Source organism: Bacillus cereus group sp. Bc031 (assembly GCF_027716265.1).
GTDB classification, from domain to species: domain Bacteria; phylum Bacillota; class Bacilli; order Bacillales; family Bacillaceae_G; genus Bacillus_A; species Bacillus_A paranthracis.
Genome location: NZ_JAQFUL010000030.1, coordinates 1 through 55,433 on the forward strand (window position 1 = coordinate 1; position 55,433 = coordinate 55,433).

The window sequence follows — 55,433 nt, forward strand, 5'->3', positions numbered from 1 at the left end:
GTTTCGAAACGATTATCTGTTATTTTTGGGGAATTTAAAACCGTTGTTATTGGGTATTTTACAATCGTTGATTACAGCTTCCTCTAAAAAATTTGTATTTTTACTAAACGAATAATAATTTAATGATTCACAATCTTCTTTTTTTGGCTCACAATCCTCTTTTTTTGGCTCACAATCCTCTTTTTTTGGTTCACAATCCTCTTTTTTTGGTTCACAATCCTCTTTTTTTGGTTCACAATCCTCTTTTTTTAGCTTAGGAGCTCGTTTTTTCGGCTCACAATCCCGATTTAATGGATCTCGGTTTTTCTTTCTTCTACAAACTTCACATTCACACATAAAATCACCCCTTTTAGTCTTAAAAGTTAGCAATATTAAAATATTGACTAACTATTAGCATTTTATGTATTTTTTAAAGATTTGTTTGGACAAGTAACTTAATCTTTTATTTTACTTCTACTTCTTTTTCTAATAAAAGAAAGCTGCCTTCAAATAAGAAGACAGCTTTCTTTGCGACTACTCTGGAATAGATTTCATACAATATAATTGTTCCTTTCTTATAACCTGAACTCGTCACTTTAGTTATAAAAATGTGAGTATATCCTATAACCTTTTTTAGGGATCATCCATAATTTATTTCATAAAAAGTGCTTTATTTTACTGAAAGGTGGTTGCGGAAACAACCGCCTTTTTATTCGGAACAAAATACAAAATAAAACTTTTATATAAAAGGCCCATAATTAAATACACTTAACTTCATATGATATATTGCATCCTTTCATTTTAGAATGAGTAGTCGTTACTGAAGGGCACTTTTCGAAGTGCTCTTATTTTTAAATCCCTTTTCTTTTTCAGGAGGTTTTTTTTGCTAAATCCTAATACGATTTTTATCACTCAGGCTGGGGATTATTATATTTCCTTACTAGTTCCAATAATATAGTAGCTACACCAATTAAAATAAGCCTATAAACTCTATACGCTTAAATAATAATGCGTTACCAAACACAAGAACTAGTTTTACACTAAATTCACAAGGTTCTTATCCTCTTTTAGTTGAAATTATCATTTCAATACCAGCAAATCTACAACTTCAACTAATAAATTTTGCAAATGTGCTATATCAAGGTTCTTTTGATATAGCATCTTATGTTTTATATAATAAAGATAGTGCTAGTATTCCGAAGGAGGATGTCTATGAGTATCCAAATGGCTACATCTAATGATTTAGAATGGATTAATAATCAATACGACTCAATAGGATTTGTACGAAGTGATTTAAAAAGAGACAAAGTTGCAATTATTACATACAACAATGAGTATGCAGGTGTTGGACGATTAGTCCAAATAGATGAAGATACTTTAGAAATGGGTGGAATTTATATTCTTCCTCAATTTAGAGAGCTACAATTAGCTGGGGATCTTGTTTCATTTTTAGTAGAAACTGCGAAGAAATTACAAGTTCCAAATGTATATTGTCTTCCTTTTGAGGAATTAAAAAACTTTTATAAGAAATATGGCTATACTGAGGTCGATACTCCGAAAGAAGTTGTTCATCCAATTATTCTAGAAAAATATAATTGGTGTTTGGATCATTATGAAAAGCATGTTTTATTATTTAAGTTGTAAAAGTACCTAAAGTGAGTATATATAAATATTAATTATACTTTTCCGCATAGATAATAACCCTAATTTATTTGGTCAACATCAGCTTCTACAAGATATACTATTACTTCTTACGCTGTCTTTTTTCTTAACCTTACTTTTGTATAAATGATTAGTTTGTTTAAAATTACCTTAAATCGTATTCAAATAAACTAATCGAAAGGCCAATTCCTATATAATACAATTAAGTAATTAAAAGGAGCGTTATTTATGATAGATGTAATAAGACTCGTTATCTTTACTGTAGTTGCAATTGGTGCCATTATTAACATATACATAGAATTTAAAAAACCTAAAAAAAGTATATTCTCAATCGTTTTTTTATCAGTACTCTTAATTGGATCCTCAGGGTTAATTAAAAATATTTTATCTCAACTTTTATAGAAGATTGTTTAAAAATCAATCTCCCGTCAATAATGTAAATAACATGATTGTATCTCTCCATTCCCCCTTTGGAGAGGAGCAGTTAGCTTTGGCTAACTGCTCTTTTATTTGAACTATTATCCACAAAATAAGTATCATACGCCTTATCAAAAACATATCCTAGTTTTTCAGCTAGTTTTGCAGATGTAGTATTCGCTGCATCCCAGTTTGGATATATCCCTTTTTCTAAACAGTCCAAGATTAGTGCTGCACTAACTATAGTCGCCAATCCTTTTCTTCTATAATTGTGATCAGTCGCAACTTCAATTTTAACCCCTTTATCATAAATACTATACGATAACAGTTATTAGACTCATGAATGATTTGCAATCTACAAAGATAACCCCATTGTCCTCTTGCACGAATGATATGATACGATACCTTTCATCTCATTAAATGCAATAAGATATTACAATTTCATGCTGACTCACAATCCATTACACTCCATCCCTATACTATATGTTTTTATCTAATACATATAGTATAGGGATGAAATATGAGAAGAGCTTAGACAGTATACTTTTAACCTAGGCATATAGTTACTTATTCATTAAACAAATCATGAAATTACGTCTATAATGGGTAAAAACACTTAAATTTCCCTATAAATACATATAACAATTTCATCTTTCATGAAAAAAACGTTATAATGAAGTGTAGCCTCTACGATTACGTTATAAAGGAGATTAAAACAATGGCTAAAATTAAAGTATACCAAGCAAAAGAAGAAAATATGGAAGCAGTAAAAAACATCATTGATGTTGAAGAACAAAATCCAACTGCTGAAAACTTACAAAATCTATACGCATGTGTATTAGATACTGAAGATATGGCATTGCCTGAATCATACATTGAAGAAGATATCTTAATTGATTCTATTGAAGTTATGGTTAACGCTTCTCAAAGCAAAATAAGAGACTTAGGTGCTTACGATGTAATCGAAGTTCAAAACAAAGGTAAGAAAACACAAATTTTATTATTAGCAGACGAAGAATACGAAATCATCGAAGGCTAATCTAAATCCGTACATACGAAAAAGCTCCTTTCCAATTGGAAGGGAGCTTTTTCATTACGCTTTTGATGTTTCGCTCTTTTTATTCTTTTGTTGTTTTTTAATTACCATGCGCTCATTTCCCATAAAGAAAATAAATATGAATGCTAAACCAGCTGGTACCAATGCCCACATAAATGTTTGGACAATTGAGCTAGAAAGAGCATCAATAATTTTATCTAATATTTGCGGTGGAATTTGAGATCTTGCCGATTCTGATAAAATAGCTCTTGAATCTCCTAAAGCGTTTGTATTCATTCCCCCGTTCATACCTTTAAATGCTTCTTCTAATTGATCTTGAAAACCTGTTCTTTGGATCATTCCGAAGATTGTAATACCAAGCGTCATGCCTAATGAACGAATGAAGTTACTCGTTGAAGTCGCAGACCCTCGCTGTTCCATACCAAAGTTGTGGATAGCCGCCATACTTAGTACAGAGAATGAGAAACCAACTCCAAATCCAATAATAATCATATACACTGTTAATAATACACGACTTGTTTCTGGCGTTAATGTGCTTAATAAAAATAGTCCAATTAGCATAATAACAGCAGAAATAATCATAATGTTTCGATAGCTAAGCTTCGTCGTTAAAAACCCACCTAATTGCGCTGTTACAACTGATCCTAACATCATCGGTAATAGTAATAACCCTGAGTTTGTTGCGGTACCTCCGTATACACCTTGAATGAATAACGGAATGTATACAGTTGCTGACATAAACGCAGCACCATAACATAAAGCAATAATGGTACTCATTCCGAATAAGCGCTGCTTAAACATCTCAAATGATATGATTGGCTCTTCTACTTTTCGTTCAATAAAAATAAATGCAATAATTAAAATAGCGAATCCACCAAATAAACTTAAAATAAAGCTAGAATCCCAATCATATTTTTGTCCGCCAAGTTCAAGTGCAAACATTAAAGAAACTACTGCACCAACTAAAGTAATTGCGCCAAACCAATCAATTTTTTGTTTTCTATGAACTCGTGATTCTTTATAAAAGAATGTAATAAAAATAAGTGCTAAAATACCAAGCGGTAAGTTAATGTAAAATACCCAGTGCCAACTAATATAATCTGTAATATATGCGCCAAGTAATGGCCCGAAAATACTTGACAATCCAAATACTGCTCCGAATAAACCACCCATTTTCCCGCGCTTTTCAGGAGGGAAAATATCAAACACGATAGTAAATGCAATCGGTACTAATGCCCCGCCGCCAATACCTTGAATCGCACGATAAATGCCTAACTGTGTAATGTTTTCAGCAGTACCACAAAGTGCCGAACCAATCATAAAGACGATTAAACCAAAAATAAAGAATCTCTTTCTACCATACATATCTGATAGTTTACCGAATATCGGCATACCTGCCATTTCTGCGACCATATAGGCAGAAACGACCCATACAAAGTTTTCAAGACCTCCTAAGTCACCAACGATCGTTCCCATCGCTGTTACGACAATGGTATTATCCATTGATGCCATTAAAATACCTAGCAATAAGCCCGCCACAATAAAGCCGAGCTTATTATTCTTCTCAACCATAACCTTGCTCTCCCTCATACTACTTATATTTGTTTATGTTCTTTTACGACTGTATTACCCTTTTGATTAAAACTAGTATGATATTCTACAACACTAATTTCACACCCAGGGCCAATTGTAACGTTGTTTCCTCTCACTATGTCAGCAATCGTATGTTCTAAATAAATATCATCTCCTTCAACAATTGAAGTTTGAAGGTTTCCAACATGACTAATAAAAGGAAGAAATCTCGCTTTTTTACGAATCGTAATTTTTTTACCACCAATTTCTCTTACCTTACTTCCTTCATAACGAAGTGAGATTTGAATATTTTCACCATTAAGTAATCCATCACTTTCAAGACCACCAGTTAATGATAAATCTTCTACTTCAATATTTCCCCTCACATTTAAAGCACCTTTTACATCGACAAAATCACCTGAAAACTTCCCAGCAATATCTATCATACCTCTAACTTTTGTTTTTTCAATATGTGCATCACCATGCATTTTTGTATTACCATATACTTTTACATATTCTGCATCTACAGTTCCTTGTACTTCACTATCTCCATACACAACATAATTTTTTACTTTCATATTCCCCGTACATCACTCGTGCCGTACGTTTTAAATTCATTACAGCTCATATCATTAGAAATCGTTCCTTCACCGCGAATCTTCACTTTATTATAATCTCCGCCTGCTGAATTACCGGAACCATTTACTGTGAGACTATGTGGATGTTCCATATTACTTTCTCCTTCCCATTAAACCTGCTTAATTTCTTTTACATTTGCGCTTTTATCAACAGTAAGAACACCTGTATATTCAATGAGTTCAATCTCACAGTTCGGTCCTACTGTAATATTGTTTCCTCTTACCGTTCTTATGTGAGCATAATCAATATCAATATTGTCACCTTCTAATAGTTCAGCTTCTAATTGCAAGCCAAATACTGTTTTAAATAGCCTACTTAATGTACCTGATCTATGTCTTACTTTAATCGTTTGACCACCAATTTCTTTCGCGCGACATGTACCGTGAATATTAATATTTATTTCATCAGCGCTTAATAATCCGCCAATTGTAAATTGTCCTTCTGAAGAAAAAGTATCCACTTCACAATTACCGTCAATTGTTGCTTGACCATTGACTTTAAATTCTTCACCTGTGACATTTCCGCCTATCGTACCTTTTCCTGCAATTTTCAAACTGTTTGCCTTTACATTTTGCGTAATTGTAGCTTTTCCATCAATTCGCATCGTTTCAGCATGAACTGTGCCATCAACTTTACCAGATCCGCTAATTCGTGCTCTGCTACTTTTCAAATCGCCAGTAACTGCACCGTAACCGTTACATTCAAATTGCTCACATTCAACATTTCCATTCACAGTTCCTTTTCCGTTTAATTGCACTTTATGAAACTCGCCGCCATTCGATGAACCGTAACCATTTATAATCAAATTATCTGTACGCATACTTTCTCCTCCACTACAACAATTTAGTTTTTAATGCTTCGGTATATTTCATAATCGCTTCGCGTAAAACGATTTTGGTGCCTTTTTCAAAAATTAAGTCATCCACGTTTGAAACTAAGAAACATGTAGAAATCCCTAACTTTCGGACAATGATTAAGTCACACGTTTTATGTTTCATTGCTTCATAATTTTCACTTAAAACTTGCAAGACCATTTTTCCTTCTTCTAAACTAATCTCTCCCGATTGTAGTAATTCTTCTAACATGTACACATAAAGAATATCTACAAATTGAAACTCTGCTGTTTTATTCGTTTGTTCTATGAAAAATTGTAAAACTGGTTCTGATGCAATCCCTTTACGTAAAACGTCTTCCTTTGTTAAAAGAATTTCTCTCACACTCGGTGAGAACATATTCGCTAGTTCATCAAGTGATAGATCCTCTTTCATCGTTTGGATTTTATCAATTCGCTCTAAAATCTTTTCTTTCGGAAAAAATGTCTCCTGACCCGTGAATGTAGACTTTCGTACAAACCAATCTTCCGGTATTAAATTTTTTCTTTTCCACCTATATAACTGTCCGTATGAAATACCAGTAAGTTCTAATAAATCTTTTTTTGAAATTAAATCTGTACTCAACTGTATAACACTCCTTCCTGATAACAATGTAACATAACACTGTTACGTTGTAAATGGACTTTTATCACAAGTAGCGTAACAATGTGTAAAACAATCCTATTTTACATACAAAAAGGCTCTTATACATCTCATAAAAAATGCATAAGAACCTTTATCTATCAAGGTTTAAACCATATTCTATAAAAATCAATCCACCCTTGTGAATTAATCATTATATTTTGGACTTTTTCATGAGAAGTTACTTGTTGTTTGTTGCGATATAAAGGAATAACATGAATTTGACGTAACAATGTGTCCTCAATATCGCGTAACAGTGTAACTCTTTCCTCTACTTGTTCTTGTTTAAAATAAGGGGACAATAATTTATGAAAATCCACGCTGCTTTGCCCATGAATAAAACTGTTTTTTGTAAGAAACATATATAATAAACTATCTTCTATTCGTTCGCTAATTGTTGCGCTATCATGCATCATATCAGCCTTTTGTATCGTACTAATTTCTAAAAGATCTTCTATTTCAAGAAAATTGGTTTCTACACGAATCCCGTACTTCGCACACTCTTTTTGTATCCATTGTGCATCTTCAACGTGATCTCGTCCTGTAAATGTGTATAGTTGTAGCACTTCACTATGATACGTACTCCTTTTAATTAAACTTTGGATATCTTCGTCAATATCTACTATACTTTCATTTGCTAATATTAGTTTCTTTGCCACTTCTCCACGTTCTCCGCCGAGTTCTTGAACGATTTTATCACCATGAATAATTTTGTATAGCGCTTTTCGAAACAGCTCATCTTGCATTGGCCCTTTTTTTACAAGATTACACGTTACATATGTCACATTCGATTCAAGCCGTGAAAGTTCTTTATTAAGATTTTCTTTATCTTTATACTGTGCCTTTACTAATACGTCATATGTATTTACATTTTGCTCTACATTCAATAGTTCAATTCGGTCAAGAAAAGGTCTTTCACGATAATATAAATCATGTACTTCTAATGCAAATAAATGTGTATTCTTCTCTTGTAATATAAAAGGTCCTGTACCTATGAAGTTTCCCGCTTCATCTTCCTTTACGATAGAACATTGTTCTGCACTTAGCATATGTAAAAACATCCTATTTTCCGTATGTAATTGAATTTCAACAACAAATTCATCCACTGCACGGAAACTTTCAACATGTTGTAACATCCATGCATGTGGGTTGTTTTCAGCTTTCATAAATCGTTTTAATGAATGTATGACATGATGTGCAGTAAGTCGTTTCCCTTTATGAAGACGAACGCCTTTTCGTAAATAAAAAGTCCATACCTTTTCAGCATCATCATATTCCCATTGAAAAGCAAGCCTTGGTTCTATAGAGTTTGTTTCCTCATTTACATATACAAGTGTATCAAAAATATGTTTAACCATATGACATTCCGATCGCATCGTAGCGTAAACCGGATCTAAAGCGATATCTAGATTCATTTGTACTTGCAAACGAAGGACATCTCTTCTCCCTTCAGATGTCATTTCTATTTTATGACCAAATATTGAATCAATCCATGACTGATATTCACTCTGTACGGATGAAAATAGCGAGCTATAGCGTTCCACAAATTCGATTCCGCTCCTCACATCCCCTTTTTTCGTTATTTCTTTTCCCTTATCTAAAATTAATGACTTCGGATGCTTTCGAAATATTACTTTAGAACGCCTCCCTCTCCCTCGTCCTGGAAACCAAGCAATCCAATTTAACTCATCTAATTTTTTTATAATCAATTTACTATTACGTTCTGTACAAAATAATGTTTCGGATATATTTTGGACTGTTATTTCTAATTGTTCTCCTTCTTTTTTCCCTTTCCCATAGGCAACCCATAGTTCAATGTATTGATCTAAAATAAACATCATATTCCCCCTAAAAGGTGAAAAATACTCCCTATTCTTTTTACCCTTTTTCCATTTCTCCTTTCATCTTATCATTTCAATATAGAAAGGAGGAAATAATATTGAATCATCTCTTATTACGTTACAATAAACCAATCATCATTAGACTGTGCGGTGAATTATTAACTCGAACAACAGAATCCATGTTAGCTATCATTATGATTATTTACGTTAATAAGATGCTAAACGGCAATATTATGATGACTATGCTTATTTTCGGGTTACAACCGCTTTCGGACATTATATTTACACTTATTGCTGGAAGAGTGACTGATAAATATGGGCGAAAGAAAATTATGTTACTCGGCTTACTGCTGCAAGGCGTTGCAATCGGCAGCTTCATCTTTGCTCAATCCGTTTTTATATTTGCTTTGTTATATGTCATAAATGGGGTTGGCCGTTCCTTATATATTCCTGCTCAACGTGCACAAATAGCTGATTTAACAAAACAAAATCAGCAAGCAGAAATCTTCTCTCTTCTGCAAACGATGGGAGCAATAGGTACCCTAATCGGCCCTTTAATTGGTACTATTTTTTATAAGACTCACCCTGAATATGTATTTACAGTACAAAGCATTGCACTTATAGTATATGCAGTCGTTGTTTGGACGCAGCTTCCAGAAACCGCTCCGGCAATGACAACACCAACGCAAAAATTTGAAGTAACATCTCCAAAACAATTTGTACACAAACATTACGCAGTATTTGGACTTATGATTTCTACACTTCCTATTAGCTTTTTTTATGCACAAACTGAGACGAATTATCTTATTTTCGCGAAACATAATTTTCCGGATTTCGAACTCACACTCGTTTTTATTTCAACATGCAAAGCTATTATGGAAATCTTTCTGCAAGTTTTCCTCGTGAAATGGTCTGAAAGATTTTCTATGGCGAAAATTATTCTTATTTCTTACACATGCTATACAATAGCTGCAATTGGCTACGGGCTTTCAGCAACAATCGCGTCACTATTTTTTACATTACTCTTTTTAGTCATTGGTGGAAGCATCGCTTTAAACCATTTACTTCGATTTGTTTCAGAAATCGCCCCTACAGATAAACGTGGATTGTATTTTTCAATTTACGGGTTACATTGGGATATATCCCGAACGTGCGGTCCTGTACTTGGTGCCGTTTTATTAAGTAAACTAAACGGTAGCATGCTATTTTATATTTGTGCTTGTTTCTTAATAATTGGGGGCATTATTCAAGCTCTTTTTGTTCAAAATTTAGAGCGTAATAAAATAAAAAAAGACATTTCGGAGCATACTCCCCATGTTTTATAGGCTGCATTCCCCACCCTTTTAACAGTAAAAAGAAGGATGTCACAAAAGTCTCGATGACCTTTGTGACATCCTTTCTTTATTACCCTGCCATTTTATTAATACTATCCTCAGGCGAAAATACCGAAATATGATTTACCTTACCAGTCGATTTTGGAATAATGAATTTTAACTCAAACTGATTGTTTACTTTATATACATATATTTTATCTTCCCCATTTACTTTAACTGCAGCTGGTTTTCCTAAAGCTTTCTCTATTTCTTGAAATGTAATTGATTTTAGTTCTGCATGATAGGAGCGTACATCAAAAACTTGTGATCCTTATTAAAACCGAAGGAAACATTTTTATTTGTAAAGGTAGCGTACATTCCGTTTCCTGCTTGTTCTGTTTTATCTGCTTTCCCCCACGCTTTTTCTATTTCTTCAATATCTCCTGTATGAGCTGCGAACGGAACATTAGGTACTTTTCCTTCTTTCGCTAGTTCAAATAATTCTTTAACGTGGTTAATTGATTTTTGATTGATTACTGTATCTTTCGTGCTTGGATCTATCTTTGGTTTTGTTGACCCTTCCTTATTTGATTTTTCATCAGGCTCTTTCTTTTCTTCAGAAGTATTATTCTGTTCATTTTTACTATTTTCCGTTGTTGGATCTGTTTCCTTTTTTTCGTCCGTTCCTTTACATGCTACTAATGCAAAAATACATGTAAAAGCGAGAAATAACATACCTATCTTTACATACACTCTCATACATTTCAGCCCCCTATCATAATCTGATTCATTTCGATAACCAATCCATTACACCTCTTTTCAAATTGTGTTTGTTCCAAAAAGTAAATACTTCACTCTCGCCCAATGCTTGTGCAACATATTCTACAAAAGCTGTTCCTAAAAAATAACCGAGTCGGTTGTATCCAAAATATTGTCCGCCAGATAACCGAAACCACTCTTTCTCTTTTTCAAACGTCCATCCTTCTATATAATCTTTCAAAAAACGTTTCTTTATTTGTTCTTCATTGTCTATATAATATTGTAACCAACGTTCACCATCATCGTCATATGAGTAATACACGGATTCATTTAAACCTTTCACAATTTGCTTTGATACGTATGTTGCAACACCTTCACGATACAAATTAACTGCCGCATCGGTCCACTCAGCTTTCTCCCAATCCATTCCATTATTTTGTAACATAACATTATGATATATATGCCCTATTTCGTGAGCGACAATAACACGAAGGTGATTTAAATTTGGAGATAATTTTTCTGCGGCAAAAAACATATCTCCAATAATCTCTCTTTCTACAAATGCATTTGATCCAAATCCTCCAACAAATAAATGAAATTTCATTTTTACATCAAAGTTAAATTTATTATGATATGCATTTGTTACCTCTTGGATAATGATTGGTAATGTTTTAGTAATGATACGAATGTCTTCTATTTTTGCGGGATATTGTTTTATGGCATTAGAAAGACGTTCATTCGTATTAGGACAATGATACTTAAAGTATTCTTCAAATATCTCTGGATGCGAAGTGAAGTATTGATTGAGGACTGCTAATTCTACGTCGGTGCTTTCCCATAATTTTAAAAAACTTGGAATTGTATTGTTTATCATTTTTCCATCTCCTTATATATCCCTTCTCGCCATTTACACTGCACTCCTTCCTTAAATAGAAAAAAGCTGCCCAAAAAGGACAGCTTTACATATGTATTTTTACACTTCGATTGACTTACCATCTTCAACAATATGGTAAAGTAAGTGAGCTAAATGATGAATTGGACCATATTCTTCCTCTTCCTCATCCGTTTCGCCTTGGAATTCAAGATCATTTAAGTATAGTGCTAAAAATTGATAGTATAATTTTAAGTCAAATCCGTAACACGCAGTTGGCTCTTCATGATCTCCTTCATATTGTAGCATTAAGTATTGATCATTTCCTTCTGCATCTTCTGCGTCAAAGAATACGAAGAATCCAACGTTTGTATCTAAATCAAATAGATGACGAGTACCTTTTTCTGTCGCTTTATTGAAGTCCTCTTCACTTAATTTATGTACTGTTGTCGCTTTAGCATTATCTTCTTGATGAAAATTTACTGTAAATGTTTTCAATGCTGACACCTCCTGATTGTATAATACTAGCATAACATATAAAAAGGACTGCTTACAAATGTAAACAGTCCTTACATTCATTTTCGCATTGCTCGCAATAAGAAACTTACGATGAAGATTAAAATAATCGCACCAATTAAAGCTGGAATAATTGCATATCCGCCGATTACTGGGCCGAAACTACCAAGTAATTTCCCACCAATCCAAGAACCAATAATACCAGCAATAATATTACCAATTACACCGCCTGGTACATCCCTACCAGTAATTAAGCTAGCAAGCCACCCTAATATACCACCAACGATTAAAGACCAAATCATATGATAACCTCCTTTATATTTCACCAATCAAAATATAATTAGAAACAATTGCTTACCATTAGTTATGTTACATTTTTCATAAGTTATTCATGGAGCATAACTGTATTTTTTTGTAAAAATAATACATGTTAATTAACTTTTTAGACTAACGATTTATGCAGCTTGAGATATTACACTTATTATGGACAATCGGGCTTCAATATTGTCCGCATAAACTCTTCTTTAAATGCAGGATAATTAAAACCAACCGCAATTCTTTGTATCGGCCGATCATCAAACCTCGTCGGCTCAGCTATTTTTCTAAAGTCAGCCACACTTTGTCCTCTTGTTACGTCATTTGTCGTACTAATCCAAACTGCAGATTTTTTATATTCAAAAATATCATCATTTATAAATGAAATGAACGGAAGCAAATCGTGAATCGGACTTCCAGCAATACCCGGGTATTCTTTTTTATAAAAGTTCTCATAATAAAAATCAATCATTGGTTTAATAAGCTTTGCCTGCCCTGTTCCTTCTTTATTAATAATATCCACCATTTCAGGCGTAATTAGGGCCTGTTGCGTTACATTTAATGGATAAATAGTCGCATTCTTTGCGTACTTCATTACAATATTTGCAGCAATTGGATCTCCATAAAAATTTGCCTCCGATACAGGAGTAACGTTACCAGGAAATAAAAACGCACCGCCCATAATATAATACGAACATATTTTATCCATTACATTTGGATATAATAAAAATAATGTTGCCAATGTTGTTAATCGTCCTGTCGCTACGATAATAATATCTTCTGGACAAGGCTCAATTAATTTAATTAATTCACAAAAATTTTCCCGTTTACAAATCCTCATTTCAGGTGGAATAATGGGACCTAGGCCGTGCTCTCCATGAATTTCAGGAAAAAACAAAGGTTCTTCAGCTGTCATCGGTCTTGCTGCACCCTCAATGATTTTTACTTCTGTAGCATAGTATCTTTCTAAAAAATACACATTTTCTGTTACGATTTCTCGCGATACATTCCCATATTCAGCAACAATACCTAAAATATCTAATTTACATGTTTTATTTGCATAAATTAACGCCACAGCATCATCAATACCAAAGTCTCCAAAAAAGATGATTTTCTTATTAACTATACTCACCCCTCTTCAGCATTATCTACTATTATTAGTATGTAAAAAAGACAAGGCTGTGAAACGGTGCAAACTAAAAAAGCCGCCTATTTATTGGCGACTTCAATCTTTTTATAAGATAAATATGCTAGCACATTTTTACTTGAATCATACTTTGGATTATTTCCTTTTCTTGGTTCTCTCGTATGTGTTTTTTCAAATCCAGGAATATCCGGCATTTTCTCCATAAATTCAAGCATTTCTTCTTCAGTTCCTTCAATACGTACGCGAATCATTATTACATTTCCTCAATTCTCATTTTCTCTGTTACTAAGTATAACGTACTTTGGAAAGACTGCAAGAAATTTATCTTTTTAATGTTAAACTTTTTCTACATACAAACAATGCCATTTCAGTATAAAACGATATAATTTTATTATTTTCATATTGAATGTTAAAGAATTCTTGCATTTCAACTGATGTTTTCATCATACATTCTGTTAACTTCACCCGCTTCTGCAAAGGTACATTCATCATATCGCACCACCAGTCAAAATCAAATTTCTTGTCAAAAGTAAGACATGACTGCATTTGCAAACCATTTTTCTCTAATAAGGTAATCCATTCTGTTTTTTTCAAAGCCCGTTCATGACTCGGATCCCGCTTTTTTTCTATAAAATTATAAAATGTATCGTATTCATTATTTTCCGGTGAAACATTATCTATTAAAATAAACAATCCATTATCTTCTAACGTACGATTTACTTCATAAATAAACTGAGCTGGATTCGTAAAGTGATGTGCTGCAATTCGGCACGTAATTGTATCAAAAGAACTATCAGAAAACGGTAAACTCTCAGCGTTTCCAGCAACAAAAGACACATTTTCATGGCCGTTACTTATAATAAATTTTTTTGCATTCTCTAACATTTTTTCTGTTAAGTCTAAAGCAACTACTTCGTTAAACAATGGCGCTAATACATTTGCAACATGTCCTCCGCCAGTAGCAATATCAAGAAGACGATTATTATGACGAGACTCAACTTGTTGAACTACATATTGTAAATACGGTCCTTTAGCATGAATTTTACTTTTTACATACTTCTCCGCATTATTACCAAACTGTTGTTTCACAAGCTCTTCTTTACTCATTTTATCATCTTCTTTCTATTGTTATTTACATATAGAATTCATATAATAATTAAAGTTCTCTTTATGTATTTTCAAATCCTCTTTTCAGCTCACTTCTTATCATGCTGTCCTATCATCAACATAAAATCGATTTTCCGTTTACATATAAAACAAAAAAGGCTACGGGAACTTGTCCCCTAACCTGACCAAATATCAATTACATTTTTACTTTTTCATATACATCTATATAATATAAATCCTCTTTCAACTTCATAATAACGTCTACTTCGTTATAAGTAGCCTCACGAGCATGTAAACCAAATTGATCCATACCAATCCATATCCATCCAGGTGTATGATAGAGAACATCTATGTTAAAATACTCTAATTTAGTAAGCTCCGATTTAATAAATTTATCTTTATTAGCAATTTGTTTATCTATTAAACCATATTCTTTTCCATTTTCCAATAGCGATATAATTTTTCCTACAATCGGGTGTTCACGAACAATAAAGTGATATTCCTTTTCCTCCACATTCGCCACAATTAAACGAAAATCAGATAAATCAGCCTCTAAATTCGACATCTTTATTTATTCACCTCCTTTATGAGTTTCATAAACATAATAACAAATGAATATTCAAATAATATTAATATAATGTAAAAAATAAAAAAGCTGACTTCCCTTTAGAAATCAGCCTTTATAGTTTAATCATCTGTATACTTTTACAAACTATTATAATGTTTCTTTTTCCTCATCCTTTCCAGAAACTAAATTCCCAATAGCATCTGCTGTTACTTCCACCACAAATTCACAAATTCCTGCTACAACTTCTCCAATCACTTCATCCATCATTTTTACCCCCTTATTTTATGTAACTTATTTGTAGTATAGAAGAGATTGGTTATTTTTAACTATCGGAAAACGTGACAACAACATTACAGTTTTGTAAGCTTTTTAATTTGTTTCGCTTCTATACTTTGAAACTTCAAGTATGATTCACAAGCATATGGGTCATCATAATATTAAGTAAATACTAATTTTGCTAGAGGAGGCGTGTAAAATTTACTACGTAAAATTAATTAAAGGTCAATCCTTCTATGCTTTTAATCATCGTTTCTTAATGTCTGAAGAAGAAGAGGTTTCCGAGAAAGTTTATAATTACTTACGTCGTAATGAATTTTTCGAAGTACGCAAAGAAGAATTTTCGGCCTAAGTACAAAAGCACCAAGAAAACCATCACTGTATTGTGATATTTTCTTGATGCTTTTTTGTGAATTACTCCTTTTCAACAATTAATGTCGACTCTATTATTTGTCCAAGCTATTTCATTGCTATTTTCATATTTTAGTATAAGAGGAGGTGACGAATATGACTCATATCATTGATTACCAAGCTACTCAACCTATAAGTAAAACGGGTGAAACCACTTTTGCAATTCCAGCTTCTCCAAATAAAGCAATTCTAGCAAATTTGAAAGTAAGAATTTCAAGTAGAAATTCACGTAATAATCGTGTAGAGTTAATCGCTACAATTGGTATAGAAGGTATATCTGGGACTTCACAAGTTTTATTCCGAATTTTCCGTGATAACTTTGAAATTTTCAATGCACAAGCAGGTATTGAATCTACAGATTCTGAGCAATTCTACACTCAAACATTTCAAGCTATAGATCAAAATGTTAGCAGTGGAACACACCAATATTCATTAACTGTAGAAAACCTTACTAGTGGTGCAAGCGCAGAAGTTGTTGGTCCTCTATCTTTTAGCGCTTTAGCTATTGGACAAGAGCGTAAATGCTGCTAAGTGAATCTAATGTTTAATTTTGCAATTGAGAAAAGCGAGACATAGTTATATGTTCTTGCTTTTTTATTTTTTTAATATTTATCCCTACTATTCATTATGTTTTAATCATTTAGTATTTACATTTTGATTTGCTTATTTTATCAATTAACGAATCGATTTTTTGACAAATCAAAAAAATTGAAATCCACTCATGAAACACGTAATATAGACTCTGACTCTAAAAAGTTCGTTAAAAATAATACATAAAATAAGGAGGTTTTATATACGAGTTTTTCATTTTAAAAGACGGAGAGGTTTTAATATTATGTGGCGTAATAAAAATGTTTGGATTGTTTTAATTGGGGAGTTTATTGCTGGTTTAGGGTTATGGCTTGGAATTCTTGGCAACCTGGAATTTATGCAAAAATATGTCCCTTCTGATTTCATGAAATCAGTTATATTGTTTATCGGACTATTAGCAGGTGTTCTAGTGGGACCTATGGCTGGTCGTATCATCGATCAATATGAAAAGAAAAAAGTCCTTCTTTATGCTGGTTTTGGTCGTGTTATTAGTGTTATTTTTATGTTTTTCGCTATCCAATTTGAAAGTATCGCCTTTATGATTGCATTTATGGTTGCGCTTCAAATTTCAGCAGCATTTTATTTCCCTGCATTACAATCTGTAATTCCACTCATCGTACGTGAGCATGAGTTATTACAAATGAACGGTGTACATATGAATGTAGGTACAATCGCTCGTATTGCAGGTACTTCACTAGGTGGAATTCTTTTAGTTGTAATGAGTTTACAATATATGTACGCCTTCTCAATGGCAGCATATGCTTTATTATTCCTCTCAACTTTCTTCCTACAATTCGAAGATAAGAAATCAACAACACCAAGTAAACAAGCTGCAAAAGATAATAGCTTTATGGAAGTATTTCGTATTTTAAGAGGAATTCCGATTGCTTTCACAGCACTTATATTAAGTATTATCCCTCTATTATTTATAGCTGGATTTAACTTAATGGTAATTAATATTAGCGAAATGCAACATGATCCAACGATTAAAGGCTTTATATATACGATTGAAGGTATCGCATTTATGTTAGGTGCCTTCGTTATTAAACGTTTATCTGATCATTTCAAACCTGAAAAGTTACTATATTTCTTCGCTGTTTGTACCGCTTTTGCACATCTATCATTGTTCTTTAGCGATATAAAATGGATGTCTCTTACATCATTTGGATTGTTTGGTTTTAGTGTTGGCTGTTTCTTCCCTATTATGTCGACAATTTTCCAAACGAAAGTGGAAAAGAGCTATCACGGCCGACTCTTCTCATTCCGTAATATGTTTGAAAGAGTGATGTTCCAAATTGTCTTACTTGGCACAGGCTTCTTCTTAGATACGATTGGATTGCAATATATGGTTCTTATTTTCGGTGTTATTTCATTATTCATTATCTTCATATCGCTATCTAAACAGAAACAGTATGAAAAACAACCTTCGCAATCTGCGAATTTATAACATAATTAAAGAAGCATGGATTTAGTAGTATTAAACTAATCCATGCTTCTTTGTTTTATATAATCTTATTTATTACGTTTATTGAAATTATTAAAAGGAGTAAACACTCTTACCTTCGAATACATTATATAAACTATTATCTACAACAAGGCGGTGTAGGAATGTCTGATGGTATGCAATTATTTATTATCTTTATTTTTGTAATAGTTATGTTTAGCATCCTAAACTTTTTAGCCATTTCCCTTTCTCAGCATAACTTTAAAAGAAGAATTGTCGCAGATTTTTTATTTTCACTACTGACTCCTCTTGTCTTTTTGACTACCACAGCATTCGCTTCTATATTTGATAAAGCTGAATTTGTCGCAGGTACATTAGCCTTTATTGTTGCAATTGTATATATTTTAAATGGAATTGTGATCCTACTTTCCTCTTTATTCTTCCTCAAAAGAAACATCACATAAACTATTGTACTCGGCATGAATCTGACTTTACACTAGATTCATGCTTTTTCAATCCCCCCCTAAATTTTTATATGAAATTAAATAATTCTTTATAAAAATTTAAACTTTATTTATTACAATGTTCGTATCGTATTCGCACGTTTATTGAAAATGCAAAGAAAGGAGTACAAAATGAAAAAGATTCTATTACTTATTCCATTATTCATTATACTACTCAGTGGATGTAGCAATAATGACATATACGGCACTTGGGAAGTCGTTGACAACAAAAACGGTCTTTGTCCTATATCGTATAAATTTGAAACAGTTGTAAAAGAAGAAAAGAAAGAAAAAATCATTCAATATTTAGTAGAGATGCAAACAACGAAGAAAAAAGAAGATTTATACAAAGGCTCATTTGTTAAGGATTCTAATGTATATCACATTGATTATGGTAACTCATTTACATCAGATCAAACTTTAAAAGTTGTCGATGGCAAATTAAACGTATACTTTTATGCAGTGGAAAAATTATGTACATATAAAAAGAAATAATTACACTTCATATCAAACGCAGAAAATGTTTTCTGCGTTATTTTGTATTCCATCTCTTTATCCTCCCTCTAAATTTGTCAATCATTTTAATTTTCACAAAAAAGTGATAAAATGTAAGCATGTGTTTTCAGAATAATTAAAAACGCAGGAAGAAAACACTGTTTTTTAGGAGGGGTTTTGATGACTTACACGTTAGCAACTAGAATGAAAGCATTCCAATCTTCTATATTTAGTGAATTAGGGGCCTATAAAAAAGAAAAAATTGCAGCAGGTCACAAAATGATCGATTTAAGTATCGGGAATCCTGATATGCCACCTGCTGATTTCGTAAGAGAAGAAATGGTACATACAGCAAATCAAAAAGAAAGCTATGGATACACATTAAGTGGTATTCAAGAATTTCACGAAGCTGTAACTGAATATTACAACAACACTCATAATGTTATATTAAATGCCGATAAAGAAGTTTTATTATTAATGGGGTCACAGGACGGACTCGTTCATTTACCTATGGTTTATGCGAATCCGGGAGATATTATATTAGTTCCTGATCCAGGATATACAGCTTATGAAACAGGAATTCAAATGGCTGGAGCAACATCTTACTACATGCCTTTAAAAAAAGAAAATGATTTCTTACCTAACTTAGAGCTAATTCCTGAAGAAATTGCAGATAAAGCGAAGATGATGATTTTAAACTTCCCAGGGAATCCGGTTCCAGCAATGGCTCATGAAGATTTCTTTAAAGAAGTAATCGCATTTGCGAAAAAGCATAACATTATTGTTGTCCATGATTTTGCTTATGCTGAATTTTATTTTGATGGTAATAAACCAATTAGCTTCCTTTCTGTGCCTGGTGCTAAAGAAGTTGGCGTAGAAATTAACTCTTTGTCAAAAAGTTATAGTTTAGCAGGTAGCCGTATTGGTTATATGATTGGTAATGAAGAAATTGTCGGGGCACTTACACAATTTAAATCTAATACAGATTACGGAGTATTTTTACCAATTCAAAAAGCGGCATGTGCTGCACTAAGAAATGGTGCTGCTTTTTGTGAGAAAAACCGTGGTATTTATCAAGAACGTAGAGATACTTTAGTCGATGGGTTCCGAACATTTGGCTGGCATGTTGAAAAACCAGCTGGCAGTATGTTCGTCTGGGCCGAAATTCCGAACGGCTGGACTTCTATAGATTTCGCATATGCATTAATGGATCGTGCGAATGTCGTTGTTACGCCAGGTCATGCATTTGGACCTCACGGAGAAGGCTTTGTACGCATTGCACTCGTTCAAGATAAAGCAGTGTTACAACAAGTTGTTGAAAACATTAGAAATAGTGGCATTTTTTCTCTTGAAAAAGCAGAAGAATTAGTTAAAAATTAATGATAACTCCCCTGCTTAACTATAAGCAGGGGAGTTATTCATTGGAGGTACTTAAATGCATATTAAAGACACTCTTCCTCATCGTTATCCATTTTTAATGATTGATAAAGTAACAAATGTAAAACAAGGTGAATCCGTTACAGGATATAAACTCATTACAAATAACGAATGGTTTATAAATGATAGTCAAAAACATATGCCTCATATGTTAATTGTAGAAGCACTTGCTCAGCTTAGTGCATTTGTACATACAAGTGATTCTAACGGACTAGGCTTCCTTTCCTCGTTAGATGGGGTTACATTCCATGAAAAAGCATATCCCGGTGATAAACTTAATTTGCATTATGAGTTAACTCGCAATCGCCGAGGTTTTCTACTAGGTAAAAGTACCGCCACTGTTAATAATCAACCGATTGTAACGATAGAAAAGCTATTAATATATCAATCAGAATAAAAATCATGTAATTCAACGGGGGTGTCTATCTCCTAAAAATTCGTTTCATCAACATGAACAGAGTAAATAAATCACTTGGTTAGGAGCAGACAAATGGAAAGTACTATTGGTATCGATGCTGGAGGCACATTAACGAAAATTGCTTATTTGGATGAACAAAGGCAATTAGCTTTTGAAAAATTTTATTCAAATGAACAAGATAAAATAATAGATTGGCTTAAGAAAAACACTGGTAAAAAGCAAATATGTATTACAGGTGGTAAAGCGAAAGAATTACAGCAACTACTTTCAAACTCATATAAAATAGTAGAACTAAATGAATTTGAAGCTACTCTTATAGGCGTCCGATACATTTTAAAAGAAGAGAAGTATGATATAAACAACTTTATTTTAACAAATATCGGTACAGGTACTTCTATTCATTACGTTTATAATGACCAATATATTCGAGCTGGCGGAACTGGTGTTGGCGGTGGTACTATCATGGGACTTTCAAAATTATTAACAAATCTAGATCATTTTGAAGATGTGATCCCTTTAACAAAAGTAGGAACTAGAAAAAAACTAGATATTACGGTTGGAGATATTTATGGTGGTATTCTCTCCCCTATTGATAATAGTTTAACTGCAAGCAATTTTGGCAAAGCCGCTACTATAGAATCAAATTATAATAGCTCAGATATACTTGCTACTGTACAAGGACTTGTCGGTGAAGTCGTTACTGCATTAAGCCTTCAATTCGCCGAAACAAAAAACATTGACCATATTATTTATATTGGTTCAACTCTATGTAATAACATACATCTTCAAAATATTATTAGTAGCTACACAAAGTACCAAAATAAAACACCCATCTTTTTACGAGATGGTGGTAATAGCGGTGCGATTGGTGCTTTACTTTATGCTACGAATAAAAAAAGCTGACTTTTGTCAGCTTTTTTGCAACGGTACTTCAAATTCAATAATTGATTCCCCCTTTTCTCCAATTCGCTCTACACTAATTCTATCAATTACACATTGTAACTTTTCAGGGAAACTATGAATATCCTTGGCTACTTCAGCAGCTAACTCCGCACTTTCTTTTCTCCCGACTGTTACATGCGGTATGTACGGAATATCTTCTTTCAAAAATTGTAATAAAGGTCCTGTATACAGGATATCATGTAGTTTAGTTATTTGTTCTTTCCCCCGCTCCACTTCTAAAAACAAATAGTTTCTTACATGAGTGATACAATTTGCAAATTCAATTTCAATTTTGCCTACCCCTCTTGATAAATTCAAAATATGAGATTTTAATTCATCATTTGAAATATCACTCTTAAATGGAAATACAATTGTTATATGCGGTGGAATTAATTCAAATAAAGGATCATGTTTTTGTCTAATGTTCTCTATTTTATCGATGGACATATTATTGAGAAAAACTAAAATTGTACGCATTTTTATCCCTTCTACTTTTCCTTATTTTAATATGTATCATATTCTATAACAATCTTGCACTTCAACAAATTATTTTACTTACCTATAAAAATAAAAAACTTCTCAAATGAGAAGTTTTCATATAGTATGATTACTATTTTCCCGCCAAACTTTCCTAAACTTTATATAACAAGCAATTCTCCACGGAATGATATACGATACTGCAACTACGTAAAATAATAAACCAACCGTTTGTTGATCTAAATCTACAATAAATTGTCTTGAACCATATCTTAAAACGACAAGTGCAATAAAAGTAATTAAAAAGACAGCACTTTTTTTCGTATAAATATTCCCATCATCTCTTCGTTCATAATTTGTTAATACTATAAGCGGCACAGAGAAAAGTACCCCAATGAATACCGCTATAACTACTTGTAATATAGCTGGATGTACTGGACCAAAAAACCATACAACACCTGGTGTTAAAAATAATAACGGCCATAAAATACGTTTTCCTGATCCCTTTATTGGCTTATGCATGGAGCGATAACGACGCCAGAATATTAATAGTGCAATGCCTAAAAAGACTGTAATGAGTGAAGATGTGTCTCCCATTTGCTATCCTTCTCTCTATAGTAATCTAATAATATTTCAAATCGTTTTTTCGAATGATACTTTACGAATAAATATACTACTAGTTATGATATAAAGGACAGTTAATCCAATTGAAATAACAGTAAAATACGGTATATTTACTAAAGATCCATCACTCGTAAATAATAAATTGGTTACCCCTGCTTCTCCATAAAGTACACTATTTGTTGATAAGAAAAGGGTCCCACCAATCATAAGACCGATCCACTGAAATCGTTGTTTAAAAACTACTACCACTTGAAAGAAACATGCTGTTGTAACATAAAATAAAAATTGCAAAATAAATTGTTGCACCGATTGCTCCCCAAAACTAACATTTACTAAATTATATTTTATATCTTGTAAAAGCATTATTTGAAGAAACGAAAACATTGCGGATTGCAAGATGATATAACAAATTGCTCCGATGAAATATTGAATTCTCGTTACACCAAATGAAACAGCTAAACGAAATAGCTCATCTTGAATGATGAAAACACTCCCTACTATAAACAACATAATTGCTATTGACGGGTTATTTATAATTTCGGGTAAATAACCAATGTTCACTCCATTTAAATGCGCAGCATTTAAAGCTCCTTTTATTAATAAGGCTACAATCCAAAATATTAAAATTGCTTTATAATGAAAATTAATATGTAACTTTAACTGCTTCATTAACATCGTCATTTCACTTCACCACCAGTTATATGAATAAATAACTTTTGCAATGTAATTCTATCAATTGCTAAACCTTCTTTTTCAAGAGAGTAATAATCTTCATTAGAAAGTTCTTCCCATATAACAGCAATACCCTTATTTCCATAAACTTCTCGATTTAATACTTTTTTATTGATCAAGAACTCGTCCACTTTATCCTTTTGCCCTGAAATAATCTGAACTTGTTGTAATAAATCTTCTACCAATGATTGAACAACTAATCTTCCTTCTTTTATGATTATCACATCTTCAATCACATGGGTTACTTCTTCTACTAAATGTGTTGATAATATAATTGTTCGTGGATACTCACCGTAATCTTCTAGTAGTAGACTATAAAATAATTCACGGTGTGCTGCGTCTAAACCTGTAGTTGGTTCATCAAAAATAGTAATTGGTGCTCTACTTGCTAACCCTTGAATAATGCCGACGACTGTTTGCATGCCGTGTGATAATTTATGATATTTCACTGTCATATTAAGCTGAAATTTATTAGCGAGTTCTTCAGCATACTTTCCATCCCAGTTTTTATAAAACATGCTGCACATCTTAAAAATTTCTTTTACTTTAAAACTTAACTGAGCTTCTTCTTTTACTCTAACAAAACAAATATTTTGCATCGCTTTACTATTCTCAAAAACATGTTCGCCAAATATTGATACGCTTCCACTACTTGAAGTAATTTGACCTGCAAGTAAATTTAATAGTGTCGTTTTTCCTGCTCCGTTTCTACCGAGCAAACCATATATTTTATGCTCTTCCAATGAAATCGTTACTTCATTTACTGCTACTTTCTTTTTGTATTTTTTCGTTATATCTTTCGTTTCAAGTGCAATCATCCCTCGTTCCCCCCTTCGTAATTTTTTGAATCATATCCATCAATTCATCTTTGGATATTTCTAATACTTTCGCTTCTTCCCACACTTTAGGTAAATATTCGGTCATAAAAGTATTTTGTCTTTTTTTAAGTACAACTTCTTTCGCTCCCTTTGCAACAAACATCCCGATCCCTCTCTTTTTATATAAAATCCCTTCATCCACTAATACGTTTACCCCTTTAGCTGCAGTAGCTGGATTTATTTGTAACATCTTCGCAAATTGATTTGTTGATGGAACTTGTTCTTCTTCAAGTAATATGTCTTTTAAAATATCAGATTCAATCGTTTCTGCAATTTGCAAGTATATTAATTTATTTTGCTCCAGAGTAGGTTTCATAATTTCACCACCTTAGGTTCATAGGTTCATTACTTATGCGATTAACCATATCACATAAAAATGTATATTTCCATAAATTTCTTTTATAAAAAAAGAGAGTCATTCGTTTAAGAATGACTCTCTTTCTAAAATTTTGAAGTTTCAACTCTAAGTTTTAAATTCTTTTCATTTATACCATTTTGACAAAAATTAAATTGTTGTCCCTTTATAGACTTTGTACGATCTACAACTTGCCCTAAATGATAACTTGTGTGCTCCACTAAATGTAATAAACTATGAAGGTCAATATGTCTTTTTTCTCCACATGCTTGTATATATTCTGTTCCCCATTCATCAAATACTTCTTCAACGTACTGTAGCAAAAGTTCAGTACGTTGTCGCTTTACTGGAAAATACTCCTCAATTCCCTTTTCAAAGACTATATTTGGATTTTTATAACGACTAGTATTTCTCTGTATATGTTCACAAATATGTAGTACGATTCCACCAATTGAATTCACAGAATCCCCTTGTTTCCATAAATCTTCTTCACTAACGAAGCTAATTGCCTGTATTAACTTAGGTAAATAATGATCTTGCATTCGATGATAAGTAATTTTATATACTAACTCCACCTATTTTCCTCCCATCATTTCAACTGCTGTACTGGATACTTTACAAATAAAGCATTCCTAAACTCTTTATCATTCATAAGCATTGTAATTTCTTCGTTATTTTCGTTAAGAAACTTTACTACTTTCTTTTTATCCCATATATCATTTTCTTTTGGGAAATTATCAAACTTTTCATACAGGATTGATAGTATTTCTTCTCTTTTTATCGTGAAATTTTTATTTTCTACTTGCAACTCGTAACCTTTTGCATTTGGTACTAAAATCGCTAAATAAATAACGTTAAAGAGAAAATTCTTCTCCATCGTATCCTTACCATCAAACCAATACGTCTCAACCATGTCTTCTGTCAAAGTTCCATTTCCTTTTGTACCATAGTTCACCTTTATACTTTCATTCTCTAAACTTACACTTTGAAATGTTTCACCACCGGGTAAACGATTAACAATTGCAACCACATCTGAGTTATTCCCAACATATGTCCCAGCATATTGCTTAAAGTCACCAGGTTCAACATCAGATATTTCTTTTATTCTTTCTCCTCTAGAACAAGCAGTAATACATAAAAAAATTGTTAGCATAACAACTACATTACGATGCATATATTTCATTTAGCATCCCCCATTTTTATCGATATTTCGTTAATTACAATACACCTTCTCAAAACCCTTTAAAATATACGCATTTTAATCAAAATTAAAAAATTTCGCTTTTTATGTTTACAATTATCCATTAATTGTATATACTTACTAACGTAAGAAAAATATTCTAAAAGGAGGTCGAAGGAAATGATGAAATTACAATTACATGCTTTAACTTTAGCGTTAACTGCACCTGTGTTTTCTGGACAATTAAATATGAATTCGACCACCCTAATGGAGAATTGAAAATCGTACATTATTTCGATTAATTCATAAATTCGCCACAGGAGGTCGTATGCTTTCCTGTGGCTTTTTCACGCCCTGCCATAGGAGAACTATATCTTCCTGTGGCTTTTTTGTGCGATTTTTTAGTCTCTTACATTATTTTTTAAAGAAAGGAGCAACATTCGATGACTATTAGCGTATTGTTTTTAAGTATTACGATTCAAAGAAATAAAATTTCTAAAGATGAAATGTTTCATAATGAGCAAATTGAAAAAGCTATGAATGATGTTAAGGAGCGCCAAGCACTTTATTGTGATCACATGTAATTCCTTTTCGAAAGGAGGAATTCATTTATGACTTTTCATATTTTCTTTTTTACGACTGTACTTCAGAAAAATACTTTATCTGAAGGTGAAATCATTCGTAAACAACAAATAAAACAACTGACTGATAAAATGACTGACATTAAAAGTTCATATTATACGCATATGTATTAAAAATATATTTTAAAGGAGCAATACCTTCATGAAATTTAAAGCATTCTTTTTAACTATCACCATTCAAAAACGTAAGCTTTCTCAAAGTGAGATTTTACGTGAGCAACACATTCAAACTATTATGGACGAAGTAAAAGAGCGTCAAGCTTCTTATTACAGCCGTCTTTTCTAAATCAATTATAAAGGGGTTTTATCTAATGAAATTTAAAGTATTCTTTTTAACGATTACCATTCAAAAAACTAAGTTCTCGGACAGTGAGGTATTGCATGACCATCAAATTAATAAAGCTATGGAAGATGTAAAAGAACGTCAAAGTCACTACTGTAGCCATCTATAATTCCTTTCGAAAGGAGGAATGTATCATGAAGTTTCATCTTTTCTTCTTAACAATTACAATCCAGAAAGAAATCTTTTCTGAAGATGAATTAAAACAAGAGCAACAATACAAAAAGATTATGGACGAAATTCGAGATCGTAGAAGCAAATACTACACTCACCTATAATCCTTTAAAAATATAAAACTTGAAAGGAGTCGATTATGATGTTGATAGCACGTTGTAAGGAAATGATTTGGATAGTTCAGAGGGATTCCACATAGTTTATTGGGGGCTATATCATACAACTTTACCGTTTTATTTGATATGTAATAAATATATAATAAAATTGCATTCGTACACTTTTTAACATTGATTAATAAACAAAAGATACACCACTTAAAAAGTGGTGTATCTTTCTCAACATATACTATTTTCGATTACTTCGTTTCGTCTTAAACAGTCTCACTAAGTTCGATACAACTGTTTTCGTTACTGCGTACACTGGCACCGCCAAGATCATTCCAATAATTCCCGCAAAGTTACCTACCCCTAAAATTAAAATAATAATTGTTAACGGATGGATATTTAATTTTGAACTCATAATACGCGGTGAAATGATGTTACTTTCAAATTGTTGTACAATTGTTACGATAATAATTACGTACAACGCTTGCATCGGAGATACGAACAAACCTACGATAACAGCTGGTGCTGCACCGATAAACGGACCTAAGTTAGGAATGATATTTGTAAATGCTGCTATAATTCCTAAAACAAAAGCGTACGGTAAATCGATAATTAAATAACCGATAAAAGTAAAAGCACCTACAAATATACAAACGAGAGCTTGACCTTGAATATATGCAGATAATGTTTCGTTCGTTTCCTTAATGATACGAAGTCCTTCTTCACGGTAAGATTCAGGTAATAGACTAACTGCTTTCCCTGGAAACGCATGTCCATCTTTAAACATATAAAATAAAATGAACGGTACTGTAAAAATAACTAATGCGACGTTCGTTATGATACCAAATAAAGCCGTTGCACTCGACGTAATTGTGTTTGGTATATCCTTTAAGTATTCAATTGCATTTTTTTCAATTGTTTCAATGGAAACATAATTTTGTGTAGATAACCATTCAAACAATCTATGATGGGATAAATCTTGTATGTATAGTTTTCCCTCTTTTATATAGCCTGGCATATTTTTCACTAAATCCATTAGCTGTTGTGAGATCGTTGGAACAACTACCCCAACGCCAACCGCAGTTAATGTTATGATAAAAAGATATAACAGTAAAATCGCTAAATTTCTAGGTACTTTTTTCTCCTCTAAAAAGACTAACACCGGATTAAATATGAAGTATAAAAATAACGCGATTAAGATTGGGAAAAACAGCGTTGATATGAAGATACCAATCGGTTGAAATAGAAACGATATTTTTGTGCAAATAAATATGATCGCTACAACCATTAGCACTTCTAATGTCCAAAAGTGCACTTTCGATTTCAAAAAAACGTCCTCCTTTAAACTAGCACTTCTCTTCATTGTACCAAAATAAGTAACAATTTCACATAATATTTTCCTTTACAATATTCCAAAATACCAATAAATACACTACAATGAGATTACATACAAATTTGCAGGTAAAGGTGATAAAAATGACACAATGCATCATTTGCAGAAAAGATACGAAAGAACTTAGTGAACAATATGTCATCCCAGAAATATTATGTGGATATTATTTCACAAACTCCATTTGTGATACTTGTTATGAACAAATGACAACAAATATTGATCGCCCCTTAATCCGGCATAAATTAAGTCAGTTTAAGATTGAACACATGAAAAAACAGATTGACTCCCCGCTCTATACGAATGAGCATGGTGAGGAACTTGCGGCCGCTGAGACAGATGTTGTTGAAGTAAGTGACGAAATACTTTATTCCAATGCATTAATTATGAAACTATGTAAAAAGCACGATATTTCACTACATAATGAAATTTGGAAAGAAGAACGTGTAACGAAAGTAGCTAGCTCTATTCAACGTGAATTACTTTTAGATAACCGTAAATATAAAATGAGTGTATTAAAAATGGCTTATACTTTCGCTGTACAAGCAGTCGATGGCTATTTTGAAGATCCAGATGCGATTGATATTTCTAGCATCCTATCGAATGCCGACTTCATGGAATTAAAAGAAAAAAGCATTGTTCGTGATTTAAGCAAAAGTTCTTTATGGAATACATTAAATACAAATAGTGAAAACCATTACTTTATTTTATTAAGTGATAAAGATGGCCTGTTCTGTTTCATTCGTCTATTTGATATTTTTGATATTGTCGTTCATTTATCAGAAAAGAGATATGAACTTCCATCACCAATTGTCGGCGTAAATGATGTAAATAAGCAAAAATTTTACGTTCAAACTTTAAAACAGTATATGGACGGGCTCTTTAAAGAAAAGTCACCTTCTATTTAATTAGAAACAGAACATACGGTCTCCTTTCTTGATGAAAAGACACTGTGTTATAATAAGTATGAAAAGAACAATACAATCACATAAACCAATTATAAATTGTATATAAATAAAAAAGACTAGTGTGCGGCTACACACTAGTCCACGTAACTTAGCAGATTGGATTGTTCATTTATCCTATTTGTTTCTTACAAACAAAACAACCCACATTCTATTGGCATAGGTGGGTTGTTATTTTTTGAGCTTGTCTATTAAAACGACGACGAATGTTAACAGTGCAACGAGAAACAGTCCACCTTGCAGTAACAACGCTATTTCACTCACTTATTATCACCCCCCTCCTACTTGGAGAAGTGATAATTGAACAACCAACCGTACCTTAAGTTACTATTTAATTTTACCATATTTTCTGATAGTTTACGATGAAAACCCGCAAGTGATTTACTTGCGGGTTTTTTCTCACTATTTTTTTAATGCATATGCATCAGCTATCATTTCACCAACAATTTTATTTTCTTGTTTCTTATCTTCTTTCAATAAAGGAAATAACAGTTCTGCCACTTCATATGCCTCTTCTAAATGAGGATATCCCGATAATACAAACGTATCAATTCCTAACGCTTCATAATCTTTTATTCTATCTGCTACTGTATGCGGATCTCCAACAAGCGCAGTACCCGCACCACCTCTTACAAGCCCGATGCCAGCCCATAAGTTAGGACTTATCTCTAGCGACTCTCTTGTTCCTTTATTTAGATGTGTCATTCGTTTTTGCCCCACTGAATCATATCTTGCAAAGGTCTTTTGAGCAAGCTCAATTGTTTCATTATCTACATATTGAATTAAACGTTCTGCCTCTTCCCATGCTTCTTCTTCTGTTTCTCTTACAATTACGTGTAACCTGATGCCAAATCGTACTGAACGCCCCTTCTCTTCTGCCAGCTTTCTTACTTCGTCTATTTTCTCCTTCACTTGCTCTGGTGGCTCGCCCCACGTTAAATATACATCACTATGTTCTGCTGCAACTTCCTTTCCAGCAGCGGATGATCCTCCAAAATATATAGGAGGGTATGGCGTTTGCACTGGCGGAAACACAACTTTACTTTCCGTAACTTTAATATGTTTTCCTTCTAAAGAAAATGTTTCACCTTGCAATGTCGATTTCCAAACTTTTAAAAACTCATCAGCTGCTTCATATCTTTCATCATGCTCAAGATACAATCCATCTCCTTGTAATTCAACTGGATCTCCTCCAGCGACTACATTAATAAGTAACCTCCCGTCTGAAATTCTATCAAATGTAGATGCCATCCTTGCTGCAACTGTCGGTGACATTAGTCCCGGTCTAACTGCTACTAAAAATTTTAGCTTTTCTGTCTCAGCTGCAAGTGCCGATGCTAATACCCATGGATCTTCACAACCTTGGCCAGTTGGAAGTAACACACCTGTATATCCTAAATAATCAGCTGCCTGTGCAACTTGTTTATAATAACCATACTCAGCTGCTCTTCCTCGTTTTGTCGTTCCTAAATATCGTCCATCTCCATACGCCGGAATAAACCATAATAATTCCATACCTTTACACACCCCTTATTTATTTTGAAACGTACACTAAACTACTCTATATAAATTACCCCTAATAATTTATATGTTAATTTCCTATCTCGCCTTTAAAATTATCTCGCCATCTTAAAAACTTCACTTCTAGTAAACGTACGAGTGAATCCGAAAACTTCCCAACAAATGCAAAAATAATAATACCGACAAATACAATATCTGTATTTGAAAATTGCCTTGCATCCATAATCATATAGCCAATACCTTCTGTAGATCCCATAAGTTCTGCTACTACTAAACTCACCCATGCTACTCCTAATGATAATCTTGCCCCAAGTAATAGGTTTGGCAATGCTGCCGGTAAAATTAGTTTTGTAATTAATTTTCTTTTACTAAACTCTAACACTCTCGCAACATCAAATAACTTTAAATCTACACCTCGTATTCCTAGAAACGCGTTTACGTATAAAGGAAAAAATGCACCATCTGCAATTAATAACACTTTTGATGTTTCCCCAAAACCGAACCATAATACGAAAAGCGGTGCAACAGCTAAGTGAGGCACAGTTCTTAACATTTGTACTGACGGATCTAAATATTGCTCACTTCTCGTTGAAAATCCAACAATTGTTCCTAAAATAATTCCTAAACTCCCGCCAATAAAGAAACCAGCCGCAGCCCTGAATACACTAATACTTACATGACCGAATAACTCTCCTGTTTTTATAAGTTCTTGAAAAGCTAAAAATATATCTAGCGGCGTTGGTAAAACTGTTTTAGAAACTAGACCGAATACGCCGGCCAATTGCCAAATTATTAATATAATAATCGGTATAGTAATTGCCCTTATCAAAAATTTGATATTCGTCTTCTGTACTTTCTTTACATTGTTTTTCTCAATCGTTATACTCGCCCTTTTAATAACTGCTTTCGTATTCTCCAATTTATACAACCTCTTTTCACTTCGCCTTTAACGCTTTTTCTACGAAAGAATTATCTACAACTTTATCTGTCTTAATTTCTTTCTTTATAGAACCAAGCTTATATTGAAAATCTGCTGTCTGTTGCTGTTCTGCAACTATTTCTTTCGTTACCGGAACTAAGATGGGTTTGTCGTGATTAAACACTTCTTTTACAATATCTGCATCTATTTTCTTTGCAGAAGTGTATATTTTTATTGCTTCATCCAAGTTTTCATCTTGCCATACACGTGCTTTTTCATATACTTTAAGGAATTTCTCCACTAATTCTGGATGCTCTTTCGCAAATTTTGTTCTCGCAATTAAAAACTCTGGAGAAGATACATTTAATTGTTCACCATCTGTAATCACCTTCGCTCCTTTATTTACCGTATGTAACGATATGAAAGGATCCCAAATTGCCCATGCATCTACTGATCCTGATTCAAATGCTGGCTGCGCTTCATCTGGTTGCAGTTGAATAACATTTACATCTTTCGCATTGATACCTTCTTTATCAAGCGCTCGATACAATAAATTAAATGCGCTACTTCCTTTTGCTACTGCGATTTTTTTACCTTTTAAATCTTTTACACTCGTAATCTTGCTATCTTTTTGTACAAGAATCCCTGTTCCTTTTCTCGCATAACTTGTATTAGCAATTTCGGTAAATTCAATACCTGCTACTTGCGCGGAAATAACTGGAGAATTGCCAACTTCACCAAAGTCTAATCGATTTGATGCGATTGCCTCAAAATAAGGAGGTCCGCTTTGGAACTCTGTCCATTTCACCTTAACTCCTTCTTTTTTAAACTCCTCTTCAAACCATCCCTTTTTCTGCGCGAGTAATAGTGGACTTAATCCTTGCTGAATACCAATTTGTACTGTTACATCTTCCTTCTTACTACTTGCTGTGCTTTTTTCACATCCGAATAAAAATAAAGAAATAGCTAATGCAAAAGAAAGAACTTTAAATTTTTTATACATAAATACTCACCCTCTCCCTATAAACTTGTTTGAATCAATCCTCCATACTCAAACTGCTGTAATACTTTCTTTCGAATTTCTTGGAATGACTCCGAAGTTTTACTACGCGGATAAGGTAAATTATTTTCAATTACTTTATGTATTTTTCCAGGCTTTGCACTCATGATGATAATTCTGTTTGAAAGATATATTGCTTCGTCTATATCATGTGTAACGAATATCATTGTCGTCTTTTTTTGTTCCCAAATGTTGAGCAGTACTTCTTGCAAATGACTTCGGGTAAATGCATCCAATGCTCCAAATGGTTCATCAAGTAATAATACATTAGGATCTCTTAGCAACGCTCTTGCAATCGCAACACGTTGTGACATCCCGCCTGATATTTCTTTCGGATATGATTTTTCAAAACCGTCTAACCGAACAATTTTAACCCATTCCTTTACCTTATCCTTCACATACTTATCTTTTAATGACAAATCAGCTGCAATGTTTTCTTCAACTGTTAACCACGGAAACAGACGATGCTCTTGAAATATAAATCCTTGCTTCTTACTCGGTTTTGTTATACGCTCCCCATCAATAATGATTTCACCTTCAAAATCGTTGTCTAAACCTGCAATAATTTTTAATAATGTACTTTTTCCACAACCACTCGGACCAATTACTGTAACAAAATCCCCTTTTTCTAATTGAAAATTAATATTCTCTAATACTTGAACAGTACCAGTTTGCTTAGAAAAATATTTTGATACCTCATTAATTGAAACAGTCACTTCTTCCCCTCCTTGAAATGATTCATCTAAATGAATAGATTCAGTATTTATGTAATAAAAAAACCAAAGGCATTTTATCAATAGATAAAATGCCTTTGGTTTCTCCAATCAGCAATACGTAATAGAATTAAGTACATATTATACAAATATTTCCGATAAGTCAACTAGGTTTTATTAAAAATATATATATGATTCGTTTAAATACCCTTATTGTTATTTATATAAAAATTATTTTTTATGTTCCTTAATCCACTGTAACCAATAAGAAAACTCACATGCCAAATGCATTTGATGCGATTCAATAAGACTATTAGGACAAAGTGCCGGAAACTCTACAACTAGACTTACTTCTATACCAGTATCTGTATCTTTGAATTGATGTCGAACTCCACCAATAGTAGTACCGTCTTTCATACGTGCAACACCTGTTGATTGGTATTGATAAGACTTATCTCTAGGTGTCTTTAATCCTGTTTCGTCACCAAAAACAATAAAAAATTGAACTGGAAATGGAGAATTACCAGTAGTTTCGATAACCTCCAATTCATTTTCCCCAAAGGGTCTTAGTACGTAGTGATCTGGACAGGCTGATAAATTCACTTGATTATTTTCATCTGATTGTTCAAGCATAAAACTATCAATTCCATTTATCGCTTCTTCTGCTGTAATCCCATCTAAATAGATACTTGTTTTTGAAAATTTTCGTCTATTACCAGATAAAACTGTAGCGATACGCATACCCATTTCACTTAATTTAAGTTTAGACTTCAACTTATCATACATTTCATCGTATGAATAATTTAATTTTAGTTCTGTTAGTTTTTTTATCATAACGTCTGTATCATTTAATTCTGGCTCTTTATGTCCTAATGTATTGAAAACTTTTTTCATACGTTCTCTTTTCCATTTTGTAAGTTGTTCATTCGAAATATTGTTTCCATCGATCATAATCTTCATATACATTCTCCTTCTCTTTGATCATATCGTAGTGTATTTAATACTAAATTAACCATTTCTCGCTTCATGTCTAGATTCAACTTCACCTCTGAATGAGCAATACTGCTAAGACCGTATAAAATAAATCCTGATGCTAATAATGAGTTATCAATATTAAAAATCCCAGTTTTCACCCCTTCTTCGATTACTTGTCGAATTAATGGCTGCATTCGCGTAAATAATTTCTGTTCCAGTTGAAAATGTTGTTCCGTCTGAAACGAACTCACATTTTTATAAGGCGCTAATTTTTCGATAAATGTCCAAAATATATTTAGAGAATCTTTCAGCTTTTGCATGACAGACCGTTCATTAGAAACAAGTATTTCTTCAATTAACTCCATATTTTTCACAATAAAATCATTTAATACTTCATCAACAAAATTCTCTTTAGACTTGAAGTAATAATAAAATAAGCCCGTTGCTACACCAGCATGATTCACAACATCTTTTATGCCAAATCCTTTCATACCATTTTTCATATATAGTTCAAAACCAATATCCATCAACTCTTGCCTTCTAACATCTGGTTCTTTCGATATTCTTTTCATATGTTATCTCCTATTATGTTTTTTCTGCGACTGAATGTGATTCAATCATAAACGACTGAACTGTATTCAGTCAATATTAATTTCCACAAAAAAAGAGTAATCCCAAGAAATATACATCTAACCTTAGACTTATCAAAAAGGTTAGATTATATAACTTGAGACTACTCAATTTCATTAAATACGTATTCTATTTTCAAATCGATTACAATTTAGTTTAACCCGACTCTTTCTGTCTCTACAATCATTTGAGGAAGCGTCTTTTGAATTATTTCCTCTAATACATTAAGAGCTTCATTCACATAACCATCCTCAAACTCCTCTAAAGACTCAGGCAACTCATCCTCATCTAAAATAAAATATTCTCCACTTGGAAGTACTAAAATATCAATAATTAAGTCTTCAAATGACACTAGTTCATCTGTTATTTGCGTATTTTTTACAACATTAAAATAAGAGCCTAAATACGTTCCATTCTTATCTCTCCATATGTATAAATTGTACGGACGATCTTCCCAATAGTATGCAATGGTGTAACTTCCTTTTGGGATTGTTAAACTCGCAAGATGTGCAGTCATTGTAAATGAATACTGAACCTCATGAAATAGCACGATACTTTGCAACTGCTTTTCAAGTAATAAACAAGTGTGTTCTACTGTTGTCGAGTCATATCTTATTTTTCTTTCTATAATTTCACTTTTTGGTGTTAGTAATTTATTCATTCTTTGTTTCCCCTTATGCTATTTCTAGCTTTATTATATCCATTTATATAGTGATAAAGAAGTGTTTGGTCTCCAAATACACAATAAAAACTCCCTCTTATTTTAGAAGGAGTTTTTCACTGTCCATGTTTCATATTTTTTTACTTCTAATGGAAGCTCATTTGTTTTCAGCCACTCTACTGCACTACATACAAGCGGAGATGAATTGTCTTCTGTAATGCTTTCTATAGAAACCCATCTCGCTCCTAAAGAATCTTGACCTTCAAATTGTTTTGGTACTATGATTTTCCCTGCACTCTTTTCAACTTCATACAAAACTGCAATATGGTGTACATGTGTATAATCTTTAAACTTTGAAGGGTATTGAAAATCAACCGTTCCTACTTGCTTTATAACCTTTACTTCTAATCCAGTTTCTTCTTTACATTCCCTATGGAGTGCCGCTAACAGCGACTCCTCTTCATATAAGCTCCCACCAGGTAGATCATATCTATTCTTATATGGACCTTTTGATTTATCGATTACTAATATATTATTATTTTCGATACAAATACCGTACACACCAAACGCATGATGAAAATTAATAGCATTACCCATGTTTTAATTTCTCGGTAACTGCATCATAAAATTTCCGTTCCTCATCAACATTTAAGTGAACGCGACTTACTGTTTTAGAAAATCCATATAACAATTGTGCTTTTATTGGCTCTTTAAGTATTATTTCAAATGTTGGAGGTTCCTTTATAAATTCCATCACCGTTGCGTCAAGAAGCTCTTTCTCTTTTTTTAAAAGTTCTCCTTTATAAAACGTAATCTTATCAATTTGTGTAAACGGTATAATGATTTTCTTCCCTAATCCAATTTGAATAATTACCTGTTCTTCCGTAACAATAATTGGATTTTTACGCATTGCTTGTATTTCAGCTAAAAAATAAAACATTGCATATACGTTTAAAATAAGTAACACCCATGCTACAACTGGATTCCATTGATGAAACAAATAATGAAAACCGATACTTTCTATTAAAGTCGCATGGATGATCATAATATATACACCTATTGCACTAGTCTTTTTGTGATATGAGTATACGCATTCACCTTCTGGCACTTTTTCACGCCACGATAAAAATGCATAATAGATTAACTTACACTCTGTTACAATAATATCTACTAATTTATTTCTTTTCATAGTGGTGTCAAACGCTGCATCAATTGCATAAGAAAATGAAGAATACTCACTTTTATATTCTTTATATTTTTTTCTTATTGTAGGAAGCATTCTAACAATTTTATATAGAAGGAATAACTCAAAACATACAAAAGCAATTTCCCCTGCAACTATAATATAAGAAACGTATGAAAAAGCTTGTAAATAGTCGCTTGGAATAATAAATCTTGCAAATATATAACCAGCTATTACAACAGGAAATATATACGTTAACGAGTACCTTTTTCGAATAATAAAGAAATACGTAATGATTGGAATTACAAACATACAATCTAATATTGATCCAAGGACAACTTCTTTCGGAGCAGCTGGTACAATCGGAAGAGCATATAATAAATAGTTTGATAACAAGATTAAAGATACGAGTCCAATCCATATACCTTTTCGCCTTCGCGAAAGTGTGACACTCATATGTTCACTCCTCTATTTAAAAACCTCATTTAAATGATCTTTATAAAATGAAATAGCACGTTCAAATTCTTTCACTTCTTCTACTTTTACGACTGTTTCAAGTAATAATTTCATCGCGGATTCATGATCGTTTACGTTATATTTCGCTAATGACAAAAATACTTTCATCACATCATTATCTGGAAACTGCTGTAATCCTGTTTCTAAAACAGTAATTGCTTTGTCATACTCACCTATACAACGATATGTACTACCAAGGCCGATATAAGCTCCGCAAAGTGACTCACCTTCAAGACCATTTGCAATTGCCTGTTCATAATACGGCATAGCTTCTGTTTCCAGCCCCATTACATCATGTATCCAAGCACATTGATAAAGTACTTCTGCATCCCTCGTAAAATTCGTTAATCCAATGAGTATCTCTTTAGACTGCGCATATTTCTTTTCTTTCCGGAGTTTAATAGCTTGCTTTAATAAATGTTCCATAGAATTCACTCCTCACCAATTATTCTATGTATCCATATTGAATGGTTAACGTTTGTATCAAAGCAAAAAGTTTCGCTTACCAATATATACTATGCGGATTCACTCTTATCCAAATACTTGAAATTATGAAGCAGTAACGCGATTACATAGTACCTCTAACCTTTTGACAATTTCTTTCGCTGTTTCATCTTTTCCATTACATAACTGCCCTTTACCGTCTTGTCCAATTACGTAGTGCATTGCTCCGCGCGAATATAAAGAATGTGGTGAATTTGCAATCATTACACTCGCCTTCGCTTCTTCCATTCTATTTTTCGCTCTTTCAAACAATTCTTCTTTATTTACGTCACTTTCAAGTTTAAAGCCAACGAGTACAGTTTCTGGATCCCACTCTTTTATTTGTTTTAATACTTTCGGTGCCTTTTGAAAATGTATAATTGGTGCTATATCACTTGAGATTTTTCCATTCATATCAAGAACATTACCCTCTTGATCACAAATCTTGTCCACAATCCAATCAGATCCAGCCGCTGCCATAATAACCGCATCGACTTTTTCATGCGTAATGATACTTTTCATTTTATCTTGTAAATCAACAATTCCTTCAAATGGATGTAATTCTAATTGATTGTTTATATCATTCGGTTTCTCCGCAAAATAACCATGTAAATATATAACATGGGCCCCTTTACTTATAAGCTCTTCGGCGATTATTCTTCCAATTGTTCCTTTTGCCATATTTGTATGGCCGCGTACTTGATCCCATTTTTCTAAACAACCACCGCTTGTAATTAATACCTTTTTCCCCTTCATCGTAACCATCCCTTACTAATTTTTCTTACGAAACCATTCTGTTCCAAAGTCAACTATATCACGTTGTTTCATAAGACGGCACTTTGCGTTTCCTATTTTCCCCATTGTTACGGTTCCTTTTTGCTCAAACTCTACACCAATTTCTACAAATTTGTCAGAATCGTAATCCATATCAACAAATTCTTTCCATACTCTTTCACCATTTTCTATAATAGGTGCCCCTACTTTTATTAACTCACATGCACCAGAACGTACTTCTGATAAATGTACAGAAGTATTCGAATCATATCCAACACCAATTAATAATATGTATCCGTCTAGATCGTATATTTTTCTTAATGGAGATTCTTCTCCTAAACTCATCGATAGTGACTGATTTACTGTTATTTCTTCTGCATGTCTTCCCCATGCAGCAAAGCTTCCTAATGGATGGTTACTACGTACTACATTCGGATATGTACGAAAACATTCAACTACTTTTCCCATTGCCCTTGTTGGTGTTATATGTGGCTCAAATGCTGGAACGTTATCCCGAATAATTTGCCACCATTCTTCAGGTACAGGTGGTCTTGACCAATGTTTCGGATCAGATAAATCCGAAGACTGAGTTGGCATAATAATCGTTCCCTCTTCTGTAATAACCTCCATTAACGCCTCTACTACTGCAACTGCTCCGCCTGACACCCAGCCAATGGAACTTAACGAAGAATGTACAATAACTGTCATTCCTTTTTCTAATCCTAATTTTCTTAAATCATTTGTAATTGTTTTGATTGTATTTGGCAATTGCGTACTTGCCACTATGTCATTCATTTTCACGATTGTTCCCCCATTTGTTTTAAACTACTACATACATATATTATCATATTTTTCTTAATTTTTAACTTAATCATTTTATCTATGCAAAAAATGAAGGCGTTACATCAAAAACATAAAAGCACTATATACAAACAAAGAGCTCACCAAAAATGATAAGCTCTTTGTTTCATTTATCCTTCAATTGTAACTCCAGTAAACATCGATAAATTTCCTGTTATTTTCTCACCTACACGTAAAAATAAACCAGCAGCTCTCCCGCTAATACAGTGTGAACCAATTAATAGTTTACCAGTATACGGACCGTCCCACGTGTCAATTGTATAGTCTGGCATTTCTATGTATTGCTGATATATTTTCCGCTGTTCAAAGTAATACTCTGTTTTATCTTCAGCTAATAGTTCATTATTTTCGTATATAGATACTCCTCCGCCTTCACGGCCGTATAAAGGTTTAGAAACATAGGATTCATTTCTTTCTATAAACGGTTTATTTGTAAAATATGTTGGTAGGAAGTATTTCTGAATGATTCCTCGCTCCTCTTCCTTAAAGAAAACTTCTTCTTCGTAAAGTTGCCAAATTAATGCGAGTACACTTTTATTTTGCATAAGAAAAGCAGCTGGTGGATTAATGATTTTCACTCTGCCTTGCGCTATATGATCTAAAAACTGGAGTCCAATTCTTTTCCCGCTTTTATCAGCATCTGAAACTAAATATTCAATTGGATATAGTCTATATAAATAATGAATTCTCTCGCCATTTTGCGTATATATGCCATCATCTGCAACGACGATATCTTGTATACCTATATAATCCGTTGACTGATCTAAACAATAGCTTCTTAAAAATTGAACTGTTTGATGGTCTTCATCATGCCAATCATAACTCGTAAAATAAATCGTTTCTCTAGGATCTATACTATAGTCATGTTTAATTTGTTCCCACGCCTGCACAATATGCTCTTCTATATGATTTGGATGATTTACATCGTGATAACGGCATAATACTTCATTTGCGACAGATGGCTCTAAATAACCTGTTGGTGTATCACAATTTACTTCTATTAACTTTATATCTTCACCATTTACGATAAAGTCAAACCTTGTAAAATATGAAAACAAACCAGTATGTTTCATTCTCGCAATTTCCCACGTTTCGGCTGGTAATCCTAGTGTTTGAAAATATCCTGTTGTATTTACAATATATTGATATGTTCTATATAATACGTACATAATTTCTTCTGTCGCTTTTGAAATAGCAGTATAAGTTTTTACTGGCATACGATACATACCTGTTGCCATATATTGATTCCATTCATCATTCTCTAATAGGCTCGGCCATGTAAAACCATTCCGACCAGCCTCTTCTGCAAGTGAAAACCATACTTTCATATACTCTTTCTGTTCTTGTTCTGTATACATTACTCCATTATCCTTTCGTTTTAGGATCCTGCTGGCGCTTTTGCGTTCCCAATTCCACTAGAACCAGAATTCACTTTCGGCGTTTGTGTCGTAGATGATTTCGGCGTATTTGTATCTGGTGTTACTTTATTTGATGGATTTGGCTGCTGTTTATTTAAATCTACTTTATTGGAAGAATTACTATTGTTACTGTTAGTTCCGCCGTAATACCCGCCACCACCACTGCCACCAGTTCTACTTTGGTCTTTTTCACGATATGGAATAATGTTATTTGCATACGGTTTCTTCATTATATTCGGTTTTACTGTATAATTCATATTTGAAGTTCTGCTTGCTAATAAATATCCTGCAACGAACGGCAGTATCGGTAAATGTGAATTTTCATGATAAGAAGAAAATGACGGATTATTTTCCTTACATAACTCATCTTTTTCTACATTTTCATTAGTTGGAGCTTTATCATCACAATTTAATCTTTCTTGTTCATTTCCTTGTTTTGCACCATCTGTTTTAACAGCAGTACTTTCTTGCTGGACAGTATCTTCTTCATAATCGCCACAGCCCGTTAATAAAAAAGATGACACTCCTATTGAAGTAGCAATTTTTATAAATTTACTTTTATCCATTCTCATGTGTTATACACCTAATTTCTATTATCTATATTTTTCCAGATACCTTTATTATATAATGTAAATATCACTTTTTTCAAACGAAACATAAGATGTATATTTATATATTTTTATAACGAATTTCCAAATAACAACAAAACCTTTCAACCCCCGGATATTTTTCTCCTAAACTTTTAACCTGAAAACCAATTTTTTTATAAAATTCTACCGCTTCATCGTCTGTCTCTGCTTCTAGATACATCAATTGATGCATTCTTAATACTTCCTTTATCATTTGCCACGCAATTCCATTATGACGATATTGTGGAACGACTGCTATATGACAAATTCTCGCTTTCTTTGCTCCAATTATTTCAATACCTATGCAAGCCTTTTCTTCATATCTATGCAAAGTCGCTTTATTCCTTTCATAAAATAAAACTGCTTTCTTTAAGCTAATTTCACTTGGTCCGACTGCATACTGTAGTACATTTAAAATAGGATCTTTCTCAATTTGTTCAACGCGTTGCAAATTCATATCATCATTCCTTTCTATGAAAAAAGATTAGCTCTTTATATAAAGAGCTAATCTCATTATGCCGTTATTTTTTCTTCTTTCTTCACAACGACCGCTACATAACTATGTAGTATCATTCCAATAATAACTAGACTCATACCAATCCAAGATAAAAATGACGGAATTGGTGCAGATAACAAGATAAGTTCTCCTACTAGCGCAAATAAAACCTCACCGGACTGAGTTGCTTCCACTGTTGCTAGTTTTTGCGGATCATCTTTTACAAGATCTGTCGCAAAGAAGAATAATACCGTTGCGATTAAACCTGAACTAACTGCTACTATAAAACATTGGAAAACTTGGCTACTTGACGGTAGACCACCTGTTGATACTTCATAACCAGATAGTAAAAACCAAAATGGTAAGCTTGCTAATGTCATACCGAGAACTCGCTGAAATACATCTAATTCCCCTTTACAAACTTGCATCATTTTTCGATTTCCAAGAGGGTACGCAAACGCTGCAATAAGTACAGGAACTACACATAAAACGGTTTCACGAATTCCTAATGAAGAAGCATGTTCTACTTGCATAAGTACAACCCCACATAAAATAATACCCGACATAACTAATTCCTTCATTGGGAGTTTTTTATGTAACGGATCTACTGCAAAAAATGGTGTTAACAAAATCCCTGCTACGATCGTAATTTGCCATGTTGATGCAACGAGCCAACCAGGTCCGAAAGCTCCAGCAAAACTAAGTGGTGCATAGAAGAGACCAAATCCAACGATACTCCACACTAACCATTCTTTCGGATTGTTTTTCATATATTGAAAGAGTTGCTTTAAATTCCCTCTATACATGACAATAAGTAAAAGCATTGGAACCATAAAGTAGTACCGTAATGATGCACTCCAAATCCAGCTTCCACCTTCTAGGTCCATTGCCCGATTTAAAACGAAGGTAAAGGCAAAGAAAAATGATGCCAATATCCCTACTGCAATAGCTTTCATTATAAAACCCCTTGTTTAGTTTCTTCTTATACTATACAACAAATTAAATATAATTAAAATTCGAAATCTTTATCTCGTATGCATTCTAGCTCTATATAGTTTTCTTAACTGACTAATATGAGCTTGATGGTACCGATTATGATCAGCTATATGCCATATTCCCCACCTTATAGTCGCATTTTCTCCCTTTTCATAAAGTGAAACTTTAATCAGTGGGGGTTTTGTTCATCCCCCACTGATTATTAGTTGAACCAATCGGACTTTTATGGGCAGTTGATCCCCCACCTAACTTCTTTGCTTTCGCTGCATTTTGAGGTGGGGGTCTTACTGCCCATTAAAGTCGGATAAAAAACCTCTCGTGTTAAATCATTTTCTGTTAGTTTCAAACATTCCTCATAAAACATATGTTGCACTGCTTCATAATCTTGTATTAATTGTTGCAATGTATGTTTTCTTAAACTGGGCAGCTCTCCTGCTTCATTTAACATAGGTCCATATATATTATCAAGTGCCAGTGGAACGGGTTCTCCTTTTAAGCGGTATACCCAATGCAAATCGACAACTGCTAAATGTTGAAGTAGTTGTCCAATACTATTTTCATTATTTTTTAACCCTTTAAAAGACAGTTCTTTCTCATCGGTACCCTCTACTAACTTTTGCAACCGTTTAAATGTATCGGCAACTGTCGCATATAGAATTGCTACTTGCGGGTTCATATTTTTTTCTAAATAGAGATCTTTCATAGTAAACTCCCTCTTTTAAAGGAACAAAACCATATGTTCATCATCACTATACACACCATTCATCTTTATAGCTCTCTTTTCAATCCCATACGTTTTAAAGCCTATTGATTCATACAACCTTTTTGCTGGCTCGTTAGTAGATACAACACCTAATGTCAATTGTTCCAAGTTCATTTCTCTTGCTTTTTCGATTGCCTTACGTATTAACTCACGTGCAAGACCACTTCTTCGATTGCTTGCATCTACATACATCGCAACGATATGACCTTTATGTTTATACGCATCTTTCTCTTCTGTTAGTAAAGTAACAACTCCAACTAATTGATGCTCTTCATTAAAAGCACCAAATGTACAACTAGTAGCAGCTGTTAAATTACTTTCCACTCGCTTAATCGGATTTTCTTGGTGAATCGCCTCTTCATAAGTTGTTACAAATGCCTCTGGATTTACTTGTAATGCTTGTAAACGTAAGTCCCAATATTTTTTTGCATCTTCTTTCGTAAGTAATCGAATCATATTTCTCTATCTCCTTTTAGTTAACATAATATTTTTACAAACTACTAATTAAAGATTGATATTCTTCTCTTAACATACTATAACGATAGCGATGAATGAACTGACCTTTACGTAATCGATCATTTCTCATTAACCCTTCGCATACAAAACCAGCCTTTTCATAGCTCTTTCTAGCTTGTAAATTATCTTCATCTACACGTAGCCATACTTTTTCTAATTCAAACTCAAAGAATGCTACATGTAACATACTATATAGGGCGGCTATTCCATACCCTTTACCCCAGTATTCTTTATTACCAATCGCGATTCCCAATTCTGCATTTTTATTTGTTTTATCAAAGTTTTTAAGATCTACCCATCCAATATGTATGCCGTTCTCCGCAGTGATAGCTCTTTGTTCGTAACCATTTTTTCGATTTATACATGCTTCAATCCATTTTTTTGTATCTTCACGAGTGAACGGTGGATATTGATCTGGTACAACTAAATGTTTCGTTACTTGTGTATCTAATGACCATTGATATCGATCTTCTACATCATCTAATGTCAGTTCTCTTAATTGAACAAATGGTACATTCATTATGCTATCCCCTTTTTATTTTCCTATAGAAAACCCTTCGAACATTCTTCCTCCATACTGTTCTAGCGTTTGTTCTACAAAAGTAATTAAGTTTCCTTTCTCTCCCGTTGTATAAAAATGATCGAACGCCGCTACAAATTGATCTGCGTATTGTTCATCATATTTTCTAAGTACCCTTATAAACCATTTTGAACTTCCAAGCCATTTCCCATTTACTCTTAATACATATTCATGTAATAAATCAGCTAATAAATTCGCGATAAACAACTCTTCTTCTCTTTTTGATGCACCAATAAAATCATCCAAAGTATCTGTAATAAAATACCGCTTCTGCTTCATCATTTCTTCGGTCCATTTTGCTGGTCCTTTATTTAGTAAATTATTTGCTTCTCTTTTTAGTTTTTCAACAATTTCATTTTCACCTTTTAATACAACACCTTCTGCAACTAATTGTGGTAACGAAGGTCTCCCGCGATCGCAATCCATTTTAAAAAAGGTTTTATACGTTTCAAAATTATGTACAAACACTTCAACAGGCCAGCCATTACTATAGAAAGATTCTCGATAACAAGACGTTAAACTTTGATCAACTATTACAATGTCCAGATCAGATGTTTTTGTCGCTTCCCCTCTTGCAACGCTTCCTCCAAGTAAAGCTACATCACAATTCGGAAAGTGTGATGTAATGATGCTTTTTGCCGCTTCCATTGCTTTCATAACCGTTCCCCTTTTCTTATTTCACTTTCTTTTTTGCAGCTCTTTCTCTCGCTTTTTTTATATACGACTCTGCGTCTGGTGTTTTGCATGACGTTGCTCCGTGATCAACGTGTACTTTTCCAATTTCACGTGCAATTTCAATCGCTTTTCGCTCTAAGTCTTCATTACGAATTCCTATCGCAATTAAAGCACTATTCATTGCTTCTTTTTTTCTATTTTTTTCATTATGTATATTTACTTTAATTTCTTCTAGATAAGGAGAGAAGAAATCATCTTGTAACGTTTTATTTTTAATCGCTATATTTGCTAATAAAGCCCAGCCTGCTCTTCCAATCCATTCATCATCAGACTTTGTCCAGTCTTCCATTCTTTCTATCGCGATTGGCGACGTACAAATAGCCGTCATTAAAACGTCCATTAAACAATAATAATCAACTTCCTGTACCCATTTATTTAGTAGTTCTGTCGTAACTTTTTTTGGATCTAATATCATTGTTGCTAAAGTCATTGCATCCATATTTTTTGTTTCCCATAATGAAATTGCTAAATCATGATCTTTTTTTATCTTCTTTTTTAACAATTTTAAATTAGCAAAACTAACTCCGAATAGTGGCTCTTTCGCTCCGTGGTTTTTATACGTTTTACGATTCTGTTCTGTTCCGTATTCCTCTAGTTGCTGCATTACTTCTTCAAGTAACATATACCCACCTCTTTATTTTTTATGTTGACTTCATATATGTATGTACGATATATTCTACATTACTTTTTGGTTTTCCTATATTTACTTTTTAAATTCGGTATGTGAAATTTTTTAGTTGCTACAAACATCTAAAACCCCTACGAAAAACCTGTACATTTTACATATACAGGTTTTCGTTTTATCGATTTCCTATAGTGTAAGAAATAGAATATGAAAGAACTTTTAATGGTTTGATTCTCTCCTTATTTTTGGTAAGCTCTTTACATCTGACCACTCTTCTATGGACCCTGCGTCTGGAAAAACTGTAACTACATTAAAATCAGAACCTTTTTCTCTCCCAATTTGTTTAGCGGCTAATAAATTCGCTGCCGCAGACGTTCCTATTTTCATACAAGGTCTCTTCATATGAATAAGTCCATTGTTTTTCTATCAAATTGTCTTCCTGTTTCCTTCCTAAGCCGAACCCACCTGATCCAGCATATTTCTTTAAATCATTTGGTGGTTGTTCAGAACCATAAGGCAATTCAGCAGGCATTACTAAATGTAGCTCAATTTTTTTGTATAATTCTTTACTGCTTTATACCCCCCATTAGAGTTCCACCAATACCAGCAGATGCTACCCATGCATGAATTGGTTTCCCATTCATTTGTACAATAATTTCTTGGCCTGTACCTTCTATATGACTTAATACTCTATACTTTTTAATAACTCCCTTAACTAAATCTTCTTATATAAAAATCCCTACAAATGCTGTAGGGATTTATGACTCAATCATTTTGTTACACTTCATTACATACGAAAAGAGCTTCTTTATTCAAATGCGTTCATTAGCACAATTCTCCAACCATCTGGATCCTCTATTGTGATTCCTTTCTCTATCCAATACGGATTTTCTGGTTCCACCTCATGATAGCCCATATTGCTTAATCGATTCACTATTTTTTCAATTTCATCTTTATTAGGCATATAAAAAACTAGTAAATTATCTTTTGTCGGTGCCGGACAGGGACTTCCGTTAACATGCGTTGTAAACTCCAAATGATACTCGGCATCCGGTAATCCAAACATAACTCCATCATATCCTTCATGATTGTGAAATTCTCCTATACGCTTTAATCCTAACCCCGTCTCATAAAAACTTATAACTTCTTCAAATTTATCTGTTGGTCTTGCAATTCTAAATTGAACCCAATTCTTCATGCAAATCTCCTCCTTTTCATTTTCCAAAGCTTTACAGTCATTATTATAGGTAACATATATTTCCTTTAACATCCCTCATTAGTGTGAGAACTACTTAAGTTGAAAGGCCTATTAGTTTATAAATAGTAGGCCTTTAGTATTAAATTCATATAAAATTAATTATATGGATATCAAGATAAAATAAACATTTCTTCCTTTTTGTATAAATTGCTATTTTGCATAGTTTCTAATGTTGTCCATGACTGTCCAATTGGATTCACATATTGTCTTTCTTCATTACAAATTTTCCAACGAGAAGGTGCTTCTTCATTTTAGGAATACTGTACTCCACATGTATTGCAAATATAATTAGCCATATTCCCCCTCCCTTTTCATTTAATTGTTTCTTTACCAATATCTTAATAAAAAACAAAAATATTCGAATCAATAATTGGAACGAAAATGAAGTGGTACGAAAGTATGAAATCTTGCATACTTTTGGACAAACTTTTTTGCACTTGTAAAAAAGTTTTTTTGCAATTACCTCCCTATAATTGCTAATATAGTAGAGTAGAACTTTTATAGAGAGAAGGAAAATTATGCACAATGGAATTCGAATGACAACTTTAGTGAAAAGGGCTATTTTGATTTGCGCAGGGGTATTATTTACATACGAAGCGGCTTTAGGATCAACACATACTGCTCTAGCAAGTACAGAGGATGAAGCAAAATCTGTTCAACTTGTAAGTGAAATTCAATCGTCTCTTGCACCGAAAGAAGCTCCAAAACAATACAATGGGCAAGTTAGAAAAGTAGCTTATTTAACATTTGATGATGGTCCTGGAAAATACACAGCTGAGCTTTTAGATATGTTAAAGAAAGAAAATGCAAAAGCAACATTCTTCCTTATTGGTTCAAATGTAAAAGCTTTTCCTGATCTTGTAAAGCGTGAAGATGCTGAAGGCCACTACGTTGGGATGCACAGTATGACTCATAACTACAAGAAACTTTACACAGAAGGTCATTACGTAGATGAGATGAAAGAAGATCAAGGATTAATCGCTGGCGTTCTAGGTAAATCACCAGTATTAACTCGTCCTTCTTACGGCTCAATGCCAGGATTAAACGAAGCGCTTCGCAACAAAGTTGTTGAGAATGGGCTAAAAGTTTGGGATTGGACAATTGATTCATTAGACTGGAGATATAACAAAATGCCGGTTGACGCTGCATCAGCTAAAATTGTAGAAAACGTTATTAATGGTGCAAACAAGCCAACAGAAGTTATCCTTATGCACGACATTCATCCACAGTCCGTAAAAGCAGTACCTGGTATTATTAAAGGGCTGAAAGAAAAAGGATATGAATTAGAAGCCTATAGTGAGAACGAACACTTCCCATTAAACTTCTGGCACGATAATCGTATGTAATAAAAAGACTTGATTTCCTTTAACTAGGAATCAAGTCTTTTTATCGTTTTTGGAATTACTCCTCGTATATTCGACTCAATTCCCCCTCTCTCCTTCGTAAAAAAATACGACGTTTTCGTGCTAAGGAAGATAGATCTATTCATGAAATCAGAAGTAAAAACTTGGATAGTAGAAGAAAAAACCGTATTAAAAAGATGAATCGAAAAGCAAAAGAGATTGCAAAGGCGATTGATACGAAATTAAAACAGATTTATCAAAATACAGTAAGAAATTATGGATTGAATATACAAAGTCAATCCTATTTTTTATATTATCAACACTTTAGCACATATTACTCTTAAGGAGTGATATGTATATGGATTTCCTTTCAGCTGAATATTTGTCAGCCTTACTTGCCATTATTGTAATTGATTTAGTGTTAGCAGGTGATAATGCCATTGTAATTGGGTTAGCAGCAAGACGATTACCGAAAGATCAACAAAAGAAAGTTATTATATGGGGAACTATCGGGGCAATCGCGATTAGAGCCCTCGCTACTTTAGTTGTCGTTTGGTTGTTAAAAATACCAGGGCTACTTCTAATTGGTGGTGTACTCCTTATATGGATCGCTTACAAATTAATTGCTGAAGGCAAAGATCACGATATTAAGGCGGAAGAAGGTTTCTGGTCTGCTATTAAAACCATTATCATTGCTGATGCATTGATGGGAATTGATAACGTTCTCGCTGTTGCTGGAGCTGCGCATGGCAACTTTTCTTTAGTAATCATCGGGCTATTAGTTTCAATTCCAGTAGTAGTTTGGGGCAGTACATTAATTTTAAAATGGGTTGACCGTTATCCTATCATCATTACGATTGGAGCAGCTGTTTTAGCTTATACCGCTGCGAAAATGATTGTAGACGAGAAATGGTTCGCTGCATTTTTCGAAAGTAACCCTTTCATAAAATGGGCATTCATCATTATCATTATTGCCGGTGTAGTTTTCTTCGGAAAGGCAAAACAGAAAGCAACAGATGGTTCTATCTCATGATGATGTTTTATTTACAAACAAAAGGCACTATTCATAGGAATAGTGCCTTTTGTTATTTATTTAGCTTCCCCTTCCGGAGTCGTTTTTACTTTCGTTTTGTTTTTATCACGATTGTTATAGTTATACTTCGAACGATCTATCGGTGTAAATCCTTCCGGTGTGTAGAATCGTAATAAGTCACCATTTACGACTTGGTCAGAGTATTTTAACGAGTTTTGAACCATTTGTTCATTTTGTTTTATTTCATCTGTAAATTCTACTGGTTTTCCAGTCGTTGTATCATAGTATTTGCCGTTTAATGCAGTAACTGTTGGGCTTACGAAGTTGCCGTTACGGAACGCAACAACTTGTTTATGATCTGGTGATAATAAATCTGAACCAAATTGAACATAATTTTTTGTATCTGTTCCTAGTAAGTGTAAAAGAGTTGGAAGAACATCAATTTCACCACCATATTGATGTTGTACGCCACCTTTCACACCTGGTACACGAACGATAAATGGTACACGTTGTAACTGTGCATTTTCAAATGAGTTAATTTCTTTACCCATTACTTTTGACATTGCTGCATTATGATTATCTGAAATACCGTAATGGTCTCCGTACATAACGATAATAGAATTATCGTATAAACCAGATTGTTTCAAGTAATCGATGAAACCTTTTACAGATTCGTCTAAATAACGTGCTGTTTGGAAATACGTATCTACAGACGAGTCACCTGTGTTTGCTGGTTCAATTGTCGCTTCCTCTTTATCAATCGGATACGGGAAGTGATTCGATAACGTAATAAACTTCGTATAGAACGGTTGTTTCAATGTTTCTAATAACGGAATGGATTCATTAAAGAATGGTTTATCTTTTAATCCATAGTTTACTACATCTTTTTCGTTCATATCATAGTATGAAGCATCAAAGAATTTATTAAAACCAAATGATTTATAAATATCGTCACGGTTCCAAAATGTTTTATAGTTACCATGGAATACAGCTGATGTGTATCCTTGTTGTCCTAAAATTGCTGGTGCTGATTGATACGTATTATGAGATTTCGTTGTAAATACAGACCCTTGTGGTAAACCAAACATAGAATTCTCTAACATAAACTCCGCATCAGACGTTTTCCCTTGTCCTGTTTGATGGAAGAAGTTATCAAAATAAAGCGTATTCGCATCTTTTGTAAATGAGTTTAAGAACGGCGTAACTTCTTGACCGTTTAATTTATAATCAATTAAGAAGTTTTGGAATGACTCTAAATGAATATAAATTACGTTCATTCCCTTACCTTTACCGAAATACTCAGGATTCGGACTAGCATAAGTTGATGTTAAATAATTTCTTACTTCTGTCATATTATCTCCATCAGCTAACGCTCTTTCCGTTGATGCTTTCGCACTTTGAATTCCATCATAAATTGTGTAGTTATACGCCCCTAAATATTTCACAATATAATTTCGGTCAAACGTTCTTGTTAATAATTCAGGACGGTCAGATTCTGCAAGTCCTAAGTTAACACTGAATAATAAAATACCTGCTACAAATACTAGTGATACTTTATGCTTCGCAACACGAATTGGTTTTGGATTTGCAAATTTCGTTGCAACTAACACAATTAAAATAATTGTATCTAAGAAGTATAGCGGATCATAAAGATGTAGCAACGCAACAATACTACCACCTAAATCTCCAAAGTTATTCGTTTGTGTCAACGTCGGGAACGTAATAAAGTCACTGAAAAAGCGATAGTATACGACGTTTGCATATAAAAGAATCGACAATAACAAGTTGATAACAATTAACCAAATATAAGATCGTTTCCCTTTTGCAAATAATGCAAGTCCTAAAAATAGAACTGCTGAACTAAGCGGGTTGAAAAACAGCAAGAATTTTTGGATTGTATTTGAAATACCTAAATTAAATTCTGTTACATAAGCCGCATATGTTTTGAGCCAAAATAAAATAACGGCAAACAGAAAGAATCCAAAATGATTGCTTAGCACGCTTTTGCTCTTTAATAAGAATTGTTTCATTTCTCCACCTCTTTTGATCATCCAAGGCTTATTTTTTTATAAGTCTGTCTCTCTATTCAATTTTTTATCTTCAAATAGATTCTATTTATTTAACTATATGAAGAATACTAGTAATTATAATTTGAAGCTAGTATTTATTCAACTATTTCTTTCTATACATTTTGACCTTGGTTTCTATTTAACAAAATAAATTTGTAACATTTTCTGTTTTCTCCCAAGATTCATCCACTAATTATGACATCACATACTATATACCTTTATTCCCTACTTCGCAAATAAATATGTCTCCAGTTCTGGAACATTAATGTAATATAATTAAATTCACAATAGATAACATTTATTTTTTAATGTATATTATATTTCGTCAGTTATTTATGCTTCAGCCATTCTTCTATGTACAACATTCAAATCTCTTTCCTTCAATAAAATTATTTTTGAATAATTATTCACAATCCATAAAATACAATTTATAAAAAAAACCTCGCTCTCAAAACGAGAGCGAGGGTTTTCATCATTTATTATTGACCTTTGTACATTGCATCTACTTGTTTTTGAAGTTCTTCATTTTCTAAGAACTCATCGTAAGTAGCCTCTTTATCGATTACACCGTTTGGCGTTACTTCGATAATGCGGTTTGCAATTGTTTGTACGAACTGATGGTCATGTGATGTGAATAAAATTGTACCTTTAAATGCAATTAAACCATTGTTTAATGCAGTGATAGACTCAAGGTCTAAGTGGTTCGTTGGGTCGTCAAGTGTAATAACGTTTGCACCACTTAACATCATTTTAGATAACATACAACGAACTTTTTCGCCTCCAGATAGTACTGAAACGTTCTTCTTAACTTCTTCGCCTGAGAATAACATACGGCCTAAGAAACCACGTAAGAAGCTTTCTGACTCATCTTGTGGAGAGAATTGACGTAACCATTCAACTAAGTTGTAGTCACTGTTCTCAAAGTATTTAGAGTTATCTCTTGGGAAGTACGATTGAGATGTTGTAACGCCCCATTTAAATGAACCACTATCTGGCTCCATTTCACCCATAAGGATTTTAAATAATGTCGTCATCGCAATATCGTTACGACCGATAAATGCAACTTTATCACCTTTATTTAAAGTGAAGTACACATTATCTAACACTTTTTCACCATCAATTGTTTTAGAAAGACCTTCAACAGTTAATAAGTCATTTCCTACTTCACGTTCTGGTGTGAAGCCAACGAATGGGTAACGACGAGATGATGGCTTAATATCATCTAATGTAATTTTATCTAATAATTTTTTACGAGAAGTTGCTTGTTTCGCTTTAGATGCGTTTGAGCTAAAGCGCGCAATGAAGTTCTGTAACTCTTTTACTTTCTCTTCTTTTTTCTTATTAGCATCTTGTGTTAATTTTAAAGCTAATTGGCTTGACTCATACCAGAAGTCATAGTTACCAACATAAAGTTGAATTTTACCGAAATCAAGATCAGCCATGTGCGTACATACTTTATTTAAGAAGTGACGGTCATGGGATACAACGATAACTGTATTTTCAAAGTTCATTAAGAAGTTTTCTAACCATTGAATCGCTTTTAAGTCCAAGTGGTTGGTAGGCTCATCTAGTAATAGAATATCAGGTTGACCGAATAAAGCTTGAGCAAGTAATACTTTTACTTTCTCTGCCCCAGTTAATTCTGACATTTTCTTATCATGAAGGTCTTCACCAATACCTAAACCTTTAAGAAGAATTGCAGCTTCTGACTCAGCTTCCCAACCGTTCAGCTCAGCAAACTCACCTTCAAGTTCAGCAGCACGCATACCATCTTCATCACTAAAATCTTCTTTCATATAAATGGTATTTTTCTCTTGCATTACTTTGTAAAGACGAGTATGACCCATAATTACAGTTTCTAATACTGGGAACTCTTCGTATTCGAAGTGGTTCTGTTTTAATACTGCAAGACGCTCACCTGGCGTAATATGTATGTCACCTGTTGATGGTTCGATTTCTCCAGATAAAATCTTTAGAAATGTTGATTTACCAGCACCGTTTGCTCCGATTAAACCGTAGCAGTTACCTGGCGTGAATTTTATGTTAACATCTTCAAACAATTTGCGATCCGCGAAACGCAAACTAACGTTACTTACTGTAATCATTTGTGTCCTCCTACTAATACCGCTTATTTCAGCGTTTTCTCACCGATTGTCTTAAAAAATCGCATATTACGACTCAATTATTGTAGACTATAGTTATTATATAGTAGAAGCTGGATGAATAGCAACGGTTGATTGCTATTCCTTTCTTTCCAAACTTGAATAAAACCTTTGTTTTTAATTATATTAAAGTTACATACACACTTTAAGGGGGATTCATTTTGAAAACAATATTTATGATTGGAGCATTATGTTTATCTCTTATTTCCTTAGCTGCATGTAGTAATAACAATGGAAAAACACCTACTGAATCAAAACAAGAGAAAAAAGAAACGAAAGTAACTGTCGATTCAATTATCACTGAATTTAAAAATGCTGGTCTCCAAGCAGAAAATCCAACCGATCTTCCACAAAAAGAATTTGGTAACCTTCGAAAAGAAGGTAAGCGTATTGTCGTACCTGCTCTTGGTGAAGATAAAGGCGGTCGATTATTCGAAATTACAAAGAAAGAAGACCTAGAAAAAGTAAAGAAATATTACGATGAATTAGGAAATTCTGCTCCTATGTTATTCTCTCATACACACGCAAAAGGCAATTTTCTTCTACAAATGAATGGCGATATGAAAGATGAAGAGTTTGTAAAATATAAAGATGTGATGGACAAGTTTGTAAAATAAGGAAAATCACCTTTTAAAAGAACGGGTTCAATTTAGGGAGAGAAAAATGTTAATACCCATTATAAATAACACAATAATTTGTATGCATTTCACACCACGTTTCGTATTATAAAGAGCAAACTAAAACGCTCAGAAAATATGAAGTGAACCCTGAAAACGGGACACCAATCAAAACACCTAAACCACTTGTTCCCTAAATTCTTTAGGGGATAGGTGGTTTAATTTTTCTTGAATTCGCACACA

General features: G+C 33.3%; 63 protein-coding genes and 8 pseudogenes. 21 read left to right on the forward strand and 50 right to left on the reverse strand.

Annotation, left to right across the window (positions count from 1 at the left end; all coding sequences use genetic code 11):
* Positions 1–63 precede the first annotated feature (63 nt).
* A pseudogene (locus PDQ33_RS13455) lies at positions 64–336 on the reverse strand (spore coat protein); the annotation flags it as partial.
* Positions 337–1,191: 855 nt separating this feature from the next.
* On the opposite strand from PDQ33_RS13455, the gene PDQ33_RS13460 reads away from it, so the two are divergent.
* Positions 1,192–1,623: a GNAT family N-acetyltransferase gene (locus tag PDQ33_RS13460; protein WP_061130278.1), complete on the forward strand. Its 432-nt coding sequence runs from the start codon at positions 1,192–1,194 to the stop codon at positions 1,621–1,623.
* Between the two features lie 502 nt (positions 1,624–2,125).
* Here the strand turns inward: PDQ33_RS13460 and PDQ33_RS13465 are convergent.
* Positions 2,126–2,380 (reverse strand): annotated as a pseudogene (locus PDQ33_RS13465) (GNAT family N-acetyltransferase); the annotation flags it as partial.
* 396 nt (positions 2,381–2,776) lie between these two features.
* On the opposite strand from PDQ33_RS13465, the gene PDQ33_RS13470 reads away from it, so the two are divergent.
* On the forward strand, positions 2,777–3,097 hold the full coding sequence (locus PDQ33_RS13470; RefSeq protein WP_001062732.1) for a hypothetical protein: 321 nt from the start codon (positions 2,777–2,779) through the stop codon (positions 3,095–3,097).
* A gap of 54 nt (positions 3,098–3,151) precedes the next feature.
* Here the strand turns inward: PDQ33_RS13470 and PDQ33_RS13475 are convergent, their stop codons facing one another.
* The 5 genes and pseudogenes from PDQ33_RS13475 to PDQ33_RS13495 form a co-directional block, all read right to left on the reverse strand.
* Positions 3,152–4,687 carry an MDR family MFS transporter gene (locus PDQ33_RS13475; protein WP_000229602.1) on the reverse strand — a complete coding sequence of 512 codons (1,536 nt, stop codon included), beginning with the start codon at positions 4,685–4,687 and terminating at the stop codon, positions 3,152–3,154.
* A 23-nt stretch (positions 4,688–4,710) separates the two neighbouring features.
* Positions 4,711–5,417 (reverse strand): annotated as a pseudogene (locus tag PDQ33_RS13480) (cytoplasmic protein).
* 18 nt (positions 5,418–5,435) lie between these two features.
* Positions 5,436–6,146 carry a bactofilin family protein gene (locus PDQ33_RS13485; protein WP_001258379.1) on the reverse strand — a complete coding sequence of 237 codons (711 nt, stop codon included), beginning with the start codon at positions 6,144–6,146 and terminating at the stop codon, positions 5,436–5,438.
* Positions 6,147–6,159: 13 nt separating this feature from the next.
* Entirely contained in the window at positions 6,160–6,783 is a 624-nt protein-coding gene (locus PDQ33_RS13490; protein ID WP_000102254.1) for a YhbD family protein, read from the reverse strand.
* Between the two features lie 158 nt (positions 6,784–6,941).
* The gene (locus PDQ33_RS13495; RefSeq protein ID WP_270755918.1) at positions 6,942–8,678 is read right to left on the reverse strand and encodes an SgrR family transcriptional regulator; all 1,737 of its coding nucleotides are present in this window, start codon (positions 8,676–8,678) and stop codon (positions 6,942–6,944) included.
* Positions 8,679–8,779: 101 nt separating this feature from the next.
* Between PDQ33_RS13495 and PDQ33_RS13500 the strand changes: the two genes are divergently transcribed.
* Complete coding sequence (locus tag PDQ33_RS13500; RefSeq protein WP_001016135.1) at positions 8,780–10,006, forward strand: MDR family MFS transporter; 1,227 nt, start codon at positions 8,780–8,782, stop codon at positions 10,004–10,006.
* A gap of 79 nt (positions 10,007–10,085) precedes the next feature.
* On the opposite strand, the pseudogene PDQ33_RS13505 reads toward PDQ33_RS13500, so the two are convergent.
* From PDQ33_RS13505 to PDQ33_RS13540, 8 genes and pseudogenes are all read right to left on the reverse strand, one after another.
* Positions 10,086–10,753: pseudogene (locus PDQ33_RS13505) on the reverse strand (YjgB family protein).
* Positions 10,754–10,781: 28 nt separating this feature from the next.
* Positions 10,782–11,627, reverse strand: a complete 846-nt coding sequence (locus PDQ33_RS13510; protein ID WP_048557953.1) for an aminopeptidase — start codon at positions 11,625–11,627, stop codon at positions 10,782–10,784.
* 99 nt (positions 11,628–11,726) lie between these two features.
* Positions 11,727–12,122, reverse strand: a complete 396-nt coding sequence (locus PDQ33_RS13515; RefSeq protein WP_000847587.1) for a hypothetical protein — start codon at positions 12,120–12,122, stop codon at positions 11,727–11,729.
* A gap of 77 nt (positions 12,123–12,199) precedes the next feature.
* A complete protein-coding gene (locus PDQ33_RS13520) occupies positions 12,200–12,442 on the reverse strand; it encodes a GlsB/YeaQ/YmgE family stress response membrane protein (protein ID WP_000638307.1) in 243 nt (80 codons plus the stop codon).
* A 179-nt stretch (positions 12,443–12,621) separates the two neighbouring features.
* Positions 12,622–13,587 (reverse strand): nucleoside hydrolase, encoded by a 966-nt coding sequence (locus PDQ33_RS13525; RefSeq protein ID WP_000029504.1) that lies wholly within the window; start codon positions 13,585–13,587, stop codon positions 12,622–12,624.
* 77 nt (positions 13,588–13,664) lie between these two features.
* Positions 13,665–13,853 (reverse strand): YvzF family protein, encoded by a 189-nt coding sequence (locus PDQ33_RS13530; RefSeq protein ID WP_000621882.1) that lies wholly within the window; start codon positions 13,851–13,853, stop codon positions 13,665–13,667.
* A 70-nt stretch (positions 13,854–13,923) separates the two neighbouring features.
* Positions 13,924–14,709 carry a class I SAM-dependent methyltransferase gene (locus PDQ33_RS13535; protein ID WP_270755917.1) on the reverse strand — a complete coding sequence of 262 codons (786 nt, stop codon included), beginning with the start codon at positions 14,707–14,709 and terminating at the stop codon, positions 13,924–13,926.
* Positions 14,710–14,905: 196 nt separating this feature from the next.
* Positions 14,906–15,274: a hypothetical protein gene (locus PDQ33_RS13540; RefSeq protein WP_000067092.1), complete on the reverse strand. Its 369-nt coding sequence runs from the start codon at positions 15,272–15,274 to the stop codon at positions 14,906–14,908.
* A 478-nt stretch (positions 15,275–15,752) separates the two neighbouring features.
* Between PDQ33_RS13540 and PDQ33_RS13545 the strand changes: the two genes are divergently transcribed.
* From PDQ33_RS13545 to coaW, 8 genes are all read left to right on the forward strand, one after another.
* A complete protein-coding gene (locus PDQ33_RS13545) occupies positions 15,753–15,905 on the forward strand; it encodes a YqbF domain-containing protein (RefSeq protein WP_071729165.1) in 153 nt (50 codons plus the stop codon).
* Positions 15,906–16,060: 155 nt separating this feature from the next.
* Entirely contained in the window at positions 16,061–16,495 is a 435-nt protein-coding gene (gene exsC / locus PDQ33_RS13550) for an exosporium protein ExsC (protein WP_000148803.1), read from the forward strand.
* A 304-nt stretch (positions 16,496–16,799) separates the two neighbouring features.
* Complete coding sequence (locus tag PDQ33_RS13555) at positions 16,800–18,002, forward strand: MFS transporter (protein ID WP_000269250.1); 1,203 nt, start codon at positions 16,800–16,802, stop codon at positions 18,000–18,002.
* A gap of 161 nt (positions 18,003–18,163) precedes the next feature.
* Complete coding sequence (locus tag PDQ33_RS13560) at positions 18,164–18,463, forward strand: hypothetical protein (RefSeq protein WP_270755914.1); 300 nt, start codon at positions 18,164–18,166, stop codon at positions 18,461–18,463.
* 171 nt (positions 18,464–18,634) lie between these two features.
* The gene (locus PDQ33_RS13565) at positions 18,635–18,997 is read left to right on the forward strand and encodes a lipoprotein (RefSeq protein WP_046199223.1); all 363 of its coding nucleotides are present in this window, start codon (positions 18,635–18,637) and stop codon (positions 18,995–18,997) included.
* 180 nt (positions 18,998–19,177) lie between these two features.
* Entirely contained in the window at positions 19,178–20,377 is a 1,200-nt protein-coding gene (locus PDQ33_RS13570) for an LL-diaminopimelate aminotransferase (protein ID WP_061130996.1), read from the forward strand.
* 55 nt (positions 20,378–20,432) lie between these two features.
* On the forward strand, positions 20,433–20,831 hold the full coding sequence (locus PDQ33_RS13575; protein ID WP_270755913.1) for a 3-hydroxyacyl-ACP dehydratase FabZ family protein: 399 nt from the start codon (positions 20,433–20,435) through the stop codon (positions 20,829–20,831).
* A gap of 93 nt (positions 20,832–20,924) precedes the next feature.
* Positions 20,925–21,755, forward strand: a complete 831-nt coding sequence (gene coaW, locus PDQ33_RS13580; RefSeq protein WP_061130995.1) for a type II pantothenate kinase — start codon at positions 20,925–20,927, stop codon at positions 21,753–21,755.
* Positions 21,756–21,761: 6 nt separating this feature from the next.
* On the opposite strand, the gene PDQ33_RS13585 is transcribed toward coaW, so the two are convergent.
* The 7 genes from PDQ33_RS13585 to PDQ33_RS13615 all read right to left on the reverse strand — a co-directional run bounded on the left by PDQ33_RS13585 (position 21,762) and on the right by PDQ33_RS13615 (position 26,043).
* Positions 21,762–22,271, reverse strand: coding sequence for a 2'-5' RNA ligase family protein (locus tag PDQ33_RS13585; protein ID WP_001259226.1), 510 nt, complete (start codon positions 22,269–22,271; stop codon positions 21,762–21,764).
* A gap of 117 nt (positions 22,272–22,388) precedes the next feature.
* The gene (locus tag PDQ33_RS13590) at positions 22,389–22,868 is read right to left on the reverse strand and encodes a CcdC family protein (protein ID WP_000502987.1); all 480 of its coding nucleotides are present in this window, start codon (positions 22,866–22,868) and stop codon (positions 22,389–22,391) included.
* Between the two features lie 36 nt (positions 22,869–22,904).
* Complete coding sequence (locus PDQ33_RS13595; protein WP_000178193.1) at positions 22,905–23,576, reverse strand: DUF4052 family protein; 672 nt, start codon at positions 23,574–23,576, stop codon at positions 22,905–22,907.
* Complete coding sequence (locus tag PDQ33_RS13600) at positions 23,573–24,445, reverse strand: ABC transporter ATP-binding protein (protein WP_000560908.1); 873 nt, start codon at positions 24,443–24,445, stop codon at positions 23,573–23,575. Before PDQ33_RS13600 ends, PDQ33_RS13595 begins: the two co-directional genes overlap by 4 nt.
* The gene (locus tag PDQ33_RS13605) at positions 24,432–24,821 is read right to left on the reverse strand and encodes a GntR family transcriptional regulator (protein WP_098487200.1); all 390 of its coding nucleotides are present in this window, start codon (positions 24,819–24,821) and stop codon (positions 24,432–24,434) included. The genes PDQ33_RS13600 and PDQ33_RS13605 overlap by 14 nt, the downstream gene beginning before the upstream one ends.
* Before the next feature lie 125 nt (positions 24,822–24,946).
* Positions 24,947–25,435: a DinB family protein gene (locus PDQ33_RS13610; protein WP_061130994.1), complete on the reverse strand. Its 489-nt coding sequence runs from the start codon at positions 25,433–25,435 to the stop codon at positions 24,947–24,949.
* A 14-nt stretch (positions 25,436–25,449) separates the two neighbouring features.
* Positions 25,450–26,043: a DUF4825 domain-containing protein gene (locus PDQ33_RS13615; RefSeq protein WP_000876554.1), complete on the reverse strand. Its 594-nt coding sequence runs from the start codon at positions 26,041–26,043 to the stop codon at positions 25,450–25,452.
* A gap of 440 nt (positions 26,044–26,483) precedes the next feature.
* Between PDQ33_RS13615 and PDQ33_RS13620 the strand changes: the two genes are divergently transcribed.
* Genes PDQ33_RS13620 through PDQ33_RS13640 form a run of 5 tightly spaced genes read left to right on the forward strand, consistent with a single transcriptional unit; the run spans position 26,484 to position 27,299 of the window.
* Complete coding sequence (locus tag PDQ33_RS13620; protein WP_000156179.1) at positions 26,484–26,624, forward strand: YrzI family small protein; 141 nt, start codon at positions 26,484–26,486, stop codon at positions 26,622–26,624.
* Positions 26,625–26,651: 27 nt separating this feature from the next.
* The gene (locus PDQ33_RS13625; protein ID WP_000142725.1) at positions 26,652–26,795 is read left to right on the forward strand and encodes a YrzI family small protein; all 144 of its coding nucleotides are present in this window, start codon (positions 26,652–26,654) and stop codon (positions 26,793–26,795) included.
* Positions 26,796–26,823: 28 nt separating this feature from the next.
* Positions 26,824–26,967, forward strand: a complete 144-nt coding sequence (locus tag PDQ33_RS13630; protein ID WP_000668983.1) for a YrzI family small protein — start codon at positions 26,824–26,826, stop codon at positions 26,965–26,967.
* Between the two features lie 25 nt (positions 26,968–26,992).
* Entirely contained in the window at positions 26,993–27,133 is a 141-nt protein-coding gene (locus PDQ33_RS13635; RefSeq protein WP_000669815.1) for a YrzI family small protein, read from the forward strand.
* Between the two features lie 25 nt (positions 27,134–27,158).
* Positions 27,159–27,299, forward strand: a complete 141-nt coding sequence (locus PDQ33_RS13640; protein WP_000668488.1) for a YrzI family small protein — start codon at positions 27,159–27,161, stop codon at positions 27,297–27,299.
* A gap of 241 nt (positions 27,300–27,540) precedes the next feature.
* Here the strand turns inward: PDQ33_RS13640 and PDQ33_RS13645 are convergent, their stop codons facing one another.
* Entirely contained in the window at positions 27,541–28,626 is a 1,086-nt protein-coding gene (locus PDQ33_RS13645; RefSeq protein ID WP_000837888.1) for an AI-2E family transporter, read from the reverse strand.
* Positions 28,627–28,775: 149 nt separating this feature from the next.
* Between PDQ33_RS13645 and PDQ33_RS13650 the strand changes: the two genes are divergently transcribed.
* Positions 28,776–29,597 carry an HNH endonuclease gene (locus tag PDQ33_RS13650; protein WP_061130993.1) on the forward strand — a complete coding sequence of 274 codons (822 nt, stop codon included), beginning with the start codon at positions 28,776–28,778 and terminating at the stop codon, positions 29,595–29,597.
* A 228-nt stretch (positions 29,598–29,825) separates the two neighbouring features.
* Here the strand turns inward: PDQ33_RS13650 and PDQ33_RS13655 are convergent, their stop codons facing one another.
* The 25 genes and pseudogenes from PDQ33_RS13655 to PDQ33_RS13780 form a co-directional block, all read right to left on the reverse strand.
* Positions 29,826–29,918, reverse strand: coding sequence for a putative holin-like toxin (locus tag PDQ33_RS13655; RefSeq protein WP_001289320.1), 93 nt, complete (start codon positions 29,916–29,918; stop codon positions 29,826–29,828).
* Positions 29,919–30,056: 138 nt separating this feature from the next.
* Positions 30,057–31,169, reverse strand: a complete 1,113-nt coding sequence (ssuD, locus tag PDQ33_RS13660; protein ID WP_229132890.1) for an FMNH2-dependent alkanesulfonate monooxygenase — start codon at positions 31,167–31,169, stop codon at positions 30,057–30,059.
* Between the two features lie 76 nt (positions 31,170–31,245).
* Positions 31,246–32,094, reverse strand: coding sequence for an ABC transporter permease (locus tag PDQ33_RS13665; protein WP_061130991.1), 849 nt, complete (start codon positions 32,092–32,094; stop codon positions 31,246–31,248).
* 16 nt (positions 32,095–32,110) lie between these two features.
* The gene (locus tag PDQ33_RS13670; RefSeq protein WP_000276924.1) at positions 32,111–33,097 is read right to left on the reverse strand and encodes an aliphatic sulfonate ABC transporter substrate-binding protein; all 987 of its coding nucleotides are present in this window, start codon (positions 33,095–33,097) and stop codon (positions 32,111–32,113) included.
* Between the two features lie 17 nt (positions 33,098–33,114).
* Positions 33,115–33,870 carry an ABC transporter ATP-binding protein gene (locus tag PDQ33_RS13675; protein WP_061130990.1) on the reverse strand — a complete coding sequence of 252 codons (756 nt, stop codon included), beginning with the start codon at positions 33,868–33,870 and terminating at the stop codon, positions 33,115–33,117.
* Positions 33,871–34,098: 228 nt separating this feature from the next.
* Complete coding sequence (locus PDQ33_RS13680; protein WP_061130989.1) at positions 34,099–34,827, reverse strand: hypothetical protein; 729 nt, start codon at positions 34,825–34,827, stop codon at positions 34,099–34,101.
* Entirely contained in the window at positions 34,824–35,414 is a 591-nt protein-coding gene (locus PDQ33_RS13685) for a TetR/AcrR family transcriptional regulator (protein WP_061130988.1), read from the reverse strand. The genes PDQ33_RS13680 and PDQ33_RS13685 overlap by 4 nt, the downstream gene beginning before the upstream one ends.
* A gap of 209 nt (positions 35,415–35,623) precedes the next feature.
* Complete coding sequence (locus PDQ33_RS13690; RefSeq protein ID WP_061130987.1) at positions 35,624–36,133, reverse strand: DUF402 domain-containing protein; 510 nt, start codon at positions 36,131–36,133, stop codon at positions 35,624–35,626.
* 102 nt (positions 36,134–36,235) lie between these two features.
* A complete protein-coding gene (locus PDQ33_RS13695) occupies positions 36,236–36,730 on the reverse strand; it encodes an NUDIX hydrolase (RefSeq protein WP_061130986.1) in 495 nt (164 codons plus the stop codon).
* Positions 36,723–37,772 carry a hypothetical protein gene (locus PDQ33_RS13700; protein WP_000117470.1) on the reverse strand — a complete coding sequence of 350 codons (1,050 nt, stop codon included), beginning with the start codon at positions 37,770–37,772 and terminating at the stop codon, positions 36,723–36,725. The genes PDQ33_RS13695 and PDQ33_RS13700 overlap by 8 nt, the downstream gene beginning before the upstream one ends.
* A 12-nt stretch (positions 37,773–37,784) precedes the next feature.
* The gene (locus PDQ33_RS13705; protein ID WP_000400626.1) at positions 37,785–38,258 is read right to left on the reverse strand and encodes a tetratricopeptide repeat protein; all 474 of its coding nucleotides are present in this window, start codon (positions 38,256–38,258) and stop codon (positions 37,785–37,787) included.
* Positions 38,259–38,381: 123 nt separating this feature from the next.
* The gene (locus tag PDQ33_RS13710) at positions 38,382–39,071 is read right to left on the reverse strand and encodes a phosphopantothenoylcysteine decarboxylase domain-containing protein (protein ID WP_000676710.1); all 690 of its coding nucleotides are present in this window, start codon (positions 39,069–39,071) and stop codon (positions 38,382–38,384) included.
* A 15-nt stretch (positions 39,072–39,086) separates the two neighbouring features.
* Complete coding sequence (aacC, locus tag PDQ33_RS13715; protein WP_130776749.1) at positions 39,087–39,884, reverse strand: BA2930 family N-acetyltransferase; 798 nt, start codon at positions 39,882–39,884, stop codon at positions 39,087–39,089.
* A gap of 176 nt (positions 39,885–40,060) precedes the next feature.
* Positions 40,061–41,308, reverse strand: coding sequence for a glutathionylspermidine synthase family protein (locus tag PDQ33_RS13720; RefSeq protein ID WP_000287867.1), 1,248 nt, complete (start codon positions 41,306–41,308; stop codon positions 40,061–40,063).
* Positions 41,309–41,328: 20 nt separating this feature from the next.
* Positions 41,329–41,940, reverse strand: a complete 612-nt coding sequence (locus tag PDQ33_RS13725) for a hypothetical protein (RefSeq protein ID WP_061130985.1) — start codon at positions 41,938–41,940, stop codon at positions 41,329–41,331.
* A gap of 97 nt (positions 41,941–42,037) precedes the next feature.
* Positions 42,038–42,454, reverse strand: a complete 417-nt coding sequence (locus PDQ33_RS13730) for a GNAT family N-acetyltransferase (protein ID WP_001053310.1) — start codon at positions 42,452–42,454, stop codon at positions 42,038–42,040.
* 56 nt (positions 42,455–42,510) lie between these two features.
* Positions 42,511–43,449 (reverse strand): DMT family transporter, encoded by a 939-nt coding sequence (locus tag PDQ33_RS13735; RefSeq protein ID WP_000643663.1) that lies wholly within the window; start codon positions 43,447–43,449, stop codon positions 42,511–42,513.
* A 69-nt stretch (positions 43,450–43,518) separates the two neighbouring features.
* Positions 43,519–44,192, reverse strand: a pseudogene (locus PDQ33_RS29180) (DinB family protein).
* 15 nt (positions 44,193–44,207) lie between these two features.
* Entirely contained in the window at positions 44,208–44,708 is a 501-nt protein-coding gene (locus PDQ33_RS13750) for a GNAT family N-acetyltransferase (RefSeq protein WP_061130984.1), read from the reverse strand.
* A gap of 34 nt (positions 44,709–44,742) precedes the next feature.
* On the reverse strand, positions 44,743–45,288 hold the full coding sequence (locus PDQ33_RS13755; protein WP_001102434.1) for a GNAT family N-acetyltransferase: 546 nt from the start codon (positions 45,286–45,288) through the stop codon (positions 44,743–44,745).
* 15 nt (positions 45,289–45,303) lie between these two features.
* Positions 45,304–46,005: a nucleotidyltransferase domain-containing protein gene (locus PDQ33_RS13760; RefSeq protein WP_061130983.1), complete on the reverse strand. Its 702-nt coding sequence runs from the start codon at positions 46,003–46,005 to the stop codon at positions 45,304–45,306.
* A gap of 16 nt (positions 46,006–46,021) precedes the next feature.
* Positions 46,022–46,705, reverse strand: a complete 684-nt coding sequence (locus PDQ33_RS13765; protein WP_061130982.1) for a DNA alkylation repair protein — start codon at positions 46,703–46,705, stop codon at positions 46,022–46,024.
* Between the two features lie 222 nt (positions 46,706–46,927).
* A pseudogene (locus tag PDQ33_RS13770) lies at positions 46,928–47,397 on the reverse strand (cysteine synthase family protein); the annotation flags it as partial.
* A 119-nt stretch (positions 47,398–47,516) separates the two neighbouring features.
* A complete protein-coding gene (locus PDQ33_RS13775) occupies positions 47,517–47,906 on the reverse strand; it encodes a VOC family protein (RefSeq protein ID WP_000800664.1) in 390 nt (129 codons plus the stop codon).
* Between the two features lie 191 nt (positions 47,907–48,097).
* Positions 48,098–48,262: pseudogene (locus tag PDQ33_RS13780) on the reverse strand (hydrolase); the annotation flags it as partial.
* A gap of 222 nt (positions 48,263–48,484) precedes the next feature.
* Between PDQ33_RS13780 and PDQ33_RS13785 the strand changes: the two are divergent.
* From PDQ33_RS13785 to PDQ33_RS13795, 3 genes and pseudogenes are all read left to right on the forward strand, one after another.
* Entirely contained in the window at positions 48,485–49,312 is an 828-nt protein-coding gene (locus PDQ33_RS13785) for a peptidoglycan-N-acetylglucosamine deacetylase (RefSeq protein ID WP_000551424.1), read from the forward strand.
* An 80-nt stretch (positions 49,313–49,392) separates the two neighbouring features.
* Positions 49,393–49,555 (forward strand): annotated as a pseudogene (locus PDQ33_RS29185) (DUF3841 domain-containing protein); the annotation flags it as partial.
* Positions 49,556–49,667: 112 nt separating this feature from the next.
* Positions 49,668–50,342 (forward strand): TerC family protein, encoded by a 675-nt coding sequence (locus PDQ33_RS13795; protein ID WP_000346935.1) that lies wholly within the window; start codon positions 49,668–49,670, stop codon positions 50,340–50,342.
* A 56-nt stretch (positions 50,343–50,398) separates the two neighbouring features.
* Here the strand turns inward: PDQ33_RS13795 and PDQ33_RS13800 are convergent, their stop codons facing one another.
* On the reverse strand, positions 50,399–52,372 hold the full coding sequence (locus PDQ33_RS13800) for an LTA synthase family protein (RefSeq protein ID WP_000808752.1): 1,974 nt from the start codon (positions 52,370–52,372) through the stop codon (positions 50,399–50,401).
* Positions 52,373–52,890: 518 nt separating this feature from the next.
* On the reverse strand, positions 52,891–54,516 hold the full coding sequence (locus PDQ33_RS13805) for an ABC-F family ATP-binding cassette domain-containing protein (protein ID WP_270755899.1): 1,626 nt from the start codon (positions 54,514–54,516) through the stop codon (positions 52,891–52,893).
* A gap of 233 nt (positions 54,517–54,749) precedes the next feature.
* On the opposite strand from PDQ33_RS13805, the gene PDQ33_RS13810 reads away from it, so the two are divergent.
* Complete coding sequence (locus tag PDQ33_RS13810; RefSeq protein WP_086708300.1) at positions 54,750–55,190, forward strand: stress protein; 441 nt, start codon at positions 54,750–54,752, stop codon at positions 55,188–55,190.
* Positions 55,191–55,433: the final 243 nt, after the last annotated feature.

Bases quoted from the DNA above. Each gene is read 5' to 3' on its own strand.
- PDQ33_RS13460 (WP_061130278.1), top strand. From the start codon at position 1,192: ATGAGTATCCAAATGGCTACATCTAATGATTTAGAATGGATTAATAAT.
- PDQ33_RS13470 (WP_001062732.1), top strand. From the start codon at position 2,777: ATGGCTAAAATTAAAGTATACCAAGCAAAAGAAGAAAATATGGAAGCA.
- PDQ33_RS13475 (WP_000229602.1), bottom strand. From the start codon at position 4,687: ATGGTTGAGAAGAATAATAAGCTCGGCTTTATTGTGGCGGGCTTATTG.
- PDQ33_RS13485 (WP_001258379.1), bottom strand. From the start codon at position 6,146: ATGCGTACAGATAATTTGATTATAAATGGTTACGGTTCATCGAATGGC.
- PDQ33_RS13495 (WP_270755918.1), bottom strand. From the start codon at position 8,678: ATGTTTATTTTAGATCAATACATTGAACTATGGGTTGCCTATGGGAAA.
- PDQ33_RS13510 (WP_048557953.1), bottom strand. From the start codon at position 11,627: ATGATAAACAATACAATTCCAAGTTTTTTAAAATTATGGGAAAGCACC.
- PDQ33_RS13520 (WP_000638307.1), bottom strand. From the start codon at position 12,442: ATGATTTGGTCTTTAATCGTTGGTGGTATATTAGGGTGGCTTGCTAGC.
- PDQ33_RS13530 (WP_000621882.1), bottom strand. From the start codon at position 13,853: ATGATTCGCGTACGTATTGAAGGAACTGAAGAAGAAATGCTTGAATTT.
- PDQ33_RS13535 (WP_270755917.1), bottom strand. From the start codon at position 14,709: ATGAGTAAAGAAGAGCTTGTGAAACAACAGTTTGGTAATAATGCGGAG.
- PDQ33_RS13540 (WP_000067092.1), bottom strand. From the start codon at position 15,274: ATGTCGAATTTAGAGGCTGATTTATCTGATTTTCGTTTAATTGTGGCG.
- exsC (WP_000148803.1), top strand. From the start codon at position 16,061: ATGACTCATATCATTGATTACCAAGCTACTCAACCTATAAGTAAAACG.
- PDQ33_RS13555 (WP_000269250.1), top strand. From the start codon at position 16,800: ATGTGGCGTAATAAAAATGTTTGGATTGTTTTAATTGGGGAGTTTATT.
- PDQ33_RS13560 (WP_270755914.1), top strand. From the start codon at position 18,164: ATGTCTGATGGTATGCAATTATTTATTATCTTTATTTTTGTAATAGTT.
- PDQ33_RS13565 (WP_046199223.1), top strand. From the start codon at position 18,635: ATGAAAAAGATTCTATTACTTATTCCATTATTCATTATACTACTCAGT.
- PDQ33_RS13570 (WP_061130996.1), top strand. From the start codon at position 19,178: ATGACTTACACGTTAGCAACTAGAATGAAAGCATTCCAATCTTCTATA.
- PDQ33_RS13575 (WP_270755913.1), top strand. From the start codon at position 20,433: ATGCATATTAAAGACACTCTTCCTCATCGTTATCCATTTTTAATGATT.
- coaW (WP_061130995.1), top strand. From the start codon at position 20,925: ATGGAAAGTACTATTGGTATCGATGCTGGAGGCACATTAACGAAAATT.
- PDQ33_RS13585 (WP_001259226.1), bottom strand. From the start codon at position 22,271: ATGCGTACAATTTTAGTTTTTCTCAATAATATGTCCATCGATAAAATA.
- PDQ33_RS13590 (WP_000502987.1), bottom strand. From the start codon at position 22,868: ATGGGAGACACATCTTCACTCATTACAGTCTTTTTAGGCATTGCACTA.
- PDQ33_RS13595 (WP_000178193.1), bottom strand. From the start codon at position 23,576: ATGACGATGTTAATGAAGCAGTTAAAGTTACATATTAATTTTCATTAT.
- PDQ33_RS13600 (WP_000560908.1), bottom strand. From the start codon at position 24,445: ATGATTGCACTTGAAACGAAAGATATAACGAAAAAATACAAAAAGAAA.
- PDQ33_RS13605 (WP_098487200.1), bottom strand. From the start codon at position 24,821: ATGAAACCTACTCTGGAGCAAAATAAATTAATATACTTGCAAATTGCA.
- PDQ33_RS13615 (WP_000876554.1), bottom strand. From the start codon at position 26,043: ATGAAATATATGCATCGTAATGTAGTTGTTATGCTAACAATTTTTTTA.
- PDQ33_RS13620 (WP_000156179.1), top strand. From the start codon at position 26,484: ATGACTATTAGCGTATTGTTTTTAAGTATTACGATTCAAAGAAATAAA.
- PDQ33_RS13625 (WP_000142725.1), top strand. From the start codon at position 26,652: ATGACTTTTCATATTTTCTTTTTTACGACTGTACTTCAGAAAAATACT.
- PDQ33_RS13630 (WP_000668983.1), top strand. From the start codon at position 26,824: ATGAAATTTAAAGCATTCTTTTTAACTATCACCATTCAAAAACGTAAG.
- PDQ33_RS13635 (WP_000669815.1), top strand. From the start codon at position 26,993: ATGAAATTTAAAGTATTCTTTTTAACGATTACCATTCAAAAAACTAAG.
- PDQ33_RS13640 (WP_000668488.1), top strand. From the start codon at position 27,159: ATGAAGTTTCATCTTTTCTTCTTAACAATTACAATCCAGAAAGAAATC.
- PDQ33_RS13650 (WP_061130993.1), top strand. From the start codon at position 28,776: ATGACACAATGCATCATTTGCAGAAAAGATACGAAAGAACTTAGTGAA.
- ssuD (WP_229132890.1), bottom strand. From the start codon at position 31,169: ATGGAATTATTATGGTTTATTCCGGCGTATGGAGATGGACGATATTTA.
- PDQ33_RS13670 (WP_000276924.1), bottom strand. From the start codon at position 33,097: ATGTATAAAAAATTTAAAGTTCTTTCTTTTGCATTAGCTATTTCTTTA.
- PDQ33_RS13680 (WP_061130989.1), bottom strand. From the start codon at position 34,827: ATGAAGATTATGATCGATGGAAACAATATTTCGAATGAACAACTTACA.
- PDQ33_RS13685 (WP_061130988.1), bottom strand. From the start codon at position 35,414: ATGAAAAGAATATCGAAAGAACCAGATGTTAGAAGGCAAGAGTTGATG.
- PDQ33_RS13690 (WP_061130987.1), bottom strand. From the start codon at position 36,133: ATGAATAAATTACTAACACCAAAAAGTGAAATTATAGAAAGAAAAATA.
- PDQ33_RS13695 (WP_061130986.1), bottom strand. From the start codon at position 36,730: ATGGGTAATGCTATTAATTTTCATCATGCGTTTGGTGTGTACGGTATT.
- PDQ33_RS13700 (WP_000117470.1), bottom strand. From the start codon at position 37,772: ATGAGTGTCACACTTTCGCGAAGGCGAAAAGGTATATGGATTGGACTC.
- PDQ33_RS13705 (WP_000400626.1), bottom strand. From the start codon at position 38,258: ATGGAACATTTATTAAAGCAAGCTATTAAACTCCGGAAAGAAAAGAAA.
- PDQ33_RS13710 (WP_000676710.1), bottom strand. From the start codon at position 39,071: ATGAAGGGGAAAAAGGTATTAATTACAAGCGGTGGTTGTTTAGAAAAA.
- aacC (WP_130776749.1), bottom strand. From the start codon at position 39,884: ATGAATGACATAGTGGCAAGTACGCAATTGCCAAATACAATCAAAACA.
- PDQ33_RS13720 (WP_000287867.1), bottom strand. From the start codon at position 41,308: ATGTATACAGAACAAGAACAGAAAGAGTATATGAAAGTATGGTTTTCA.
- PDQ33_RS13725 (WP_061130985.1), bottom strand. From the start codon at position 41,940: ATGAGAATGGATAAAAGTAAATTTATAAAAATTGCTACTTCAATAGGA.
- PDQ33_RS13730 (WP_001053310.1), bottom strand. From the start codon at position 42,454: ATGAATTTGCAACGCGTTGAACAAATTGAGAAAGATCCTATTTTAAAT.
- PDQ33_RS13735 (WP_000643663.1), bottom strand. From the start codon at position 43,449: ATGAAAGCTATTGCAGTAGGGATATTGGCATCATTTTTCTTTGCCTTT.
- PDQ33_RS13750 (WP_061130984.1), bottom strand. From the start codon at position 44,708: ATGATTCGATTACTTACGAAAGAAGATGCAAAAAAATATTGGGACTTA.
- PDQ33_RS13755 (WP_001102434.1), bottom strand. From the start codon at position 45,288: ATGAATGTACCATTTGTTCAATTAAGAGAACTGACATTAGATGATGTA.
- PDQ33_RS13760 (WP_061130983.1), bottom strand. From the start codon at position 46,005: ATGAAAGCAATGGAAGCGGCAAAAAGCATCATTACATCACACTTTCCG.
- PDQ33_RS13765 (WP_061130982.1), bottom strand. From the start codon at position 46,705: ATGTTACTTGAAGAAGTAATGCAGCAACTAGAGGAATACGGAACAGAA.
- PDQ33_RS13775 (WP_000800664.1), bottom strand. From the start codon at position 47,906: ATGAAGAATTGGGTTCAATTTAGAATTGCAAGACCAACAGATAAATTT.
- PDQ33_RS13785 (WP_000551424.1), top strand. From the start codon at position 48,485: ATGCACAATGGAATTCGAATGACAACTTTAGTGAAAAGGGCTATTTTG.
- PDQ33_RS13795 (WP_000346935.1), top strand. From the start codon at position 49,668: ATGGATTTCCTTTCAGCTGAATATTTGTCAGCCTTACTTGCCATTATT.
- PDQ33_RS13800 (WP_000808752.1), bottom strand. From the start codon at position 52,372: ATGAAACAATTCTTATTAAAGAGCAAAAGCGTGCTAAGCAATCATTTT.
- PDQ33_RS13805 (WP_270755899.1), bottom strand. From the start codon at position 54,516: ATGATTACAGTAAGTAACGTTAGTTTGCGTTTCGCGGATCGCAAATTG.
- PDQ33_RS13810 (WP_086708300.1), top strand. From the start codon at position 54,750: ATGATTGGAGCATTATGTTTATCTCTTATTTCCTTAGCTGCATGTAGT.